Below are 54,809 nucleotides of genomic sequence, written 5' to 3' on the forward strand. Positions count from 1 at the left end.
CTCCTGGGTGCTGCTGGCGGGACTGGCCGGCCTGTCGCGGCGGCGGCGCGGATAGCGGTCCGCGAACGGCCGGCCTGCCCGGTGCGCTAGTCGTCGCCGAGCAGGCTGCCCAGGCCGACACCACCCAGCACGCTGCCCTCGTCGCGAGCGCCACCCGGGCGCGAGGCGGAGAGGATGCGGCCCGCGAGCCGGCTGAACGGGAGCGACTGGAGCCACACCTTGCCGGGGCCGCGCAGGGTGGCGAAGAAGAGGCCCTCGCCGCCGAAGAAGGCCGTCTTGATGCCGCTCACCATCTGGATGTCGTAGTCCACGGTGGGCTGGAACGCGACGATGCAGCCGGTGTCCACGCGCAGCAGTTCACCCGGGCCCAGCGTGCGCTCGTGCAGCGTGCCGCCGGCGTGGATGAAGGCGAGCCCGTCACCCTGGAGCCGCTGCATGATGAAGCCCTCGCCGCCGAACAGGCCGGTGCCCAGCTTCTTCTGGAAGGCGATGCCCAGCGTCACGCCCTTGGCCGCGGCGAGGAAGCTGTCCTTCTGCGCAATCAGCTCGCCACCGAGCTCACCCAGGTTCACCGGGATGATTTTGCCCGGGTAGGGCGCGGCGAAGGACACCTTGCGCTTGCCGCCACCGCTCTTGTTGAGGAAGACGGTGGTGAAGAGGGACTCGCCCGTCAGCAGTCGCTTGCCCGCGCCGAGCAGCGAACCGAAGAAGCCACTCGTCTTCTCCGAGCCGTCACCGAAGATGGTCTCCATCTCGATGCCGTCTTCCATGTACATGAGGGTGCCGGCTTCGGCGACCGCGGCTTCTCCCGGGTCCAACTCCACCTCGACGAACTGCAGGTCCTCGCCGTAGATGTGGAAGTCCACTTCGTGCATGCGTGCCATGGATGCGCTCCGTCGTGAGGGAAACGGCGCGCACCATAGCCGCCCCGCGGTGGGCTACCGCGACAGAATCAAAGCCAGGGTGGCCACGAGCCGGGCGTCGTCGCCGCCAATGACAGGCGGAATCGACAGCGATACCGGGTTCTCCAATCCGGCGAGACACGAACGCCAGCCTTGATAGCGGCCTTCCTCGGAGGCCTTGAGCTGGTAGCTGCACCGGCCCACGTCGCCCTTGAACGTCTGCGGCGTCACCTGGAAGTCGGTGAGCTGCCCACCGAACGTACCCTTGGCGCGCAGGGCTCCTTCTTCCTGCGTCATCCGCAGGTCCACGGGACCGCTTCCATAGATGCCGCGGATCCGCGCGGCGTCCAGCGTGAGGTTGAGGGGCCTGCCGAAGGCGCGGCCTCGAAAGAAGTCGTCGCTGAAGCCGACCTGCAGGTCTGGGCTGGTGAGGTCGCGGTCGGTGACACGCGCGTTGAGCGCGACCCGAGGCGTTCGCAGGTCCAGGTACTGGACGGGCTGGGCCCAGGCCGAGCCTGCCGCTGCAAGCATTGCGGCTGTGAAGATACGTGAAGTTCTCATGCTTTGAACGTAGCTGGCTCGCCAACCCGTCGCCCGTGTCTTAGGTGTGGTGCACGAGATGAGGCGTTGACCCGCCTGGCGTACGGGCGGGTTGCCGGGCATCGGCCCTAGTACTACCCGGTCACATGCGTGACGGCCCCCGAGGAGGTGCGCGGGCGCTGATATGGCGCAGGCAGAGGGGGCAGTGGCCGATGCGGCGCAGCAGCAGGTACTGAAGGCGGCGGCGCACCTCGGGCAGCGTCCAGCGTGTTCTCCTCCGGGGGGAAAAGCGCTCGGCGGAGCGCGAGAAATCCGTGGGCGACCATGCAGAGGGTGGCGTGGTGGTGGAAGCCTCGCCACCCTCGCCCCTCGAAGTGGTCAAGCCCCACCTCGCCTTTGAGTTCCTGGTAGTCGCGCTCCACTCTCCAGCGCAGCTTGGACAAGCGCACCAACTCCTTGAGCGGCGTGTTCGCGGGCAGCGAGCAGAGCGAGTACTTCGACGGCGCCTTCTCCTCCTGGGGCCACTCGATGAGCAGCCACACCTCTTCACTCGGCGCAGCTCGCTGGACGTGCCGCTCCGCCGTCCGCACGCGCACGGCGGCGAAGCGGGAGGACTGCTCGCCCCGACTGCCCTCACGCCAAGAGACTGTCTGGAATTCCTCCTTGGGAAGTTGACGCGCCAACTCCTCGATGGCCCAGGGCTGCACGCCCTCGGCCACGTAGCGCGTGCGCGGGCGCCCGTTCTGGCCCGGCTCCCTCTCGGGCTTGCGCGGCTTGGCGCCGGGCGGCCACACCTTGTGCGAGCCCTGCACGCCCATCAGGTAATGCAGCCCCCGCTCGCGCACGCCGTCGCGGAACTCTCGCGCGTCGCCGTACCCGGCATCGGCCAGGACGAGGTGCCGGCGCACGCCCCACGCCAGGGCGTCATCCAGCTGGCTCAGCGCTATCCGCCACTTCTTCTGAAACTTCACTCCAGACGGGACACCCGCGGCCTTGCAGCGCTTCCTGCTGCGCGTCCACTCCTCAGGTAGGTACAGCTGCATGGCGATGCAGCCGCTGCCCTTCTCTCCAGCAACATGCAGGCTGACAGCCACCTGGCAGTTCTCCGTCCGCCCCAGGGTGCCCGAGTACTGGCGCGCCACCCCCACCGAATGCACGCCCTTCTTTGGGAAGCCCGTGTCGTCAATGACGAGGGCCTCCAGGCCCGGCAGCTCGCGCTCGAATTTCCGCGCCAGGCGTCGTCGCATTTCGGAGTCGTCCCAAGCCGCGCCGGACACGCACTGCTGAAGCCGCTGACGCATGGCTTCTGTCTGCTCGGGCGCTCCGACGAGCCGGGCCGCCATGGGCTCGATGCTCTTGCGTTCTCCGTCGAGCAGCAGTCCGGTGAGGTAGCCGCCGAGCGCGCGACGTCTCTCGGTCCGGCCCATTCCCTCCGTCATCGAGTCCAGGAACTCGCTCAGCTCCCGGTCAAGCTTGCGTAACTGGGCAGGCGTCATGCTCCGTCAACACGGGGCGACCGCGCCCGATTCATCTGACCGGGTAGTACTAGGCGGTCGTTATGTCCCCGCGTTCCGGGCGCGGTCATGGCTGGCACCGGTGAGAAGGAGGACGTCGTTCGTGGCGGAGCTGACCCCAGGTGTGGAGCCGGAGGCCCGGCGGCCCAGAGTGTCCCTGTCGCTGGCATTGCGGTGGTTGATGTCGCTGGGTGGCATCCTCACGCTGATGGGCGGGCTGCACGCGTACATCGCGGTGCGCCTGTTCGTGAGCCCGCAGCTGCCCCTGCCGTGGGCATGGCTGGGGCCCGTCCTGGTGGCGCTGCTCTTCCTGGCGCTGCCAGTGGGGATGGTGGCGTCGCGCCGCGAACCGACCTTCTGGACGCAGGCGCTCCAGTGGACGTCCTACGTGTGGCTGGGGGCCTTCGGCATCCTGCTGAGCGCGGTGGTGGTCGCGGACCTGGTGGGGCTGGGCCTTTCGTGGTCGGGCGTGGTGACGGACGCGCTGGCCCTGACCCGGGGCAAGGCCCTGGCGGCGGTGGGGGTGACGGTGCCGGCGGTGGTGTACGCCTTCATCACGGCGCGTGGCCGGGCGACGGTGGAACGGGTGATGGTGCCGGTGGTGGGCCTGGCGCCTGGGCTCAGCGGCATGAAGGTGGTGCAGATTTCGGACATCCACGTGGGGCCCACGTTGGACGGACGATGGCTGCGGCGCGTGGTGGAGCAGGTGAACGCGCTCCAGCCTGACGTGGTGGCGGTGACGGGCGACCTGGTGGACGGCACCGTGGACGCGCTGCGGGACGAGGTGAAGCCCCTGTCGGAGCTGCGCGCGTCACTGGGCGTCTTCTACGTCACCGGCAATCACGAGTACTACCACGGGGGCCCGGCCTGGGCGGCGGAGGTGGCGCGCCTGGGCCTCACCGTCCTTCAGAACGAGCACCGGGTGGTGGAGCGCGACGGAGCGCGGCTCACCATCGCGGGAGTGACGGACCATGACGCGGGGCACATCATTCCCTCGCATGCCAGCCGTCCGGAGCTGGCACTGCGCGGGGCGCCGCGGGGCGTGCCGCGTCTGTTGTTGGCCCACCAGCCCCGGTCCGCCCTGCGCGTGGCGGAGGCTGGCGTGATGGTGGACTTGCAGCTTTCCGGGCACACGCACGGCGGACAGGTGTTTCCCTTCATGTTCCTCATCAAGTTGCAGCAGCCGGTGGTGCGCGGTCTGGCCACCATTGCCGGGGTGCGCGTCTATACCCATCGGGGGACAGGCTATTGGGGGCCGCCGCTGCGGTTGGGGCCCTCGCCTGAGATTGCGGAGCTGACCCTGGTGCCTGCCCCGGGGTCATTGCACACCATGTGCAACTGTTGAGTATCCGCCTAGAATCCGGGACCTTCCTTGCTGAAGAGGGTCACTCCCCTGGATCTGGCAACGCTCAACAAGCTGCTCGCGGTCGGTGTGCAGAACGGTGCATCGGACATCCACTTCCGGCCGGGGGACCCGCCCATCTACCGGGTCAATGGCGCGCTCCGGCCCTTGAAGATGGAGAAGCTTCACGCGGACCACACGCGACAGGTGGCAGTCCATGTCGTGTCGGACCCCGAGGTGAAGAAGCAGATTGACACGCTTCAGGAGTGCGACGCGTCCTACAGCCTCCCGGGCGTGGCGCGCTTCCGGGTGAATATCTACCGGCAGCGGGGCTCGCTGGCGTGCATCCTGCGCATCATCCCGGATGAAATCCCAACCATTGACGGACTGGGATTGCCGCAGGTGTTGAAGAAGATTGCCGGCAACGAGCGCGGGCTGGTGCTGGTGACGGGCGCGACGGGCTCGGGGAAGAGCTCCACGCTGGCGGCGATGATTGACCACATCAATCGCACGGAGAACCTGCACGTCCTCACCATCGAGGACCCCATCGAATTCATCTACAAGAACATCAAGTCCTCCATCTCCCAGCGGGAGATTGGTCCGGACACGCAGAGCTTCGCGATTGCCCTGCGCGCGGCGCTGCGCCAGGACCCGGACGTCATCCTGGTGGGCGAGATGCGCGACACGGAGACCATCGACATCGCGCTCAAGGCGTCGGAGACGGGCCACTTGGTGCTCTCCACGGTGCACACGACGGATGCGTCACGCACCATCAACCGCCTGGTGTCGGTGTTCCCCGCCGAAGAGCAGACGATGGTGCGCATGCGCCTGGCGGACTGCCTCAAGGCCACGGTGTCGCAGCGCCTGCTTCCCCGGGCCAGCGGCAAGGGTCGCACCGTGGCGCTGGAAATCATGGTGCAGACGAAGACGGTGGAGCAGTACATCCGCGACGACCGCGCCAACGAGCTGAAGGACGTCATCGAGAAGGGCCGCGACATGTTCGGCATGCAGTCCTTCGACCAGCACCTGACGCAGCTCTACCGGGAGGGGCTCATCACCCTGGATACGGCGCAGAGCGCGGCCTCCAACCCGGCCGACTTCCAGCGCGCGCTCGAGTTCGAGTGAGCGCCACGAGCGCCGCCTTGCCCGAGGGGGCAGGGCTGGCGCTTTCTGTCAGGGCGGGGCCCCTGAGGCGTAGGTCGGCGGCGTCGAATCCACGCCACGCTGAGGGGGCTGCCGATGCTGACGTTCGAGGTGGATGCCGTCGAGGAGGCCTCGACGCCTCCTGTCACCGCGCCGTTGGGGACGTTCGTGGAGGATGCGCTCTGGATGGCGCCCGGGCCGGACACGCGGGTGCTGGAAACGCATGGCGTGCACCCGTTGCTCGCCGCCGTCCACACGGCCTTCGCGGAGCATCGGCCGCTGGTGCTCTCGCCGGACGCCATCTGGCTCACGATGGCGCAGGGCGTGGCGCAACACATCCGGTTGAACGGGGAGTCCCTCCGTGACCGCCTCGTCCGGCATGAGGGCCGCAAGAAGCTGACCGTCGAGCGAGCCAACTGGTGCCCCAGCCGCCTCCTCCCAAGGTGGATGGGCTCGAGCTTGATGGCTGGATCGTAACGGGTGGGCGGCCAGGGATGCGCCTCCTGAGCGCCCAGCAACCGGCCGCGGAGGTTCCTGTCGTTGGTACTTCCCTCGTGGCTGTGCTCATGCACGCACTGGAGCACGGCGGCTCCACCGACCTCCCCGTCTTGGGGATGCTCGGCGGCCGGCTGTTGCCCTGGGAACGCCTGCGCAAGTAACGCGAGCGCACCTGTCCCCACCTGAAACGACGGGTCACTCTAGACCCGATACACCTGGATAGGTGTTACTTCCGACCCACTGAACGGACGTGTCAAAGCGTCCGTCTCCGCGGGTTTGGAGGTCCAGTAAACCAGGAACTATGTCCGAAAATTGAAGCAAAGATTGATATTTCCGCTATTGCTGGTTATTGTCGTGTTGTGTCCAGCGCCCCCTCCCCCCTGATTCGCCGTGCGCAGTCCCTCCTCGATGCCCGCCACCTGGTGGAGGCTGGCGCACTGCGTCTTCCCATCGAGCCCACTCCCGCGCCCGCACGGCGTCACCGGAGCGTGCCCAAGGGGCCTCGGGTGATGCTCGTCTCGGAGGAGCCGCTCTTCCGGCTGGCCATGGGCCGCGAGCTGGCGTCAGACTTCGAGCTGGTCCCTACGTTGGGCATCGCGTCGGCGGACCGTCGGATGGACCTGGGCGTGGTGCCCGAGGCGGTGGTCGTGGACCTGGACTCCGTGGAGCGAGCGGCCGTGCCGACCTTCCTGGCGCGGTTGGTGGAGCGCGACCTGGCGGGGCCGCGCATCCTCGTGTCGTCCCACTTCCGTCCCGAGGTGGCGGCGGCCTACAGCGCCTCCAGCCTCACGCACTTCGCGCTGTCCCGCCCGTGGCGCCCGGGTGCGCTGCGCACGCTGGTGGAGTCCGTCATGGGCCTCTCCGGGCTGCGCGCCATGGCGGCGGGGCGCTGAGGAACATGGAATGAGCCACGCGTCCACCTTCTCTGATCGGCTGGTGGATGCGGGCCGGGGTCTGCTCACCGGTGTCACGAGCGCGTCGGTGGGAGTGGCTCGCAGCGTGGGCGTGGTGCTGAAGGCGATGGGCGGAGGCGTGGCGCAGTGCGCGCGCGGCCGGCCTCGCGAGGGACTGCCCCAACTGGGCCAGGGACTGACGCGCGTGGCGCAGCTTCCCGCGGATGCCGTGTTGATGGTGGGCGGGCGCGTGCTCAGCTCGGTGCAGGTGCTGGTCGGTCTGGAGCCGCCGGGCCGCCGCCTCACGGCGGATGAAATCGTCCGTCTGCGACCCGTCTTCGGAGACAGCCTGAACTACGCGGCGGTGCGGGTGAAGGTCGGCCGGCTGGGACTGCTGGGCCTCCCCGGGCGGGCCTTCGCGCACGGCAACACTGTCTTCGTTCCGCCTCGGAGCGGGGGCGTGGACTTCGGCCTGCTCGTCCATGAGCTGACGCACGTGTGGCAGCACCAGCACGGCGGCACGGCCTACCTGAGCGCCGCCCTGGCCGCGCAGTGGTCCGGCGATGGATACGACTGGCGCAAGGGAGTGAGCCGCGAGAAGCGTTGGGCCCAGCTCAATCCCGAGCAACAGGCTCAGCTCATCGAGGACGCCGCCGTCGCCGGCCTCATCCCCGTCACCACGTCTGTGTCCCCGCGCATGAAGCTGCGGGGCTGGTCCGACGCGGCGCTCGACCTGCTGGATGAGGCCGTGGTCTGCCTGCACGCGGGCCGCGGCGCGCCCTGAGCACTCACAGCTTGGGCGGGGCCAGCGGGTCGTGCTCGGAGAGGAGCCGGGACACGCGCGCCTCATCCAGCCGCGTGCCGAGCTGGTCCATTTCATGCTGGTCACGCACCGTCTTCGACAGGCTGAAGGTCGAGCCGACGGTGAAGAGCAGGCCCATGCCCAGGAAGGACTTCACCCAGATGTCCACGGGCAGGTTCCAGATACCGACCGCCGTCACTCCGACGGAGAGGACGAAGGAGAGCCAGGTCTGGGCGACCCAGGCGGAGCTGTGGGCAACGACGACCTTCGGCGTGGCGCGGGACATGGCGACTTCCTCCTCGTGGCGAGTCGTGCTCGCTGACGGGAAGAACCATGCGCCTTTCCGCCGTAAAGCGCATGGAACTAATCAAAGTGCCATTGATAACCTGGAGTGAATGATTCAGCTCCAGCGCCTCGAAGGCTTCTACCGGGTGGCGCGCGCGGAAGGGTACGCGCGCGCCGTGCCCACCTTCCCGTATCCGATTACGCAGCCGGGAATTCATCAGCAGGTGAAGCGGCTGGAGGCGGAGGTCGGCGTGCCGCTCTTCGAGCGCGTGGGCAAGGACCGCGTGGTGCTCACGCCCGAAGGCCGCACGCTGTACGCGCACGTGGCGCCGTTCCTCGAAGGCCTGGACACAGTGGTGCAGTCGCTGCGCAAGGGCGAGGTGGGCGGCACGTTGCGCATCCATGCCTCTGGCCACGTGCTGCGGCACCTGCTGCCCGCGTGGCTGCGCAAGCTCCAGGCGAAGCGGCCGGACATCGAGGTCGCCCTCTTCGAATCCAAGACGCCCGCGCTGGACGTGCTGCGCCTGGGGGACACGGACCTGGTGGTGGACCATCTGCCGGCGGTGCCCGATGACGTGGAGACGCGCGAGGTGGGGCGCACGCATCCCTTCCTCGTGCTGCCCGCGCACCACCCGCAGGCGAAGCGGAAGCAGGTGCGGCTGGAGCAGCTCCGTGACGACGCGTTCATCGCCTACAGCACGGACCGGTACCTGAGGGATTTGCAGCTCGCGGCGCTGGCGCGGGCGGGCGTCACGCCCAGGCGCCTGCACGCCGCGGATTCCTCGGAGACGATTCTGGGCTTCGTGGCCGCGGGGCTGGGCTTCTCACTGCTGGCCTCGCTCCTGCCGGGAGGTCCACGCGAAGCCGGCGTGGTGTCCAAGGCGCTTCCGGGCGCGGGCACCGGCACCGTCCACGCCGCCTGGCGCAAGACGGCCGCACGCAGCCCGCTCATCCAGGCCGCGTTGCAACTGGCGCCGCGGCTCTGAGCCGTCGCGGGCGCGTGAACGCCAGCGGGGCCCCGGGTCCGCCTGGAAGGTCGGACGCGGAGCCCCGTGGGTGCTCGCTCATGTTCGTGCGGGCGCTCAGCCCTGGTACTGGTGCACTGCCATGATGGGGTAGTTCATGCTGGAGATGGTGACGCGCTGCGAACCATCCGAGTTGACGTTGTTGGAGCCGATGAACGTCGGCTTGCCGTCCTTCCAGCCCGCGAACATCACCACGTGCTGGCCGCCGTTGGTCTTCATGGAGACCACGTCACCCGGCTTCGCGTCCTTCAGGTCGATGCGCTTGAAGTTGGAGTCCCTGTCCAGCTTGGCCATCAGGCCCATCACGCTGTTGTCGTGCTGCGCGTCGGAAATCTGGCCCGCCTGCTCCAGCACGGCGGACACGAAGTTGGCGCAGTTGACGTTGTTGGGGACCCAGTCCTCCATGTCCGCGCCCACGCCGTTCTTCTCCAGCTTCAGCGAGCTCGCGTTCTTGTTCAGGTGCTGCGACGCGATTTCAAAGGGGCTGCCCTTGGGGCCGCGGATGCCGGGGCCGGAGCTGCTGGGGCCCTGCACGCCCTGCGCACCGCCGCTGCTGCCGCCACCGCCCGTGGCGCCACCCGCGCCACCCGCGGAGCCGCTCTCGAAGGAGTCCCGCGAACCCGGGATGTTCAGCGACTTGCCGGCGTAGATGAGGTCCGCGTTCTTGATCTGCGGATTCGCCTTCATCAGCGCGCTGACGCTGGTGTTGTAGCGCTGCGCCAGGTGGGAGAGGGTGTCGCCCGACTTGATGCGGTAGCTGCTGCTCATGGGGGCTCCGTAGGGGGGTAGAGCGGCACGGGGGCGCCGCATGTACGTCTTGCACCTATTCTCGAAGGTTGAGACCTGGAGTTGCGTGCCTCTCGATTTTCGAGGCTGACACCGCGGAACCCCCTGTGATTCCAGCGGATTTCCCAGAAGGTGGGTCGAAAAACACTTCAAAAGGCGTCCTGGCGTCCGCAGAGGCTGCCAGCGCCAGCGAGCTGCCCTACCTTGGGCCGCATGAGCGCGCTGTCCCGGAGATTGAACCTGGACTGGGTGCTGCCCTCGCTGGCGGTGGGGGGCCGCTTCCCCATCGATACGGCGGAGCATCTCGCGGGGGCGCTTGGCATCCGCTGTGTGGTGGACGTGCGGGTGGAGGCCTGTGACGACGAGCACGTCCTGCGCGAGCACGGCATCACCTTGTTGCACCTGCCCACCGAGGACCTCCGGGCCATCCGTGGCGACCGGCTGGATGACGGCGTCGCGTGGGTGACGGAACAACTGGCCCGGGGCCACAAGGTCTACATCCACTGTGAGCATGGGGTGGGGCGCAGCGCGCTGCTCGCCTTGTGCGTCCTGGTGGCGTTGGGGCATCCCCCGCTGGAGGCGCTGTCCCTGGCGAAGCGGCGGCGCTGGCAGGTGTCGCCCAGCACGGAGCAACTGCGCACCTTCATTGCGTGGGCGGATGCCTGGCGTCAGCGGAACGCGGCGACGTGGCGTGTGCCCAGGTTGGAGGAGCTGGCCGCGATTGCGCACAGCCACCTGACCCAGCCGCCACCTGCTTCCCGCGGGAATGAGGACTGAGGGAGCGCCGCGATGCTGGTGTCCGGAGAACATCCGCGAGAGGTGGACCCGACCGCGGAGGCGCGGGCGCTGGCCTGTGCCTGGTGGGAGGTGGACGCGCTACCGCCGGGCCTGACGCGCCACGCGGCGCTGGTGTCGCTGCTCATCCGCGCGGGGGAGTGGGCGCAGGGGGTCCTGGACGCGGAGCAGGTCGTCCATCAGGGCGAGGATGGCGACACGGTGCTGGCGCGGGCCTGCGAGTCCACGCTGCTGGCGCTGGGCCACGCGGTGGTGGCGTCCTGGACGGACGGCTTCCGCGCGGACCTGTCGCAGGTGGGCAGCTCGCTGGAGACGCTGGGCGGACTGGGGCTGCCGCAGCGGGTGCGGTGCAAGGTGCCTCGGGGGTATGCGCTTCAAGGCCTCTACCCGGAGAGCTACCTGGCGTCGGCGCGGGCGCTGCCGAAGCAGGGCGGCCCCTGTCGCGTCGTGGGCATTCGCGGCATCGGCACGGGACTGGCGGGCGTGGTGGCCGCGGCGCTGGGCACCCAGGCGTTGTGCTTCGTCCGGCCTCGCGGGCATCCCTACCGGCGCACGTTGTCGCTGTCACCCGAGCGGACCTCGCAACTGGTGGACGAGGCACGCGCGGGCTACCGCTTCGTGGTGGTGGACGAGGGTCCGGGACGGTCCGGCTCGTCGTTCGGCGCGGTGGCCGAATTCCTGGAGGCGCGTGGCGTGGCGCCTTCGTCTCTGTACTTCCTGCCGGGACACGGCGGTGACGTGGGACCTCACGCAACGCCGAGGCACCGGGAGCTCTGGCGCCGAGCCCAGCGCGGCGTGGTGGATTTCGAGTCGGTGATGGTGACGCCGACCGAGCCTTCACATGCGCTGGCCAGCTGGGTGGAGGACGTGACGGGCAAGGCGACCGCGCCGCTGGAGGACCTGGGTGCTGGAGGCTGGCGGAAGTACCTGCTGCACGACATGCCGAAGGCGGCGTGGCCCCCAGTGCACCGCTGGCGTGAGCGCCGCAAGTACCTGCTGCGCGCGGGCGGTCGGCCCTGGTTGCTGAAGTTCGCGGGCCTGGGGTCCTATGGCGCGCGCGCCTATCTCAAGACGCGGGTGTTGGCGGACGCGGGCTTGGGTGTGCCTGTCTCGGGGCTCAAGCACGGCTTCCTGGTGCAGCCGTGGCTGGAGGAGGCGCGGCCCCTGAGCGCGGTGGGGCGCGGGGTGGACCGCTGGGAGCTGGTGGCGCGCGTGGGGGCGTACCTGGGCTTCCGCTCGCGTCACTTCGGCAGGGTGGAGGAGGGGTGCGGCGCCTCCACGCGCGAGCTGTGGGAGATGGCTCGCTACAACACGGAGGTCGCGTTGGGGCGCGAGGTGGCGCAGGCCCTCCATGTGTGGATGCCCCGGCTGGGCGCGCTGGAGCGGATGGTGCGCCGGACGGTGACGGACAACCGGATGCATGCGTGGGAGTGGCTGGTGTTGCCCGGTGGCCGCGTGCTCAAGGTGGATGCGGTGGACCACCACTGGGCGCACGACCTGGTGGGCTGCCAGGACCTGTCCTGGGATTTGGCGGGCGCGGCGGTGGAGCTGTCGCTGGACTCGGAGGAGCTGGCCGCGCTCTGCGCCGTGGTGGAGCGCCACAAGGGCCGGCTTCCACCCCTGGAGTTGCTGCGCTTCCACCGGCAGGCCTACCTGGCATTCCAACTGGGGGACCATGCGCTGGCCGCCGAGTCCTACGACGCCCACGCGCCAGACGAGGCGGCCCGACTGCGGCATGCCGCGGCTCGCTACGCGGAGTTGCTGCGTCGTGAGCTGGCCCCGGCCAGCAGCCGTCCGCTGATGGGCGGAGTGGGTGTGGGCGCGCGGATGTAATGACGCGCAGTTCCCTCGTTACTGTCACCCGCCGACATCTGGTGGCCCGCGGATGCCGAGGCGCTTGAAGCGGGCCAGGGCTCCGCGCATGGTGCTGGTGTGAGCTCCATTCCTCATCCTGACTTCACGGCCGCGCGTTTCTCCTCCTGTCCGGACGCGCGCTTCCAGCCGGCGCCCGCGGACGGCGTGTTGCCGGAGGGCTTCTTCACCACGACGAATCTGCCTACCTACGTGCGCGTGGGCGGCGCGTGGCGCATGCCGCGCGAGCCGCGCATGGACGGGGCGCTGGTGCTGGATGCGCAAGGCGAGCTGTGGATTCGCGAAGGCCGTCGCGTGCGTGCGGGCGAGCACGTGGTGGTGGGCTTCGCGGAGGACGGCAGCGAAGGCGTGTACGTGAACGCCGCCTACCTCGCGGGTGAGGGGGAGGGGGAGTTCAAGTTCATGACGAGCGCGGTGTCCCGCGAGAAGCCCATCGACTACGCGCACATGGCCCGGGTGCTGGTGGACGAGCGCGAGCGCGGGGGCTACCCCATCTGGGTGACGGGGCCGGCGCTGGTGCATTCGCGGGCGCGCGCGGACATGACGTGGTTCGTCGCCAATGGCTTCGTAGGCGCGCTGCTGGCGGGCAACGCGGTGGCGGTGCATGACATCGAAGCCTCCATCTTCGGCACCACGCTGGGGATGAGCGGCTCGGGCGAGGCCACCTCGGGCGGCCACGGCTTGCATATGCGCGCCATCAACAAGGTGCGGGCGGCGGGCTCCATCGCCAAGGCGGTGGAGGCCGGGGTGATTACCAACGGCATCATGCACGCGTGCGTGGTGCACAAGGTGCCCTTCGTGCTGACGGGCTCCATCCGTGATGACGGGCCGCTGCCGGACGTGGTGACGGACAACCTGGAGGCGCAGGTGGCCATGCGCGAGCACGCGGTGAAGTCCACCATGGCGGTGATGATCGCCACGGCGCTGCATGCCATCGCCACCGGAAACATGCTGCCGGCGTTCGTCACGGAGAAGGACGGCTCGTTGCGGGAGCTGCCCACCATCTGCGTGGACTCGTCGGAGTTCGTGGTGAGCAAGCTGAAGGACCGCGGCACGCACCAGGCCTTCGGCGTGGTGACGAACGCGCAGGACTTCATGCATGTCCTACGGCTGTACGTGGAGCGTGACCTGGCGGCGCGCGGGCTGCCGGTGCCGGGTGACGCGCTGAGGAAGTAGCGGGCGCCTTCCGGCCGCGACGGCGGGCCTGGCACCGGTGGCCAGGCTCGCCTCGGTGTCTCCGCGTCAGAACGACTCTTCCGGCACCTCCATCAGGTCCAGGTTGCCGTGCTCCACCATGCGGGCGGCGTGGGCGACGCCGGGCAGCACCTCGTGGCAGAACCAGCGGGCGCTGGCGAGCTTGCCCACGTAGAAGGCGCGGTCCCCGGGGTTGCTCTTCATGCGCTCCAGCGCGACCTCCGCGTGGCGCACCAGCAGCCAGCCGATGACGACCTCCGCGACGGCGGCCAGCACGCGGTTGCCCTGCAGGCCCACGTGGTAGACGGACTCGCCTAGCTTGCCCATCAGCGTGCCGAGCATCGTCTCCAAGTCGCCCAGCGCACGGCCCAGCGCGGCGCGCTCGGCCTCCAGCTCCCTGCCCTCACCGGTGCGCTCGGCCGTCTCGCGAATCTGGGACAGCAGGCCCTGGAGCGTCGCGCCGCCGTCGCGCGCCACCTTGCGCATGAGCAAGTCGAGCGCCTGGATGTGCGTGGTGCCCTCGTAGAGCGTGTCGATTTTCTGGTCCCGGATGTACTGCTCCACCGGGTAGTCCTGCAGGTAGCCGGAGCCACCGTGGACCTGGAGCGACAGCGCCAGCAGCTCGTAGGCCTTCTCCGAGCAGTAGCCCTTCACCAGCGGCAACAGCATGTCGTTGAGCGTGTCCAGCTCGCCCGCCTCGGTGGCGCGGTGACCGCCCTTGCGCTCCACGCCGTCCTGGATGAACGCGGTGTAGAGGCACAGCGCGCGCATGCCCTCCGCGTGGGCCTTCTGCGCCATCAGCATGCGGCGCACGTCGGGGTGGCGGAAGATGGGCACGCGCGGCGCCGTCTTGTCCCGGGCCTGCATCAGGTCCGCGCCCTGGAGGCGGTCCTTGGAGAAGGCCAGCGCGCGGCCGTAGCCGGCCGACAGCGTGGCCATGGACTTCACGCCCACCGCCATGCGGGCCTGCTCGATGATGTAGAACATCTGCCGGATGCCGTCGTGGACCTCGCCCAGCAGCAGGCCGCGACAGGGCTTCCCGTCGCCGAAGGTCATCTCACAGGTGACGGAGCCCTTCAGCCCCATCTTCTTCTCCAGCTTGGTGCACACCACGCCGTTGGCTTCACCCAGGCTGCCGTCCTCGTTCACCCAGTACTTGGGCACGACGAACAGCGACAGGCCCTTGGTGCCGGGCGCCGCGCCCTCCGGACGCGCCAGCACCATGTGGATGATGTTCTCGGACATGTCCGAGTCACCGTTGGTGATGAAGCGCTTCACCCCTTCGATTTCCCAGACGGTGTCGGAGACGCGGCGGGCCTTGGTTCGGGCGGCGCCCACGTCACTGCCGGCGTCGGGTTCGGTGAGCACCATGGAGCCACCCCAGCGGCGGTCCAGCATGTGCGGCAGGAAGCGCTGCTTCTGCGCGTCCGTGCCCAGCCGGTCGATGATGCGCGCCAGCAGGTTGCCCAGCGTATAGAAGGCCAGCGAGGCATTGGCGCCCACCAGCAGCTCGAACGCGGCCCATCCCAGGGAGGGCGGCGCGCCCAGGCCGCCCAGGTGCGGCGGCTGCTCCAGCAGGTGCATGCCCGCGTCGAAGAATGCATTCATCGCCTTCTTCAATCCAGGCGGCAGCGTCACCTCGCCATTCTCGAGCTTCGGCGGGTTGTGCTCCGGCTCCTCGAAGCTCTGGGCCAGTTCGTTGGTGCTGAGCTGGGCGAACATCTGGAGCATCTGGCGTGCGGCCGTCTCGTCCAGGTCGCCAAAGGGTGCGTGGCCCAGCGAGGCTCGGCCGATATCGAGGAACTCGAAGAGGTTGAACTCGATATCGCGCAGGTTGGGGACGTAGTGGTTCGAAGACGACATCTCGGGCTCCTCGCGGGTGTGGGGCCGCGAGGCTAACCCGAGATTGATTCGCGAGTCAGTGACTCTTGAGCTGCAGGGTGGGTACTGCGCCCTCGCCGAGGACGAGGTGCACCTGCCCCACCTTGGACGCGAGGTCCTTATAGGCCTCCAGCTCCTTGAGGCGCACCAGCAGCGGGTTCTCCGCCAGCACCTTGGCCGTCTGCGCCATGGAGCGGGTGGCGGCCGTCTCCTCGCGCCGCATGATGACGTTGGCCTCCGCTTCCTTCTGCGCCTGGATGACGCGGTTGAGCAGCTCCTTCATCTCGCCCGGGAGGACGACGTCCTTGATGCCGAAGCGCAGCAGCTCCAAGCCCACCGTGCTGGCGCGGTCCTTCACCTGGGTGAAGAGGCTTTCGGCCACGGCTTCCCGCGAGGCGAGCAGCTCATCCAGCGTCCGCTCCGACACGGCCTCGCGCGCGGCCAGCTGCATGGCCAGGTAGAGGACGTCATCCGGAGCGCGGGACACGACGGCGAGCCGGCGTGCGTCCGAGACGCGGAAGGCCGCTGACAGGTTGAGGCGCAGGGTGACGCGGTCCTTCGTCATCACCTCCTGGCCGGTGACGTGGAGCAGGCGCTCGCGCAGGTCGATGACGGCCAGCTGCACCTTGCGGGCGACGGTCCACGCGGCGTGACGTCCCGGAGGAAGTTCAGCGTCCAGCACACCATCCACGTAGCGGAGCACGACGGTGCCCTCGGTGGCGGTGGCCTCCGTGTAGTCGCTGGCGGGGACCAGGGCGCGCACGTCATCGTGCAGCGGCGCCGTGGCGACACCCGAGGTGTCCACGCGCTCCATGCGCACGGTGGGGGCGCCGGGCGTCAGCTCGCGGCTGGGAAGGCGTTCCACCGTCCACGCCTGGTGCAGGCCCCGGCCGAGCCAACGCACGGGGCGGCCCTTGTGGAAGAGGATGGCGCGCTCGTCGGCGCCGAGCTCGATGACTTGCAGGTCCTCTTCCGGCACGAGGGCCAGGAGCGCCACGTCCAACTGGACGAGGGGCTGCTCGGTGCTCACGCGCACCAGCCGGACCTTGCGGAAGGGGTGGACCAGCCAGTATCGGCCGGGAACGAGGTATCGCTCCGGCTTCTCGTCCACCAGCACGAACGCCCGCTCAATCTGCCCGACATCCACACGCATGATGCTCATCGCGCACCTCCTTTCCCCCGCCGGGGGAGCTTGAAGAACCGGGACGTTCCCGTGCGCTTTGTCGCGCGTGTCCCGGGCACTGCTGAATAGTGAGGGCCCCACCGTTCACGGACGTGGAGCGCGGACTGCCTGCCCTGGCCGCCTCCTGGCTGCTCGCGCCTGCGCGTCGGGCACATCCGCGGGCGGCGGCAGGGGCTTCCGCTGACGGCTCGGAAGGGGCCTTGTCGCCCTGGCGGAAGGCCGGGCATCGAGGTGGGAGGAGTGGGAAGCGGTGGACCCGCGCTCACGTCAGCTCGCCGCGGAACCCTCTGGATTGAACGAAGGAATCGAACCTTCTCCGCAGGATTGGTGACCTGTGCTCTACCAGTGAGCGAGTTCGGAGCCAGGCGCATCTGGCGCCTGCTGCCTGTTGGACCCGACGGGGGCCCGGCCGGGCGGTCCGATGCGAGGAAACCACTGCGAGCGATGGACCCGGGAACACCCGCGTCGGCACCTGGGCGCAGCGCACCCAAGCCCGGAGCCGGGAGCCCGGGGACAGCCCCGTGACACCTCTGGATTCCGCCGAGGTCGAGCGACGCGACGCCGCGTGGAGTCTGACATGGCGAAAGGCGCCAGTGTCCAGGCAGCCCGTGCGCATGCTGGAATGGGCGGGTCGCGCTCTGCATCGGGACAAGGCATCGGAAGTCGGGCGCCAAGCCTCCCTATTCGCATGTGCGAGGAGTGGTTCCGTTGCGTCAGCCGAGACTTGTTCCGATGGGCGTCGCCCTGCTCCTGCTCCAGTGGGCCTGTGTCGCCGGAAGGGAAGCTTCGTCATCGCTGGAGACGGGCGCTGCCTATGTCGTGGCGCCGTCAGTTGAAGGGCAGGGGGAGTCCCACGGTGCCTTCTTTCCCCTGGGGTGGGATGAAGGCGCTGGGTACGCCGGAACGGAGCCACTCGCGCTCCGGCCGGTGAGGCGGGGAGGCGGTGGTCGCCCAAGTCGCCAGCCGCCGGCGCTCAATCCTAGGCCATCACCCATGCAGACCCAGGTCACTGCTCGCAGGAGCGCGGACCATGCGGTGGTCGTCCAGGCTCGGCAGGTCTATCAGCAGCGGTTGCAGACGGCTCAGGCGACCTACCCGAACAGCATTGGGTATGAGAACCACCACTTCATCCCGTTGTACCTGGGCGGCGCGAGTAACGGGCAGACGTACCGGTTGCCGACTGCGTACCACAAAGCCGTGACTCAGCAGTTCCGCCGTTCGTGGCCGTACGGTCAGGGGCGGCGTCCCACGCCTCAGGAGCTTCGCATCCCATCCCCCAGTTGATTGGCATCACGCCTTGAGCATGCGAGAGACCATCGAGTTCAGAATCGCCGAGCGGGATGCTCGGGAGCACCTTGAGCCGGGGCTCGGCGTCTCGTTGGGCGGCTCCATCCGCAAGGTGGTGCTGCCCGTCGACGATGCCTGCGTCGCACGGATTGCGCAGCTCAACCACGCTTACGCGAAGCAGGGGGGGCGTTCTTCATGTCCTGGCGCCTGCACCGGCGCTACACGGCGCGGGAACTTCAATCCGCGGAGTTGCTCAATCTCGTCGTTCGCGCGTATTTCGAACCGACAGGGGCCATGTGCGGTACGGCATATGATGAGTCGTCCACCTGTCGGCACTGTGGCGCGGGCGCTCGGCAAGTCTCCGACCTCATCCTCGACACCCGGCGCATTCCGAAGGGCAAGGACATTGCCCAGACCCTCGCTGGAGAGGTGGTGGTGTCATCGCGACTCGCGTCGGTCTTCCAGATGCACGGGCTTCGAGGTGCGGAGTTCCGGCCGGTGCTTCATCAAGGGAGAGGCAAGCTCCTGCCTTCGGATTGGTTCCAGCTTGTCGTCACTTCGAAGCCCCTGACGCTGAATGCGAGGACGGTGGCGGGAAACAATCCGTTCGACTTCGACGAGCGCAACGTATTCCGCTGTCCCGCAGGACACACCGCTGGCCTCAACCAGATTTCGGAGCTGTACGTCGACCGAGCCAGCCACGATGGCGCTGATTTGTGGGTGACCGACAAGTTGTTCGGCGACCGGCGTGGAGAACTGAGGCCCGAGCCGCGCTTGCTCATCTCCCCGCGACTCCGCGACGCACTACAGGCGATACGTGCTCAGGGGTATGCGCTGGAGGCCGCCCACTTCGTGTGAAGGGGCGGCCCGCGGTGGTGTGTCTCGGCGTTACTTCACGTCGTCAGCGTCCTGGGGCACCAGCGGGATGGGCGCCTTCGCTGTCTGCTGCGCGGGCGTTGCCAGGATGGCCTCCTCCGGCTCGGCGGGCTGGAAGGAAGGCGCAGGCTTCATCGGCGTGCACTCGGCCGCGTTCCGGACGCCGGGTCGCTTCTTCCCCGAGGACGAGCGCGACTGATTCGCCTTCGCCATCGTCGCTGACGACAGCTCGCACATGGGCGGCGTGTCGTCCGTGGTGTCGATGATGGGCTTCATTACCTTCGGCGGTGGCGCGGTCTGCGTCCCCTGCGACGACGAGCTCTGTCGTTCCGTGGACGACACGTCACCCCGGAGCGCTGCGTCGCTGCGCTGCGTGGAGTCGGACTGCGTGTTCGCCATGCCCTCGCTGCTGGACGTGGAGGTGGCCGTCGCCACCGCGGAGGGCGCGGGCTTCTTCGCTGCTTCGCCCAGTGCCTCCGCGAGCAGGTTGTTGCTCTCGTGCATCTGGTTGCGCGCCCGCTCCATGCTGGCGTCGTGACGGGTGATTTGCTCCGTGAGGGTGGCTTGATGTTGGTTGCGCTCCTTCTCGATGCTCGCCTTCAGCGTGTCCCGCTCCTGCGCCACCTCGCTCAGCCGCTGCTCCAGTGCGCCCTTCTCCGTGTTCAGGATGGTCTCCGCCCGGGCCATGCAGGCCGCGAGGACCTTCTCCTCGGACTCCCGTTCCGGCAGGGGTTCGCTCCGGTTCCAAGCCACCAACGCACTGCTCTGCCAGCGGTAGTCCGTGTGCATCACGCACTCCTGCACCAGCCGCGTGAGCCGATCCTCGGACCAGACGGGCACGGGCCGAGCGCAGGGCCCCACTTCCTCCTTGAGCGTGGAGGGAAAGGCCCGGGTCTGCTTCACCCAGCAACCGTCCCGCTGCTCCATCCGCACCGAGGTACACGCGCTCGCCACCATCGCGAGCGACACCGCAACCACAAGCCTCATGTTCTCCCTCCGTCCCCTACGCCCATCGGCCCGTGCTTCTCCGCGGGACGGTAGGGACGGCGAGGACCCGCGCCCATGTCCGTGAACCCTGGAGCCGTGTGGGAATGTCCGGGGACAGACCTTCACCGGCAGGCAAGCGAGCGTGGAATGACCCAACTGGCGTGTGCTGGCCAACGCTCCTGTCCGTGCGGGCGAGGCACTGTCGCATCGCCCGCGCCTGCCCGCCTGCTCCGCGCCGCGAGGTCGCTCAGCGGAGCAGCGCTTCCGTGTGGCTCAGCAGCTCCGGCCCACCGGGCTGTCCGTGCCCCGGGACCACCACGCGTGCCTCCGGAAACCGCTGCCGTGCGCGCGACAGGCTCGTGGGCCAGGCCGCCACGTCCGCGTCCTCCACGTTGCCCAGGTTCGTCGCGGCGCCGTCCTTCACGAAGCAGCCGCCGAACAGCACGCCGCTGTCCTTGTGCCACACGACGATGTTGTCCTTCGCGTGGCCCGCGCCCGGGAAGAAGAGCTCCAGGGCGCCCACCGTGCGCGTCTCGGCGAAGGTCTCCGTGGGGCCTGGCCGGCCCATGCCAGACGCAATCCGCGCCGTCTCCTCCAAGCCATGGACGGGGATGCCATGCGGGACGAGCGCCGGAACACCGCCGAGGCGATCCTCATGGAAGTGCGTCACCACCGCCGTGCGGACCGGACGCCGAAGCGTGTCCCGGGCCCAGTCGAGCAGCAGCGCGCCCTGCCGTGCATCCCAGCCCGTGTCGACCAGCAAGGACGTTTCACCGTCCTCGATGATGAGCCCGTTGGTGGAGACGCGGCCGAATGGCTTCAACGTCACCACCGTGACGTGCAACCACACGCCAGGCGCGAGCTTCCGAACGCTCACGTCATCCGCCAGCACGTACTCGTCCGGACCCTGGGACTGCGCCTTCACGGGGATGTTCCGCTCCACCGTCGCAGCCGGCGTGGAGCGGGTACAGGCGGTGCTCAGGGTGATGAAAAGAGCACCGGCACAAAGCCAACGGGGGGGAAGAAGCGTCATCGTCAAAAGGCCTCGGCAGCGGCGATGCCGCGTCGGAGTGGAGGGATTCGAGCGGTACACCGAGGCGGGCCTGGGACCTGGCGCGGTGTGCCCCGGTTGTACCGAATCAGTGCGCCTCGGAGAGATGGGAGGTGGCGAGCCAGCTATTGCCGTCGAACCGGTAGATCCAAGTGGCATTCCCCTCACCCCAGTCGACCAGTCCCTGTCCCGGAGGCAGGGACGCGTCATTGGAGACGTAGCGCTGAAGGCAGCTCAACTTGCGCGGCAGCGCCTGGACTTCCCGCAGGTGCCCGCCCCGCGTGAAGAGCACCCGCACCGGGACGGACCGGTTGCACGAGTAGCCCTCGCCCGGAAAGGCATAGTCCTGCTCTCCGTCCTGGTCGAAGTCACCCGGTACGCACGGCCAACCGTTCTTTTGCAGGGCGTCCAGGTCCACGCCGATCTCTTGAAGGTGGGGCGCCGCGTCTCCGACGTTCCCTACGCACAGGCACCGGAAGTTCGTTTCCGGGTCGCATCCGCCCTCCACGAGCGCAATCGACACGCTCGGCGGCGTTGTGTCGTCGCGGAGGGGGGCTTCCGCACAGCCCACGGCCATTGCCAGCAGAGACGCCCCGATGCAGGTCCAACGCAGCCGAATCACGTTTCGATGCCTCCAGGGAGGAGGCCAATGCAAGCCTCGTGCACACCTTGGAATGGCCGGGCCGTGGCCCTCAGGCAACGGAAGCGCGGTCCTGGAGCCACGCGCTCAGCGCCGCTCCACCTCCCACCACCCGAACCACATGGTCCGCTGTTCCGTGAGCTGCACCCAGCCGGGTGCATGCGCGTACGTGCGTGGGAGCAGCCCTGCTTCCGTGATGGCCCGGGCGGTCTCCTCGAATGAGTACAGGTGCAGCGTCACCGCCGGCCCCGCCGTTTGAATCGGCTGCACGGGCGCCTCGTGCCCGTCCAACCCCGGCCGCCGCTCCAGCACGGTGAAAAGCAGCTTGCCGCCCGGCTCCAGCGCCTCCGTGAGGTGCTTCAGCACGCGCGGCAGGTCGTCGCAGAAGTCCAGACAGCCAATGGCGAGCGCGACGGTGAAGCGGCCCCAGTCGGGAGGAATCGGCTGGTGGTAGCTGTGGACATGCCACGCGCCACCCGGCCGCGCTGTCCGAGCCAGCGCGAGCATGTCCTCGGAGAGGTCGGTGCCAACCACGGCGATGGAGGCGTCCAGGCCCCGGGTGTGAAGCCCCGGTCCACACCCCACGTCGAGCACGCGGGCGCCGGGCACCACCACCGCCGCGAGGAAGCGCTCCACCCGCTCCTCGTACCGGTGCAGGGCGGGGAAGAGCGCCTCGTAGGCCGAGGCAATCTCCCCGTACACCTGCTTCACGCCCTCTTCCTGTGCATCCCGCGACACGGTTCCTCCGGCGCGTGCGCGCGCCCTGGCGGCGGACCTGCTTCGCTCAGGCACCGGCACGCCGCACCCGCCGAGGAAGGCCTCGGCGGGGAACCCTAGCATGCGGCATCTGCCTCAGTTCGCGACCTGCCGGAACACCGCGAGCGAGCGGCCGATGAGCTCGAACGTCTCACCTTTCACCGGCTCCGGTCCCCGGTTGTCGTCGGTGGTGCAGAGCTCCAGCTCCCATCGCTGGCCCTGCGAGGCGGGCGGCAGCTTGTACGTCACCGGCTCATGGTGCGAGTTGAGCAGTATCAGCAGCGCGTCACCGATGATGCGCTGCCCGCGCTCGTCCGGCGTGGGGATGGCGTCGCCGCCCAGGAGGAACGCCAGCGAGCGCACGAAGGGCTTCTCCCAGTCCTCCGCCTTCATCTCCGAGCCATCCGGCCGGAACCACGTCAGGTCCTTGTGCTCGGAGTCCCACAGGTGCTGGCCCTTGAAGAAGCGGCGGCGCTGGAGCACCGGCTGGCGGTGGCGGAAGTGGATGAGCTTGCGCGTGAACTCCAGCAGCTTCCGCCGCCGCTCATCCAGGTTCCAATCCACCCACGACAGCGCGTTGTCCTGGCAGTACGCGTTGTTGTTGCCACCCTGCGTGCGGCCCATCTCGTCACCCGCGACAATCATCGGGATGCCGGTGGAGAGGAAGAGCGAGGCCAGCAGGTTGCGCTTCTGCCGCTCGCGCAGTGCGATGACATCCGCGTTGTCCGTCTCACCCTCCACGCCGCAGTTCCACGACTGGTTGTCGTCCGCGCCGTCGCGGTTGTGCTCGCCGTTGGCCTCGTTGTGCTTGTGGCTGTACGTCACCAGGTCGTGCAGCGTGAAGCCGTCATGCGCGGTGACGAAGTTGATGCTCGCCTGGGGCCGCCGGTGCGCCTCCGCGTACAGGTCCGCGTTGCCCGTGAGCCGGTAGCCCATCTCACTGGCGAGGTTCTCATCGCCCTTCCAGTAGCGGCGCAGCGCGTCCCGGTACTTGCCGTTCCACTCGCGCCAGGGCGAAGGGAAGCCGCCCACCTGGTAGCCGCCGAGGCCCACGTCCCAGGGCTCGGCGATGAGCTTCACGCGGCCGAGCACCGGGTCCTGGTGGAGAATCTGGAACAGCGCCGCGTTGCGGTCGAACGCGCCTTCACCCGTGCGGCCCAGCACCGTGGCGAGGTCGAAGCGGAACCCGTCCACGTGCATCTCCGTCACCCAGTAGCGGAGGCTGTCGATGATGAGCCGCGCCGCCTGCGGGTTGGACGCGTTGACGCTGTTGCCGCACCCGGTGAAGTCCAGGTAGTGCCGCCCATCCGGCATCAGCCAGTAGTAGCTCGCGTTGTCGATGCCCTTGAGCGACAGCGTGGGCCCCAGGTGGTTGCCCTCGCAGGTGTGGTTGTAGACGACGTCGAGGATGACCTCGATGCCCGCGGCGTGCAGGTCCCTCACCATCGCCTTGAACTCGGCGACGGCGGCGCCGGGCGTCTTGCGGCTGGCGTAGTACTGCTCCGGCGCGAAGTAGCCCAGCGTGTTGTAGCCCCAGAAGTTGGACAGCTTCTTGTCGTCGAGGAACGAGTCGTCCGCGAAGGCATGCACCGGCAGCAGCTCCACCGACGTCACGCCCAGCTTCAGCAGATGCTCGATGACGGGCGGGCAGGCCAGGCCCGCGTAGGTGCCGCGAAGGTGTTCGGGCACGCCGGGGTGGCGCATGGTGAGGCCGCGCACGTGGGCCTCGTACAGCACTGTCTTGCGCCAGCTGATGTCCGGGCGCCGGTCATTGCCCCAGTCGAAGTAGTCGCTCACCACCACGGACTTGGGCACGCCCGCCGCGCTGTCGCGTTCGTCTCGTGCCAGGTCCTGCTGCTCGTGCCCCAGCGGATAGCCGAACACCGGCTGGCGCCAGTCCACGTCGCCGTAGAGCGCCTTGGCGTAGGGGTCCACCAGCAGCTTGTGCGGATTGCAGCGGTGTCCCTTGGCGGGCTCGTACGGGCCATGGACGCGCAGACCGTAGAGCGTGCCTGGCTCCAGGCCCGGCACGTAGCCGTGGTGCACGAAGTCCGTGGACTCCGGCAGGCCGAACCGTTCGATTTCACGCGCCGGGTCCGCGGGGTCGAACAGGCAGACCTCCACGCGGGTCGCGACCTGGGAGTAGATGGCGAAGTTGACCCCTGAACCATCGAAGGTGGCACCACGAGGCCAGGGCTTGCCCGGCCAGACTTCCCTACTCATTGCAGGCTCTCGATTCTGATGGAAAGGCCTGCCCAATGTGGGATGGCACCTCTGGGCTGGCAAGCGTCACGCGGCGACAGCGTGGTCCAGTGAGCGCCAGGTCCCCAGCGCCCAGTCCTGCTCGTCCGGGTCGTCGAAGCTCACCACGCACAGGGCGCGGCGCTTGCCCGAGGTACACAGGGCGGTCAGCCGGCACTCGCCCGGCTCCATGCGGAGTGAGGCCCGTCCGCTGACCCGCTTGCCGTGGTGCTCCAGGTCCATCGCGCGGCGCTCCATGATGGAGGGCATGAGGCTGTCGGCGCCGCCGTCCTCCAAGGGGACGAAGCGCACGCTGCGCCGGTGGTCCCGGGCCACCCATGTTCCATCCTGCAGGTGCGCCTCCGCGAGCGACCCCGGGATGCGAATCTCCCAACCCGCTGGCAGCGCCACCTGGACCTCGCCGCGCCGGTAGCCCATGGGCGGGCCGCCGGGTGCCTGCGAGGCGCGCTGGTGGACTTCCTCGGCCAGGGTGCCTCCCACGCCCAGGAAGCCGAGCACCTCCTGCCACTCCCGCCACGGGTAGGGCAGGGACGGGTCCTCGCGCCAGGCCTGCTCCAGCAGGCGGGCCACGTCGCGCATCAGGTGGCGCTCGTCGTCCAGCAGCGGTGGGCGCCAGACCACGTCCGTCCACAGGCGGCACCGCGCGCGATTGAGCCGCATGCGCGCGTCGATGCCCGGCGTCCACCAGGGGAACACGTCGATGCCCCTGCGCGGGTCCTCGTAGACGTCCACCAGCCAGCGCGCGTCGCGAGGCCCCAGCGGCGTCAGCAGCGCACCGGGATATTCGAAGGTGTGGCCGAAGCGCAGGGACATCGCGAAGCCGGACTCGCCCTGGCGGCGCATGCGCAGCACCCACCCCACGGCTTCCTGGAGCGACGCCAGCATGTGCACATCCACGGGCCCGGCGTCTCCAGTGTGGAAGTAGCCGGTGGGGTCGCCCCCCTTCGAGGACGCGCGTTCATCCGCCCAGACGATGCCGAGCGCGTCACCCATGGCCCTCAGCGTGTCGCAGAGGAAGCGGTGGTAGCCGGGGCCCACGGCGGACGTCTCCGCGGACACGGAGACGTGGGCGCCCGAGGTGGCCACCAGCGCGACCTCGCCCGCCGCCGGGTGCAGCCGCAGCCGGAGGGTGGGAGCGCCCAGGGGGCCAGTGCCCAGTGCGGCGCTTTCGAGCAGCTCGCCGTGGTGCTCGTGGAACCACGACGACATCCGCTGGAGCCAGGGGATGGGGCCCTCGGGAGGGGAGAACAGGTGTTCGCTTCCCCGTCGCCTGCCGGCCAATGCCAACTTCACGCTCATCGCATCCCACCCAGATTCTGAACCGCGCTTCAGGTTCCGTTCACTATTTCAGCGTGGCTCTCCTCGAAGGTGCCACCGACGGGCAGTGGCTGCCCGCTCGTCCTCAATGTGGTCACGCACGGCAGGCGTGGGTTCATCCATACGGCGGGCCGTGTGCGGGTCTCCAAGAGGAAGTCATAAGCATCCGTTCAGGCAGGCGGCCAGATGCCAGGTGCCCATTTCGGAGGGGGGCCCCAGGTTGGAGGAAAGGAGGCCGCCATGAGCAAGAAGGACGTGTTGCACATTCCACCTGAAGCCGTACCTACCGCGCCTGACCGGAATGCAGACACCGAGGACGAGGAGCGCTCGCCGCGCGGCAGTCCGCCCGCGCTGCAGCCGGAGGGTGGTCCCGCTGGCACGCCGGGGACAGGTGGCAGCCAACGCATCATCGAGCCGGTGAAGTCACCGCAGCCGTATCCAGGCTTCAGCGTGAGCTGAGTCCCACGTTGATGACACACAGGGCAATGCCCGCGGCACGGTCGCCGCGGGCATCGTCTTGTTGCCGTGAAGTGCGGGCCGGCTTAGCGCGTCGAGCCCGTCTCCGGGAGCGGCGTGGGCGGCGTCATCCGGTTGTCCGGATCCGTCATGCCGCTGCCGCCGGTGCCTGGCTTCAGCGTGGAGTCGTCATCAGCATCCATTTCATCGGTGTCCGTGTTGTCGAGCGGCTCCACGTCACCCGCGCCGCCGGTGCCCGGCTCGCTGCTCATGTCCGGGTCCACTTCCGTCCCGGTGCCGCCGGTGCCCGGGTTCAGCGTCGGGTCCGCGTTGGGGTCCACGCTGTTCGGGTCCACGGTCTCCGACTCGGGCGACAGGGCCGGGTCATCCATGCCCGTGCCGCCCGTGCCAGGTGGTGTCGTGGTGTCCGTACTGGTGTCCGTACTCGTGCCGGTGTTCGGGTCACTCATCGTGCCCATGCCGCTGGTGTCAGTGGTGTCCGTCGTTTCTCGGGTCGCGCCCGAGTCGGACTTACAGGCGGTGCCAAACGCGAGGGCGCCGGCGGCGAGAGAGGCAAGGACGGCCTTCGTCTTGAGGAGCTTCGTCATGGTTCGTTCTCCGGTTGGTTGGTGTCTGACTGCTGCTGGCCGGGAACGTGAGCAGCCGATGAGCGGTCTGCTAGAGGCCCCTCCCATGGCCGCTTGCTCTCCAGGCGGCGGCGGGAATGAGACGCGGGGACGGTTGGCTATGCGGGCACTGTCCTTCAGTCGGCGGTGTTGGGGCCCACCAGCCGCGGGCGGTCGTCTCCCCGGTTGCCTTGCGCGCGTCTGCGGAGCGAGTCACGCCAGCTCGGCGTCAGCAAGGGACACTCCGCCATCAGCGCGGCGTCCTTCGGCGCGTGGCCGTGCATGGCGTGGTTGGCGAAGGCGACGGTGAAGGTGGGAAAGGGCCGCTCGAGCAGTTCCACCGCGTCGCCTTCCTGGACGGGCCCTTCCTCCAGCACGCGGTAGTACCAGCCGGTGCGCCCGGTCTGCTGAATCAGCAGCGACAAGTCCCGTTGTCCCCAGCGGCGCGCGGGCTTCCAGCAGGGCTGGCGAGGTTGGGATACCTGCACCCGTGCGCCGCCCACGCGCAGCACGTCTCCGATGCAGACATCCGCTTCCGTGCCCTGGGAGAGCACCCAGTTCTCACCGAATGCGCCCGCGCCGACGTCGTCTCGCGCCAGACGTTCGCGCCAGAAGTCGTAGTGCGTGATGGGATAGGCGAGGACTGCCTTCTCCGGGCCGCCGTGGACCTTGCGGTCCGCCTGGCCATCTCCAGCGAGCCCCATGCGCGACAGCCACACCGGCTCTGTCACCGGCTCCTTGAAGATGGCGCTGGTCCAGGGCCGCTCCAGCGGCGAGGCGGAACCAGCAACGCCGAGCTCCCGGGGCATGCCCACTCGCAGCGACAACAAGCGCGTCACGAGGGTCTCCATGCCCGCGGGACAAAGCAGGCGCGGACGCGCCTGTCCAGCATGGCAACGCCCCATCAGCGGCACCGCGAGGCCCGCGGTGCCGGATGGGGCGCTGCTTCAGGGTGACGCGGCGAGGGCTAGAAGCCGGTGCCGCCGTCGTTGATGACGCCGGAGGGCGCGGGGACGGTGTTGGACGTCCCGGTGCCCGTCGGGGCGTCGAGCCCGGGCGTGGTGCCGATGCCCGGCGTGGGCAGCACCCCGGAGCCGCCCGTGCCCGCGTCCGCGTTGTAGGGCGTGGTGCCAGGAACGGTGGACGTGGCGCCCTCCGCGCCCGTGTTGTAGGGCGTGGTGCCCGGAGCGCCGGAGCCGCCCGTGCCCGGCGTCGTCGTGGACGTTCCCGGGGGCAGGGTGTTGGGGTTCGTCGCCGGGGGCAGGGTGTTGGGGTTCGTGTTCGTCGAGCCCGTCTGCGGCGTCGTGCCGGGGCCCGTGCCCGGCGTGGTGTTGCCCGGCGCGGTGCCCGGCGTCACCGTCTGCCCGGTGGACGGGTCCACCTGCGCCACCTGCACCGGAGCCTCCGTCGCGCTACACGCGGTCCCCAACGCCAGGGTACCCGCCAGTGCTCCGGCCCACATCCAACCCCGCTTCATCTGCTTCGCCATGTTGCTCCCTCCGTCGTGGGTGTGTGTGTCAGTTTGCGTGCGTGGGCTCGCCGCGCCCCGAGTGGCGCGGTGGCTCCGGTTTCTGCGATTCCTTTCGGGCGGAATGGCGCTTCAGCCTGCGCTCCGACAGCACCAGCAGCAGGGCCGGGAAGGCCACCAGCATGATGAGGAGGTTGGTGGCGAAGCCCAGATTGGCAAGTGCGCCAATGGAGTTGAGGCCCGGGTGGTCAGCGAGGAAGAGAGCACCGAAGCCCATCGCGCTGGTCAGCAAGCCGCCGCAGATGGCCTTCCCCGTCTCCGAATACACCGACACGAAGTCATGGCCCGGTGATGACAATCGCGTCAGCAGGTGCACCCCCGCGTCCACCGTCGTTCCGATGAGAATCGGGATGACGAGGATGTTGAGGTAGTTGAACTCCAGCCCCAGCAGCGGCATCAGCCCCAGCAGCGCCACCAGTGACACCACGGTGGGCGCCATGCACAGCAGGGCGATGCGCAGGCCGCCCAGCGTCAGCCACATGGCCAGCAATACCGCCAGCGTGGTGCCGCCGAGGATGAGCGGTGCCTCGTGCGTCACCATGTCGAGGATGTCCGCCATCACCATGGACTCGCCGGCCGCGGAGACGCGCGGGCCGTCCGGTGTCCCCACGCCGCGAACCTCCCGCGCCAGCGTGCGGACCGCCACCCCGTCCGACTGGTCCACGGACGGGTAGACCATGACGAAGCCCCCCGACGCGCCCTGCCGGCCCAGGAACTGTTGCTGGACGCTCGGCGGCAGGTCGTCACGGGTGAAGGGCGGTGAGGCTGCCTGCCTTCGCAGCGACGCCACCTGCTCCCGTTGCCGTGCATCCAGCCGGCCCTCCGGGACGCGCTCCAGCAGCCGCGAGATGTCCTGGAGGACGCGCTGCTTGCGCGGCTGGTCCTCGGGCACCAGCGAGGACAGCGAGGCCACGAAGTCGATGGTGGAGTCCTTGCCCCGCTCGCGTTGTCGCGCGTGGAGCCGCTCCACCATCGCCTGTTCCTCCTCGGGTGATTGGGTGAGCACCACCACCGGTGTCTGCGAATAGCCGATGAGGCGGTTGACCTCGCGGTCCAGTTGGAAGGACGGCAGGTCCTGGTCCTCCAGCGAGCCGAAGTCGAAGTCGAAGCGCACGCGCCCCGTCTGGCTCAGCAGCCCCAGCAGCAGCACGGCGGACACGACGGTGACGACGTGGCGCCGCCGCAGCAGCAGCTGGCCCATGGGGGAGCGTACGGTGGTGACGGAGGAGCGCCGGGGTGTCCACCCCCAGCGCGAGGCCAGGCCCAGCAGCGCGGGCAGCACCAGCACGTAGGCGGCGATGAGCACCACCATGCCCACGCCCGCGATGACGCCGAACTCACGGAACGCGCGGAAGCGCGAGGTGCCCAGCACGAAGAACGTGACGGCCGCCACCAGCGCGGAGACGAGCGCCGCGCCGCCGGTGTGCGTGAAGGACGTGCGCGTGGAGGCCTCGGACGTGTGGCCTTCGCCGCGCAGGTGCAGGTAGCGCCCCAGCAGGTGGATGCCGTGCTCCAGGCCCAGGCCTCCGAGGATGGCGCCCAGGAAGCCCGTCAGGAGATTGACCTCGCCGAAGACGAGCGCCACCAGGCCGTACGTCCACGCCAGGCCCGCGGCCACCGGCGTCAGCACCAGCCCCACCGCCAGCGCGCTGCGGAAGTGGAAGAGGAGGTAGAGCAGCATCAGCGCGGTGGCCACCGCCGAGGCCACGCCGATGTCGCGCGCAATCTGCTTCTGCTGATCCAACTTCTTCTGGAAGGTGCCGGTGATGTCTACCTTGAAGCCGGCCCCGTACTTCGACAGGTCCTGCGCGGCGAGCAGCCCGCGCACCTCATCGGTGACCTTGCGCGAGAAGCCCAGGTCCGCGGACGTGGTGTCCGGCTTGGCCAGGAGCACGATGCGGCGCTGGCCCTCATCCAGGTAGTAGTCACCCTGGCTGGTGGACAGCCGCTGTCCGGCCCCGCCCGCGTACTTCGCCTCCAGGTCGGAGAAGTCCAGGGACGGCGGCTCCTCCTCCACCAGCGGCACGTAGAGCGGGTTGGCCTGCTGCTGTTCCCACTGGAGCCGCGCCTCCAAGCGGCGGTACACCTCCCGCAGGTCCTCTTCCGACAGGAAGTACAGTGCCCGGTCGCGGAAGAAGGCGCCGGGGCGCTGCGCCTCGACGAAGCGGATGCCGGGCAGGGCCTCCAGCTTGGGCGCCAGGTCGTCCGCGAAACGCTTCAGGGACTCGGGGTCCGCGCCCTCGCCCACCACCGCCACCCAGCCGAGCGCGCCGAAGCGGCGCTCCAACTCCCGCAGGTCCTGCACGCTCTCGAAGGAGGACGGGAGCAGGTCCACGAGGTTGGCGTTGAGGTGCAGTCCTCGCGCGAAGAAGCCACCCACGGCGGCCAGCACCAGCGCCAGCAGCAGCGCCAACACCGGACGCCGGTGGTTGTGCGCGGCCATCGCGCCCAGCGCGCGCTCCACGCGCCCCATCCACCGCGGCTCGCCCGGAGGTGTCGTGTCGTTCGGATGCGGTTCCATCATCGGCCTGCGGCCACCACCCGCGGCCCCGGCCCTCCCGGTCGCGCGGAGGGCGGAGCGGCTTCCCCTCCCTCGTGTGCTCGCACGCGCGAGCCCGTGTCGCCGGGGAACGTGACCATGGTGGGGGTGCGATGCAGGCATCCACGTCTGCCTGTCTGCCCACTAGGTAGGGACAGCCAACAGCGCATATGGGGTCCATTCAACCCGTCACATCCTCCAGGGCGGCGGTGTGTCGGGTGTCACAAGCAGGCGAGCATTCGCTCCAGGGGCGCGTTACATGAGGCAGGTGATTCGCAGCCTTACTTTCCGCCTCACGGCATAAACGCGTTGACTCTCCCGTTAGCGCGTGCCCAAGGTGTCCGGCGATTCGGCCAGTCAACAGATGCAGGTGTCGCAAGCATGAGTGAGAAGCGTTGGTCGGAGCGGTTCGAGGGAGCCATGGGCCGCCTGGCGGTTCGGAACCACCGGAAGCCCTTCCAGGCGCTGCTCCTGGCTCTGGTGCTCACCGTGCTCGGCGCGTACTTCGCCAGGACGCTGACGCTCAACGCGGACTTCGTGGGACTGCTGCCGAAGAACTTCCCCAGCGTCCAGGACATCGAGAAGCTGCGCAAGCGCTTCGGTGGTCAGGGCAACGTGGTGGTGGTGGGGATGGGCGCGGATCCAGAGGTGCTCAAGCGCTTCGCGGACGACATGGCGCCGAAGCTCGGGGAGCTGTCTGAGATTCGCTACGTCTCCCACCAGCGGCCCCGGGCCTTCTTCGACGAGCACTCGCTCTACTACGTGGACGTCGAGGACCTGGAGACCATCCAGGAGCGCATCGACGCGCGCATCCTCTGGGAGAAGCAGCAGGCCAATCCGCTCTTCGTCTCGCTGGTGGAGGAGGACCCTCCGTCAGTGGACTTCGCTGACATCGAGCAGAAGTACACCGGCCGCGCCAACCAGCGCCTCTCCGGGCAGGGCGACCTCTATTACATCAACCCCACCGAGCGCATGGTGGTGCTGATGGCGAAGCCCCGGGGCAGCGCCGCGGACCTGAACTACTCGAAGAAGGTCGTGGGCCAGGTGGAGGACTTCCTGGCGCAGCAGGACCTGTCGAAGTACGGGCCCGGCTTCAAGACGGCGGTCACGGGCACCTTCAAGAAGAAGATTGATCAGCAGCGCGTCATCATTGGCGACCTGGCGAGCGCGTCCACGCTGGCCATGGTGTTGCTGCTGGCGTACCTGGCCTTCCACTTCCGCAGCGCGCTGTCGGTGGGCCTCACGATGGCGCCGGTGATGGCGGGCCTGGGGTGGACGTACGGCTTCGTGGGGCTCGCCTACGGGCAGGTGAACCTCCTGACGGGCTTCCTCGCGGCGGTGCTGGGAGGCCTGGGCGTGGAGCACGGCATCCACCTGCTGGGGCGCTACACGACGCTGCGCTCGGAGGGGATGAACTCCGAGGAAGCGGTGGATGAGTCCTTCCGGCACACCGGCTTCTCCGCGCTCATCGCGGCGCTGGTGGCGGCGCTCACCTTCCTCAGCCTGGCCATGTCGGAGTTCAGGGCGTTCCGCGAGTTCGGCATCATCGCCGCGGTGGGCATGCTGGTGAGCATCTTCTCCTACGTGCTGCTGCTGCCCGCGCTGCTGGGGCTGGCCACGCGCTTCGGTTGGGCGCCGCGGGTGCAGCAAGAGGGTGCGGCCGGGCCGCTGAGCCTGCTGGCTCGCTGGCTGCCGCGCTCCTACCGGGGCGTGGGCATCGTGGTGGGCGTGGGCGTGCTGGCGCTGGTGTCGCAGGCGTACCGCATCTCGTTCAACTACGACTCGCGCACGCTGGAGGACTACAAGCAGGCGTCGGCGGTGCTGGACCAGAAGGTGAACGACATCCTGGGCTACTCGCAGACGCCGGTGGTGGTGCTCACCGATTCGCAGGAGATGGAGCGCGAGGTGGTGCGCCAGCTGGAGGCGCGCAAGGCGGCGCGGGGCAAGGACTCCACCATCGACTTCGTGGGCGCGCTGGATGACCTGGTCCCCAAGCGGCAGGACGAGAAGCAGGCCATCCTCCAGGCCATCTCCGCGAAGCTGGAGAAGCTGGACCCGGAGCGGCTGCCCGAGGACACGCGCAACACGCTGGTGCGCGCGCTGAACATGGCGAAGGCGAAGCCCTTCACCCAGGAGGCCCTGCCCACCAGCGTGCGGCACCAGTTCGAGAGCCTGGATGGCAGCACGGGCGGCGTGGTGCTGGTGTACGCAGGTGGCGTCAGTTTGTCGGACGGTGAGGGCACGCGGAAGTTCTCCAAGGAAGTGCGCGGCCTGCAGATGCCGGACGGCAGTCAGGTGTCGGCGGCGGGTGAGGCGCTCATCCTGGCGGACATCCTGGACATGGTGTCGCGTGAAGGGCCGCGCATCCTCGCGGCGGCGGTGCTGAGCGTGCTGGTGGCCATGTGGCTGACGCTGGGCAAGCTGCGTACCGCGCTCATCTGCATGTTGCCCACGCTGCTGTCCGTCGTCGGCCTGGTGGGGCTGATGTCGCTGCTGGGGCTGCAGTTCAACTACCTCAACATCATGGTGCTGCCGGTGCTGGTGGGCACCACGGTGGACGCGGGCGTGCACCTGGTGCAGCGGCTGGGCGAGCGCGGCGCGGACTTCGTCTCCGTGTATGCGGAGACGGGCCGGGCGATTACGGGCGGCCTGCTGACGAGCGCCATTGGCTTCGTCGCGCTCATCCTGGCGAAGCACCCGGGCCTCAACTCCATTGGTGACCTGGCCAACCTGGGCTTCGGCATCAACATGGTCATCGTGCTGCTGGGCTTCCCGTCGCTGCTGCTGATGGTGGAGCGCTGGCGCCGCAAGCACAGCACGTCGCCGGAAGAGCAGACTGAGCAGCCCGCGCCGGAGGCGTGAGGTCCGCTGGCCGCTGGCTGCTTCGCTCGATATGAGTGCCCTCTTGAGGGCACCGCGTCCGTGAGGGCGTGGTGCCTCTGGGAACTCCGTCGAGGTGGACCATGACGCGGATGTGGATGCGGAGCAGTGGGCAGCGGTGGCTGATGCTGGCGACCGTCGGAGCGGCGGCCCTGGCCGGCTGCCGTCACGGTTCGGAGCGCGACGAGAAGAAGGGCGAGACGCGCTGCGCCGAGTCCCGGAACCTCACATGTGTCACCGGCGTGAACTGCACCATGGACCGCGAGCGCGGCTGTGAGGTGTGCCGGTGCTCCACGGCGAGCGGGCTGGAGCCCACCGATAATCGCAGGCCCGCGGCCATGGAGCCGGAGCGGCGCTGGTAGTCGCCGCGCGCTTCAGCACCCGATGACGGGATAGTCCGCGGGGCGCAGGAGGAGGCGCCACGCGTTCCCCTCGCGGAAGAGCAGCCCGGTGACGGCCTGCCCCTTGAGTCCCACGTGGACCAGGTACTGCGTGTCGCCGCCGACTCGCAGTGAGGCGACGAGGTCTGTGCTGGCCTCGCCGTAGTCCGCGAAGCTGACGACGAGTGGCCGCCGGTCGGCGTAGAGCAGGGATGCGCCAGGGGAGTCGCCCGGCGCGATGTGCGGCGCGCCCGGGAAGCACTCCAGCCGGGTGAAGGGGCCCTGTCGTTCCTGCGTGCACGAGTCCAGCGGGACGCGTGTGTCGTCGCTCTGGCCATCGCGACTGGACTCCAGCATCACATGCCCTTCGGGCGAGGTCTTCCACCGGTAACCAGGGACGGGGAATCCCTCGGGCGTGAAGGGGTCGGCGCCTTCGTCCACGGGACGCTCGAATGCGTCCGAGGTCCACTGCCCCGGGACAGGACGCTCCCGCGCCGTCTTGGGCGCGGGCATGCTCACCGTGCCGGTGACGGTGCCCGCAAGAGCCACGATGTACTCACCGATGTCCGGCGTCCCCTTCGCCTGTGTGTAGACGCCCACGGTGTGGCAGACGGGTGGCAGGTCCACGTTCTCTTCCCCCGTGCACACGGTCTCCGTCCGCTGGAAGCGCGCCACCGCCAGGCCCTGCGTGCCGACGAGCGTCATGACCTGGAGCCGTGAGGCCACGTCCTCCGGCGCCTGTTCGCCCAGGACGACGCGGGTGGTGCGGCCGGAGACCGCTTCAATCTGATACGGCGCGGTCCACCGCTCCTCGGCGGCGGCCCCGAACGAGGCCAGCGTGACTCCCAGCACCATGGCGTAGCGCATGACGTCCTCCTGATGAGGGCTGGGATAGCAACGCGTGTACCAGCGCCTGGAGGCTCGGACTGCGGCCCGCCAGCCACACCCAGGTGTCGGGCCGCCCACTGTGGCGCCCTTCGAGGGCGTGCCGCCGCGAACGCGCGGATCCGCCGATTCGGCGCGAAGCCGCGCCCTCCCGGCTGTGAGAGTCGCCGGTTAGCACTTCTCCATGACGAAGCGGGCGACGTGGACGCGCCGAGAGGCCCTGGCGCTGGCCGGGCTGGGACTGGCCGGTGCCGCGCTGCCCCTGGGCTGCAGACACGCGATGGACGCGACGAGGACGGACGACATGGAGCGCGAGGACGTGAAGGACGTGGTGGTGGTGGGCGGCGGCCCGGGTGGCTTGAGCGCGGCGCTGGCGCTGGGGCGTGGCCGCAAGAAGGTCCTGGTGTGCGATGCGGGTACTCCCCGGAACGCGGCCGCCGAGGAGGTGCATACCTATCTCACGCGGGATGGCATCCCGCCCCGGGAGTTCCGGCGTGTCGCCTGGGAGCAGATGCGCCCCTACGACGTGCAACTGCGCGAGGCGCGGGTGCTGAACGTCGAGCGCGCGGGGACGATGTTCCGCGTGGCGCTCGAAGGGGGCGGCGTGGTGGAGGCCCGCCGGGTGCTGCTGGCCACGGGGATGGTGGACGTGATGCGCGAGCTGCCCGGTTACAGCGACTTGTGGGGCAAGGCCATCTTCCAGTGCCCGTACTGCCACGGTTGGGAAATCCAGGACCGGGCCTGGGGCGTGTTGGCCACGAACGAGGTGTCGCTCGACTTCGCCGTGATGTTGACGGGGTGGACCCGCGACCTGGTGGTGTTCGCCATGGACGGTTTCGAGGTGCCCGCCGACAAGCGTGCGCTGCTGGAGAAGGCGGGGGTTCGGCTCGAGACGCGGCGTATTCGCGGCCTCATCGCGGCCGGGGAGAAGCTGGATGCGGTGGAGCTGGAGGACGGCACCCGGGTGCCCCGGGAGATTCTCTTCGACCGTCCACCCCAGCGGCAGTCGTCGCTCGTGCAGCGGCTGGGGCTCGAGCTGAACGAGGAGGGCTTCGTGAAGCTGAAGGGCCCGGGCGAGACGTCGGTGCCGGGCATCTACGCGGCGGGGGACCTCGGCACCCGGGCGCAGGCGGCCATCGCGGCCGCGTCCGCGGGGATGATGGCGGCGGGCATGTTGAACCATGACCTGAACCTGGAACGGGCGGGCGCCGCGCATGGACCTGGTCAGGGTTGAGCCCGGCGGCTTCGCTCGCTACGAAGGGGCGATGCCGACCGAGCCACAACAGCCGTCCTGGGGGCCCGATTCGTCGTCGCGCCTGGACTTCGAAAAAGGGCGGCTGCCGATATGGGCGGGGCGCCTTCAGGTCCACCCCCGAGGCGGCCGCGCCACCGCCGTGCACGCCTACGCCGTGGTGATGCTGGTGACGCGAGGCGAGTCGAAGATGCGGCACGCGGGGGACCTGGTGGTCCGGGCGGGAGACGTCCACCTGATTCCGCCCGGGGATGCGCACGGGGCCGGCGCTTCGAACGCGGAAGGGTGGGGCGTGGCCTTCCATCCGGATGCCTTGGGCGAGGACGGTGGGGCCGCGAACCGCCTGGGGCCGTTGCTGCGGGTGCGCAAGGGCTGTCACCCCGTGCTGCGGCCCACGCTGCCGCAGCGCCGGAGGCTGGCGCGGTGGATGCGCCTGCTGTCGGAGGAGGTGGCCCGGAACGAGCCGGGGGGCGAGGAAGCCGCGCGCTCGCTGCTGCGGCTGGTCCTCATCGAGCTGGAGCGAATGACGGCCCAGATGGGCGCGAGCGAGCCGCCCTCCCTGGGCTTGAGCCGCAAGGCGCTCACGTACATTGAGACGCACTGTCTGGAGCCGCTGTCGCTCGCGCAGGTGGCGAAGGCGCTGGGGCGCTCCTCCGCGTATGTGGCGGGCGTGGTGCGGCAGGAGACGGGCCGCACGGTGGGCGAGTGGATTCTGGAGTGCCGGATGGCGGAGGCACGCCGGCGACTGCGGGGCACGGACGAGCGCGTGGACATCATCGCGGAGCGCGTGGGCTACGCGGACGTGACGCACTTCATCCGCCAGTTCCGCCGCATCCACGGGGTGACTCCGGCCGCGTGGCGGCGCAAGGCGACGGCCGGGGCTCCATGAGCCGTCCCCTCCGAAAGTCACGGAGGGGGATGCCGAGACGTGCGGGGGTGAAGTAAGGGTTCTCCCTGGGCCCGGAGCCGAGGGAGAGCCATGAAGAAGGCGCTGGTCATCGTCGTTGGCGCAGCCGTGCTGCTGCTCGTGTTCATGTTCGTCGCCGGTGAGCAGTCGCCGGGGCAGCCGGAAGCCAGCGGTGGTGGACGCCAGTTGGACCTGTCGGGCTTCGACCCGGCCCGAGTCTCCGGGTTGGTGCTCTCGGGCGTCCGCCGCGCCACGCTGCAGCGGGGCAGCAGTGGGTGGACGGTCGCGGACCCGGGTTCGCCGGAGAGCCGCTACCTGGCGGACGAGGCGATGGTGAAGGGCGCGTTGGAGTCCCTGACCCGGGTGGCCGGGGCGAAGTTCGTCACTGGCGAGGCCGACCGGCTGAACGAGTTCTGGCTGGATGACGCACGCGGGCTGAAGGTCCGCATCCTCCAGGAGGGCCGCCCTCCGCTGGAGCTGGTGCTCGGGAAGGACGGGGCGTCGAACGGTGGAACCTACGTGCGCAAGGCGGCCAACGCGGACGTCTTCGAGCACCCCACGTTGTTGGGCTGGTTGTGGCGCCGGCGCGTCATGGACTGGCGTGACGCGCGGCTGGTGCGGGGGGCGCCCGGGGACATCACGCAGTTGGTGTTTCGTGTCGGGGACGAAGCGCCGGTGACGGTGACGTCGAATGGCGCGGCTGGCGGTTGGCGGCTCGCGGAGGGGACGCAGGTGCCGGAGGGCTTCCGGTTCAGCGCGCACGTGGTCGAACAGGTCGTGCGGGACTTGTTGGAGGTCGAGGCGCAGGACGTGCTCGCGGGCGAGGCCGCCACGGAGGCGAAGGCCGCGCTCACCCAGGCGCATGACACGGTGGAGGCGCGCCTCAAGAACGGGAAGACGGTGCTGTTGCGGCTGAGCCGTGCGTCGGAGTCCAAGGACACCGTCTTCGTCCAGTTGGAGGGAGATGCGCGGGTGTACGAGGTGTCCGCGGTTGCGGCATCGCAGGTGCGCAAGCGGCTGGTGGACTTCCGCGATCTGCTCCTGCTGCGCTTCGCGTTGGAGCAGGTGAACCAGGTGCGCATCCAGGCCGGTGACACGACGGTGGTGGTGGCGAAGGAAGCGCAGGGTTGGGTGCTGCGTGAGCCGCAGTCGCCGCCGGAGTCCTACCGGTTCGACGCGTCACAGGTGGAGGCGCATCTCATCTGGCTCCAGCGGCTCGAGGCCTCGCGCCTTCTCGACGCAGCGGTGGAGGACGCGCAGGCGGGCCTGTCTCCGCCCGTGGCCTCCGTGGAGGTGCGCGAGGAGGGCGGCGCCGTGCAGACGCTGTGGCTCGGGAATGCAGTGCCGGACGCACCGGAGGGCTACCAGGAGGTGTACGCCCGAGGCTCGCGCGACGGCTTCACGTATGCCGTGGAGGACAGGGCTCGCGCCTGGTTGTCGCGTGGCATCGCGCTCTTCAGCGGGCCGTAGCGTCCGCACGAGTTGCTACAGCTCGCTCAGAATCCGTCCGTGCCCATCGATGGCATAGGTCGCGCCCGCATCCATGATGGGGGCATCGAGCTCGATGCCGCATCGGGAGAGCCTGGGAAGGAAGTTGACGAAGTAGAGCTGGTCGTCCTGCTTCAATACCGTCACGTCGTAGGTGCTTCGCTGTGACAGGCACCGTGCCAGTTCCTCGGTGCGGGCCTCAGCCTTGGCGTCCGGGGGAAGGAAGTCGTTCATCGCGACTTCAAGTGCCGCCATCGCAGGCCCATCCAGATGGATTCCCTGCTCCATGGAATCAGGGAACGTCACTTTCGCTGCCTCCTCCGCAGGGGCTCGCTCGGCCTTGGGGAGCTTGTAGTAGCCAAACCGGGCGCAGCCGTGCAGCAGGCTAGAACAGGCAAGGAGCGCGACCAGCGGAAGCATTTTCATGACGAGGTTCCCATCATTCGATGTGCCAGCCCATGCCCTCGAACATCCGGATGTTGCCTCTATCGTCGTACACTTGGCCAATAGGGACCCATTGGCCGTTACGGAGCGCGGTAACAATCCGCGTCGCGTAGTTGAATCTGTACGCGGTACAGGGGGCGTCGCCTCGCTTGTGGAAGACGTAGAGCTCGCGCTGAAGCACCCTGCCTGAGCGTGGCGACACGGCACGAGTGGGATGCCAGTTGCCACTCAGGTCTGCGGCGGAGAAGCGGGGGTTGTGTGGATGCGTGTGGTCGCCGCCTGTGATGATGGCATTCACACGTTCCGGGTCGTTGAGGAGTTCAGGCATCGAGCAGGTCTTGGCCTCGCGAGTATCCGCCCGGTCTCTGAAGTCGGAGAGGTAGCTCAAGTAGAACGCATCCTCGTCAGGTGCGTAGTAGTTGAGTGCGCAGTACTCGGAGCCTGCGGGGCCTGCCGAGGCTCCACCCTGCCGGGTCATGAGCTCGCAGCCTGTGGCGGCGAGTTCCTCTGTCGTCTTGAACGGCCCGGCAAGGGGACCGTCAACCTGGAGCCGGCCGTTCTCCAGCCGCCTGACCCGGACGTTGGGGTTGGTGCCACACGCCGATGCACCCGCCGAAAGGGCCAGCGCGACGGTGCATGCCAATATCGCGGCTGGTGGCCTCCTGGACATTGCTTGCAGCCTACGCCGCCCGCTCGGACGTCCGTGCCTGCCACGCGGCGACGAAGTCCGCGAGCCCGTTCAGCTGCCGGTCATTCAGCGTGGACTGCCACCTCGCCTGCCGCAGCTCGCGGTACGCGGCCGGTGCCTCCCAGCCACGCGCCACCATCACTGCCAGCCCCACCAGCGGGCCCCGGCCCACGCCGTGCTCGCAGTGGGTGTACAGCGTGCCGCCCTGCTCCAGCCGGGGCAGGGCCCATTCCACGCCCCGCATCACCTGCTCCACCGACGGCGGATAGCGGTCCGTCACCGGCAGGTTCAACAACTCGATGCCCAGCGCCTTCAACGCCTCCGCGTCGTCACAGCGCTCACCTCGCACGTCAATCACCGCGGTGATGCCGCGCGCCTTCAGCTCCGCGTACCGCGAGCGAGGCACCGCGCCACCCACGTACAGCCAGTCATTCACCTGAGACACGTTCAGCCCGCGCCCCGGCAGCTTCGTGGTCCACTCCACGCAGCGCGCCACCGAGCGGAGCACCTGCTTGCGCACCCAGCCGCGCACACCCGGCACGTGGTGCACTTCCCGCAGCAAAGCAAAACTCACAGGTCGCCCTCGAGCGTCACTTCCATCAGCCCCGTCACCGGTGCCTTGCCCTCACGCTCCAGCACCGCCCGGTGCAGGTACGTCACCGGCGAGCCCACCACCGAGCGCACCAGCCCGCCCAGCACCGCGCCCAAATCCTCCACCGGCGCGCTGCGCTGCAGCAGCGACGTGGAGCGCAGCACCATGGCGGAGGAGCCATCCGCGAACAGCTCCACCGTCCACGAACTCCGCTCCCTCACGCCTTCCCGCGCGAGCGTGAAGTGCTCCAGCGAGCGGGCCTTGGCGCCTTCCTCCCACGCGTACACAGGGCCGTATTCGCCGTCCTGGCCCTCGCGCGCCAGCAGCACCAGCTTCTCGCCGCCGCGCAGCGCCCGGAAGCGCACCCACCGCTTCGCCAGCTTCGCCGGAGCAATGGTGGAGCGCGTGTGGTCCGCGTACCCGCCACCCGTGTAGACGATGTCCTCGCCCTTGGGCCGCTTCACCGTCGCCTTCAACGCGCTGAAGGCCAGCGTCACCTCGTGGTGGTAGCGGTCCTTGCCCACCTCCACCTCGGTGCCTTCCTGGCCCTGGGGCGTCATGGGCGCGGCGTACTCCAGCAGCACCCGCCCGCCATCCAGCGGGACTTCCACGCGCGTGGCCCCATCCGCCGAACGGGCTGAGCACGGCCCCATCTTCAGCGTCGAGCTCTCCGCGTCGTAGCGCCAGTCGCGCGTCTTGACCTTCGCCTGCGCGGACCAGGCTTTCTGCCCCGGCGTCAGCACCGTGGTCCGGCACAGGCCGGTGCGCGAGCCGGGACCGATGTTCGTCACCGTCAGCTGCACGAAGATGAAGGTGCCGCCGTCCAGGTCGCCGATGAAGGTGAAGTTCTCCCCGTAGTTGTCACTGGGGGACAGCTTCGGCTCCAGCACCGCGCCCGCCGCCGCCACCGAGGGCAGCGCGAGCGCGGTGGCCACAGCCAGGCCCTTCAGCACCTGGAAGCGCCCATCAGGCCGCATGAGGACGCTGCTCCATGAGAGGGTCCTCGGAAGCAGCCGCGTCGTTGTTGAAGACGTAGTCACGCTGCAGCGGCAGGTTCCACGCGAAGTACACCACGCCGCGCACCAGCCACCACCCCAGCGCATAGGCCAGCTGCGGGTGCAGCGTCAGCAGCGCCACACCGCCCGCATTGAGCAGCGCGCTGGTGCCACTCACCACCGAGTAGCGCGCCAGCTGCCGCCCCACCGCGCCGGTGCTCTTGAAGGTGAGCACCCGGTTGATGGAGTAGTTCACCACCGCGCCCAGGCCGCAGCCCAGCACCGTGGCCCAGGCGGGCAACATGCCCACCCACTCCACCAACGCCAGCACCAGCGCGAAGTCCACCGCCGTGGCCAGCGCGCCCGCCAGGGCGTTGAGCCCGATGATGGCCTTGCCGGAGCGCGCCTCCTGACGCTTGGGCGCCAGCGCCTTCACCAGGTTGCGGAAGCGGGAGAGCGCCGTGACGTTGCTCATGACGGCGACGAACACGAGCCCCACCACCGCCAGCCAGTGCATGGGGTGCTTCTCCTCGGGCCAGAAGACGGCCTCCAGGATGGGCGACAGCGCCGTGCCCGCGCCCATGAAGAGCACCCGCTCCAGCCGCTGCATGGCGCCGTCGCGCACGTTGACGCCCAGTCCTTCACCCTTGGCGCGCACATAGGGCACCAGCGAGGAGCCGAGCAGCGCCATCAGCGCGGGCAGCAGCACCCAGGTGTCCCGGTAGTACCAGGCCAGGCCCATGAGCATCGCCGAGTCCACGTACCGGTCCAGCACCGAGTCCAGCGCCGCGCCCGCGGGGTTGGCTTCCTTGCGCGTGCGGGCGATGCGCCCGTCCATGACGTCCAGGATGCCCGCGAACAGGAAGAGCCAGCCGCCCAGCGCGAAGCGGCCCGCCGCCACCGCCACGCCGGACGACACGCCCAAGAGGCCCGACAGCATGGACAGCGCGTTGGCCGGCAGGCCCGAGCGCAGAATCACCGCCCACAGCGGCTGGATGATCCAGAAGAAGTAGTGCCGCAGGAAGAAGCCCACCAGCCCGTTGCTGCCGCGCTTGAGCGTCTCCTCGTCGCGGGGAATGCCCTTGAAGGCGCAGCGGATACAGAAGAGGAGCAGCCCGCCGATGAAGTAGACACAAGCGACAATGGCCGGAGCCAGCGCCGTCCAGATGCGGGCGGACGGAGACAGGTTTCCGGTCAACCACGCCATCAGGTTCTCAAGCACGGGTGTCTCCTCTTGTAGTCAACGACACGGCCCACGGTGTCGTGGCCGTCCAACGGGCGTAGATGCTTTCGACCGCGAGAAATGCAACCGCCGCCACACCCAGGCCCGCGAGCACGTCCAGGATGTAGTGGTGCGTCAGGTAGACGGCGGAGAAGGCGACGAGCAACGCGAACAGCCCGGTGGAGATGCGCCATGCCCAGCCGCGCGACCACACGAACATCATCACCAGGAAGGGGTACGCCGCGTGCAGTGAAGGCATTGCCCCGAACACGTTGGTGCTGCGCGAGTAGAAGCTCGCGAAATAACTGATGCCCAGCAGCTCGTCGAAACGGGCGGTCCCCGCGGGGTTGGGGGGCGCGGCCAGGTCGGCCGGTCCCGGGCCGTACTGGAGCACGTACCAGGGCGGCGCGGCGGGGTAGAGCACGTAGATGACGACGCCAATGGCGTTCGCCGCCAGGAAGCCCCAGCACAGCCGTTCGAAGAGCGAGTCCTTCTTCACGAAGAAGAAGATGGCCAGGATGAAGACCTCGTACAGGTACGCCGCGTAGGCGAAGCCGCACAGCAGGTCCAAGGCCGGGGTGAAGCGCGTGGCCCACCATTCGGGCCAGTGGGTGCCGCCGGGCGCCGGGAACCACTGGCGCTCCAGCTCCCACAGGTCGCCCGTGTGGATGGGGCCCCGCAGGAACAGCCAGAGGCCCTGGCTGTCCAGCAGCATCCCGGTCAGCCACAGTGCGAGCCCACCGCGGAGGAAGCGCTGAAAGCCGGGGCCCGCCCAGGCCACCCCCAGAATCAGCGCGTCCGCCGCGACGTGGTCCCACCGCAGCCGACCGGTGGCGTACACCAACGTCAAGTGGCTCAACCCCAGGACGGTGGAGAGCCACGTGAGCGCGGTGACCTTATTTGGAGAGCGGGAGGTCATCTCCGTAATAGTCGAGCCCGAGGTGGGTGATGGGGTCCTCGCCCGCGACGACGCGCAGCGTGTTCTTCAGCTTGGTGAGCTGGATGAAGAGGTCGTGCTCCACCGGCAGGCCCGGCTGCGCCATGGGGCTCTTGAAGTAGAAGGACATCCACTCCTGGATGCCGCGCCACTCCAGCCGCTTGGCCAGGTCCAGGAACAGCGCGATGTCCAGCACCAGCGGGGCCGCCAGGATGGAGTCGCGGCAGAGGAAGTTGACCTTGATCTGCATCGGATAGCCGAGCCATCCGGTGATGTCGATGTTGTCCCAACCCTCCTTCGCGTCGCCGCGGGGCGGGTAGTAGTGGATGGACACCTTGTGCGCGTACTTCTTGTACAGCTCCGGGTACAGCTCGGGCTGCAGGATGGTGTCCAGCACGCTCGACTTGGTGACTTCCTTGGCCTTGAAGGCCGCGGGGTCGTCCAGCACCTCGCCGTCGCGGTTGCCGAGGATGTTGGTGGAGAACCAGCCGTCCAGACCCAGCATGCGGGCCTTGAGCGCGGGCGCGATGACCGTCTTCATCATCGTCTGGCCGCTCTTGAGGTCACGGCCAGCGACGGCCACCGCCTCCTGCCTGGCCAGCTCCTGGAGCGCCGGCGTGTCCACGCTGGCGTTGGGCGTGGCGTTCGCGAAGGGCACGCCCTCCTTGATGGCCGCGTAGGTGTAGAGCGCGGTGGGGTTGATGTCCGGGCTGTTCTCGTCCAGCGCCTTCTCGAAGGCGGCCAGCGTCTTGAAGGACTCGGGCAGCGGACGGAAGGTCTCCACGCTGCTGCACACCACCATCACGGCGCGCGTCGCGTTGAGCTCCTTCTTGAAGTCGCGGATGTCCTGGCGCAGCGCTTCGATGCTCTCGCGGTGCGTCTTGGTGGCCTTGATGTGGTTGGCCTCGATGCGGCGCACGAACTCAGGGTCGTGCACGCCCTGCTTCGGCTTGATGCTCTGGAGGAACGGCTTCACCTCCTCCAGGTGCTTGTCGCTGAGCACGCCCGAGCGCACGGCCACTTCGTACGCGTCCTCACGGATGATGTCCCAGGCGCCGAAGGCGACGTCCTTCAGCTCCGCCAGAGGAACCAGCTCGTTGAGCTTCACGGTGCGCCCGTCGGTCCGCTTCCCCAGGCGGGCGGTGCCCATCTGCGTGAGCGACCCAATGGGGTGACCCTTGCCCTGGCGCGCCAGCTCGACACCCGCCATCAGCGTGGTGGACACAGCGCCCAAACCCGGAATCAGGACCGCGAGCTTGCCGTCCGGCTTCGCGACCGACCTCTTGTTTTCCATCGTGATGTTCCTTCGTTAGACGTATCGAGTCGGCCGTATGCGGGGCGGTACGATACCGGTCGTGCATGCGGAAAATCTCGAAAGCGGATGGTTGATACTCTAAAGCGTTCGTCACTTCAACGTCATGAGCGTGGCGGCTCTTACCACCCGAGGGCGCCGCACTCATGGATCAGCCCAGCCCGAGGTACAAGGCGAGGCGATCGACGCTGTCAGAGAAACACCAGGTCGTCAGAAGGACGACATCCACGGCACACTCCTCGGACAGGTTCGCCATGGGTTCATGGTGACCCACCCTGCTGGAAGGATGAAGAAGGTGTGAGTGGGACAGGAGGAGGCGGAGCCGTCGCGAGGCGCCGTCCCCCCTTCATGAAGGCCCATTCCGGTGGGCCCGTCCGGCTCAGTGGGGCAGCGGGGCGCTGTCGTCCAGGTCGAGCTTCTGGTGGTCGCCCGGTGCGTAGGGCTGTCCGGTGAAGGCGGCCTTCACCATGCCGGCGAGCTGGACCATGCGGCTGCTGGGCGTGTCCCAGTACTCGGCCTTCTCCACGCGGACGCAGAGCAGGGCGAGCTCGGGGTCATCCAGGCCGTCGGGGAACCAGGCCTTGAGGGTGGGGTTCCACAGCTCGCGGGCCTTCTCCTTGTCGAGCACCAGCCGGCAACGGCCGCTCACGGAGACGTAGCGGTCCCGGGCGGGGTCCGAGTACGCGAGGTTGACGTGGTGGTCGTGCGTCACCTCGTCGACCTTGGGTGAATGCTCGCGGGTGAAGAACCAGAGCTCTCCGTCGAAGTCGCGTGCGTGCGTCCACATGGGGCGGCTGCGCAGGCTGCCGTCCGCTTCCACGGTGGTCATCATCGCGACCTTGATGCCCTTGATGAGGTCATCGAAGTGCTCGGCGACGTCTTGGGTGTCCTTTTTCTTGCTGGCCATCGCTGCCTCCCTTGGGAGCACAAGGTAGACAGCGTGGAGGTCGGCGGGCACAGGGCGGTGGGTTGGCCGCCGCCAGGGCAGGCGGGCCTGTGGTAGGTGGCCGAGCAGGAAAGCGAGGGTTCGAATGCTGAAGACTGCGTGGAACGAGTGGAGCCTCAAGGCACTGCAGCTGGAGACGGCGGTGCTGGCGCTGGAGGAGATCGACCTGCCCGAGGAGATGCACGCGCTCCAGGAGGCGGCGGAGGAGAAGCTGCTGGCGCTGGCGCGCGCGTGGAAGGCCCGTCAGCCGCAGCGCGAGCCGCGCACGTGGGAGCGCCAGACGCTGCCCGACGGCATGCCTCGCGACGCCGAGCTCAAGGACCTGGTGGAGGGCTTCAAGGAGGACGGCAAGTCGTGGACGCTGCTGCGCGCCACCAGCGACCTCAAGGAAGTGGTGGAGACGGTGGTGTCGGAAGGCCGCGCCTGCATGGCCGCGGGCGGCGAGTACTACCTGGGCCAGTGGGACGCGAAGGAGTCCGTGCTGGAGGTGGGCCGCGACGACGAAGCGGACGAGCCCGGAACGGGCCTGGTGCTGGAGCCCACGGGCGAGCTCCAGTACACGCCGGACCCGGAGCTGTAGCCGCCGCTCAGCCCTCCAGCTCCTTCACGATGCGGGCGCGGAGCTTCTCGTCGGGCATCCGGCCGAAGCCCGCGCGCACGTTGTCGGCGGCGTGCGAGGGCTTGCTGGTGGCCGGCAGGGGGCAGTGCACCGCCGGGTGCCCCAGGATGAACTTGAGGAACACCTGGGCCCAGCTGGTGCAGTCGATGTCCGCGGCCCAGCCCGGAAGAGGCCGGCCGCGCACGCGCTCGAAGAGGGTGCCGCTGGAGAAGGGCTGCATGACGAGCACCGCCACGCCGTGCTCGGCGGCGGCGGGCAGCAGGCGCTTCTCCGCGTCGCGCTCCAGCACCGAGTAGGGCAGCTGGACGAAGTCCGGCTTCTCCTCGCGGATGATGCGCTCCAGGTCATTGAAGGCGCTGCGGGCGTAGTGCGTGATGCCGAGGTAGCGGATGCCGCCATGGGCCTTCCATTCACGCAGGACAGGCAGGTGCGTGCGCCAGTCCACGAGGTTGTGAATCTGCATCAGGTCCATGCGGCCCTGGCCCATGCGCCGGATGGACTCCCGCATCTGCGCGGTTCCTTCGTTCCTGCCGGTGGTCCACACCTTGGTGGCGAGGAAGGGCGTCTTCGTCGCGTCGAGCTTCTGCAGCAGCTCGCCCACCACGGATTCCGCGCGGCCGTACATGGGCGAGGAGTCGATGAGGCGCGCGCCCGAGTCGAGGAAGGTGCGGAGCACTTCGGCCAGGGGCGCTCGCTCGTCCGGTGTGGCGTCGAACGTCTGCCAGGTGCCAAGGCCGATGACGGGCAGCGCTTCGCCCGTGCTGGGAATGGGGCGTGTGAGCATGGCGTCTCCTCGGCCGCGCGAGGGCGCGGCGGTTTTCTCCGGGGGCTTCACGGTGGACGGGGCCTGTGTGGCCTTCTTCGTGGGCTGTGAGGCGGCGACGCCGGGTAGGAGCAGGCCACCCAGGGTCGCGGTGAGCACGTCGCGGCGGGACGGGGCGCGGGAGGACATGGCGCGCGATGTTAGCGGCTGCGCTGAAGTGGACAGGTGACAGTTCCGCGCGGTGCCGGTGTTCTCTTGCGCGAGCGGGGTGGCGACGCCTCCCGATGATTCCTCATGGCCCGGGTGCCCGCGCGATGCGGGCCGGGCCGCATTCAAAACAGTCCAGGAAGGTCCAGGCGATGAATCGCAAGGTCTCGGTATGCGCGGGGATGATGGCGGCGGTGGTGGCGTTCTCGGCCTCCGCCGAGGAGACAGCGGGCGGTCAGTCCTCGAGCGCCGCGTCCTCCGCGAGCGGAGCGGCGTCTGTCGATTGGCCGGGCGTGGCGCGCGAGCTGTCCGCACCGCCGCTGGTGGCTGCCGCGGAGCAACCGGTGAGCCACACCTCGGCGGCTGGGGCGCCCGCGGGGAGCGCGTCAGCGTCCGGCGCTGTGAACCCTGTGGCACCGTCGAATGGCGCGTCCTCCACGCCCGTCGTGCCTGCCACGACGGACGCCGTGGGAGACGCGTCCCGGCTTGCCGCGAAGCCGGTGGCCTCCACGGTGGATGCTGTCGTGGGCGGTGAGGTGAGCGCATCCGCGCCTGAGGAAGGCTCGGCCGAGGCGAAGGCGGAGACCGACGCGAACGAAGTGCACATCCCGTTCAGCCTCACCCTGGTGCCAGGGCTGAGTACGTCGGGCTTCCACACCGGCAACGTGGTCAACAACGTGTCCATCGGCCTGGTGGCGACGCATGCGAAGCGGGTGGACGGCCTGGCGATGTCGCTGGCAGGCAACTGGGTGGGGGAGGGCGGGCTGAGCGGCGCGCAGCTCGCGGTGGGCGCCAACGTGGCCCGGGGGCCGGTGACGGGCGCCCAGTTCTCCGTGGGCGCCAACGTGGCCGGCGCGGACCTGCTGGGCCTCCAGTCCACGGTGGGCGTCAACGTGGTGCGCGGGAACGCGGAAGGCGCGCAGCTCGCAGTGGGTGGCAACATCGCGTCGGGCGAGGTGAATGGCACGCAGATGGCCGTGGCCGTCAACGTCGCGGGGAAGAGCCTGCTGGGCGCGCAGCTCGGCGTGGGCGCCAACGTGTCGGGCGGTCCGGTGCGCGGGTTCCAGGCTGCGGTGGGCGCCAACATCGCGACAGGGCGGGTCCACGGGCTCCAGGCCTCCGCGGGCCTCAACGTGGCGGGGCAGATGACGGGGCTCCAGATGTCCTCGGGTGTCAGCTACGTGCGGAATCTCTCCGGCGCCCAGCTCTCCATCATCAACGTGGGCGGCGAGGTGGATGGCGCGCAGGTGGGCATCGTCAACATCGCCAGCAACGTGACGGGCGCGCAGGTGGGCCTCCTCAACGTGGCCCGCGAACTGGACGGTGAGGCGGTGGGCCTCCTCAGCTTCGTCGGTGGTGGTCAGGCGCATGTGCAGGCCTGGGCCAGTGACGTGGCGCTCACCAACGTGGGCGTGAAGCTGGGCGGCCGTCACATCTACTCGCTGTTCACGGTGGGCTACAGCCCCTCCATCGACGAGGACCGTCGCCGCTATGTCATCGGCGCGGGCCTGGGCGGGCACATCCCCGCGGGCCGCTTCTTCTTCGACGTCGACGTGGTGAGCAGCACCCTCCACACGAAGCGGCTCTTCGACGACACGAACCATGTCCTGGGGCAGCTCCGGCTGACGGCGGGCTGGCAGGTGGCGCGGCACTTCGCGGTGTTCGGTGGCGTCAGCGCCAACACGCTCGTCACCTGGGATGACAGCGACCCGTGGAAGGAGCTGGGCATCGGGCCGCAGTGGCGCCACGTGGCGGACGACGGCCGCACCACCGTGCGCATGTGGCCGGGCCTGCTCGCGGGTGTGCAGATTTGAGGAGCCCCTACCATCTTCCTCCCGGGCGCTCTGGAGGGCGCGGCGCCAGGGGGTGAGGCATGGAAGGAAGCATGCGCGCGATGGTGCTGCGCGAGGTAGGGCAGCCCCTGCGTGAGACGCGGCTGCCCATTCCTCGCCCCGGTCCGGAGGAGCTGTTGCTCCGCGTGCGCGCCTGCGCGGTCTGCCGCACCGACCTGCACGTCGTGGACGGTGAGCTCCCGAAGCCCAAGCTGCCGCTGGTCCCAGGCCATGAAATCGTGGCCACGGTAGAGGCGGCGGGCGAGCGGGCGACGGCCATTCCCGTGGGCACACGAGTGGGCGTCCCCTGGCTCGGCTGGAGCTGTGGCCACTGCCGCTTCTGTCTGGCCGGCCAGGAGAACCTCTGCGAGCAGGCACGCTTCACGGGGTACCAACTGGATGGTGGCTACGCGGAGTTCACGGTGGCCCACCAGCGCTTCTGCTTCCCCCTGCCGCCCGAGTACACCGACGTCCACGCCGCGCCGTTGATGTGCGCGGGCCTCATCGGCTTTCGCAGTCTCCGCATGGCGGGGATGGAGCGCCGTCTGCTGGGGCTCTACGGCTTCGGCGCTGCGGCGCACCTGCTCATCCAGGTCGCGCGCCACCAAGGCCGACGCGTCTTCGCCTTCACCCGGCCGGGGGACGTGGAGGGCCAGCGGTTCGCGCGGGAGATGGGCGCGGAGTGGGCCGGGGATTCGGACACCGTGCCTCCGGAGCGGCTGGACGCGGCCCTCCTCTTCGCGCCCGTGGGCGCGCTGGTGCCCGCCGCGCTCCGGGCGGTGGACAAGGCCGGCGTGGTGGTGTGCGGCGGCATCCACATGAGCGACATCCCCGCGTTCCCCTACGCGCTGCTGTGGGAGGAGCGGGTGGTGCGCTCGGTGGCGAACCTCACCCGGGCGGATGCGCTGGACTTCCTCGCGCTCGCGCCCAAGGTGCCGGTGCGCACATTGGTGCAAACCTTCCCACTGTCCGCCGCCAACGATGCCCTCACCGCGCTGAGGCGAGGCCAGGTGCACGGCGCGGCGGTGCTCGAGGTGGCGGCCCTGGGTTGAGCGTGGAGCCAGGCGGACCCACGTCCGCCTCTCAGGGTGGGTGGGGCAAATCGCCCCGCAGAGACTGCGGCGGTGTCCCATTTCGCCGCAAACGCAGCGTGTGGCTTGCGTGGCGATTGATGGAATTTCGCGGACCTGGCGCGCTGGCCGCGCAAATGCATCCGGAAGGGAAGGCAACCCGATGCCCCCTTCCTGGGGGCACCACCACGCGAGGCGGACGATGAACCGAGCGCTGCAAATCACCTATCGGGGCATGGAGACGAGCGAGGCCCTGAGCGAGTACATCCGCGACCACGCCGGCAAGCTGGAGCAGTTCTACGACGGCATCGTGGGGTGCCACGTGGTGGTGGAGGAGCCGCACCGGCACAAGCAGCACGGCAGGCATTTCCACGTGCGTGTGGATGTGAGTGTGCCAGGAAGGAACATCGTCGCCACCCGGGATCCGCAGGCGCGCACCGGGCACGAGGATGCCTATCAAGCAGTGACGGATGCGTTCGACGCCGCCAGGCGCCAGCTCCAACACTACGCGGACGCGCTCCACACGCACCACCGGTGACGGTGTCGCTCGCGCGGCGCTTCATTCCCATTACAGACATCCAGCTGGGCGGTCGCGCGACGCACATTCCGAACATTTGCCATTCAAACCCATGACAGACCTGGGGGGCTGGGCGCTATCGTGTGGATGGTCACGCCATGAAAGCCCAGCGCCTCCAGGTGCTGCGGGTCGACGCCGAGGTTCCCCACCTCGTCACCACCGCCGCCGTCCACTCGACAGCCTCACTTGCCAAGTCCGCCACGGTTCCGTGCGCGGGGCGCCTGCATGGGTCGCGGGTGAACCCGGGGGCTGAGCGATGAGGCGCCCCGTGGGCAAGCGTGGGTGGTGGGTGGTGTCCGGCGTCGTCTGGCTCGGCGGCATCGTGGCGGGTTCGCTCGCCATGGCTCGCTATTCCCTCACGCCCGGCGAGTCCCTGGCGGCACCCGCGCGCTGGCCCGGGGACTCCACCGTGCCACGCGTGGAGGGCCGTCCCACGCTGGTGATGCTGGCGCACCCGCTCTGTCCCTGCACGCGCGCGAGCATGGGGGAACTCTCGCTGGTGATGGCGAAGGCACAGGGGCGGCTCGACGCCTTCGTGCTCTTCCTCAAGCCCGAGGGCACCGGCCAGGATTGGGAGCAGGGCGAGCTGTGGCGCTCCGCGGCGGCGATTCCGGGTGTCACCGCCCTGCGCGACGAGGGAGGGGCCCAGGCGGAGCGCTTCGGCGCCGTCACCTCCGGTCAGGTGCTCTTCTACGACGCGGGTGGGACGCTGCGCTTCAGCGGCGGCATCACCACGGCCCGGGGCCACACGGGCGACAACGCCGGGCGCGCCGCGGTGGAGGCGCTGCTGGGTGACGCGCCGCCGGAAGCGCTGTCCGGGCACGCCGTCTACGGCTGTGAGCTGGAAGACCCCCGCGGGAGCGTGCCATGAGCCCGGCGCGCGACGAGACGTCCAGCCCGCCCATGGCGCTCAAGGAGCGCTCCGCGCGGCTGTTCCGCGAGCACCTGTCCGCGGTGCGGGTCCGCACGGACCGGCTCTTCGCGGGGCTGATGCTGGGGCAGTGGGTGGTGAGCATCGTCATCGCCCTGTTCGGTCCGCGGGGCAGCGGCGCGCAGCTCCAGGTGGCCGTGCTGGTGGGGACGCTGCTCAGCGCCTTCCCGATGGTGATGGCCCGCTGGCGCCCGGGCTCCACGCCCACCCGTCACGTGGTGGCCGTGTGCCAGGCGCTCTGGTCCTCGCTGCTCATCTTCCTGACGGACGGCCGGGTGGAGACGCACTTCCACATCTTCGGCTCGCTGGCCTTCCTGGCGCTGTACCGCGACCCGTGGGTGCTGCTCACCGCGAGCATCACCACCGTCGTGGACCACGTGATGCGCGGCACCATGTGGTCACACTCGCTCTACGGCGGGCTTCCGCCGGAGCTGTGGCGGTTCGTGGAGCACGCCTTCTGGGTGGCCTTCATCGACGTGGTGCTGGTGTATTCGTGCCGGGGCATGTTGCGCGAGCTGCGAGAGGTGGCGGTGCGCCGGGCGGAGCTGGAGCTGGCCCGCGAACGGGAGCACGCGAAGGCGCGCGAGCTGGACCGCGCCCTGCGCGAGCTCAGCGGCTTCCAGGAGCACCTCATCCGCGTGGAGAAGCTGGCCGCGGTGGGACAGCTGGCCGCCAGCGTGGGGCACGAGCTGCGAAACCCGCTGGCCGCCGTGCGCAACTCCCACGCCTATCTCTCCCGGAAGCTCACGAAGGACCCAGCAGGGGCCGCGGATGACCCACGGGTCCCCCAGTTCCTGGGGCTGATGGAGCGCGAGCTGAACGCCTGCGCGAAAATCATCTCCGACCTGCTCGACTTCGCCCGCGAGCGTCCGCCCGCGCTCCAGCCCTGTCCGCTGCGTCCGTTGGTGGACGAGGCCATTGGCGTGGTGCCGCAGCGGGAAGGGGTGCGAATCGTCAATGACGTGCCGGAGTCGTTGCCGGTGCCGCACCTGGACAAGGAGCAGTTCCGCCAGGTCCTGGTGAACCTGGTGCAGAACGCGGTGGAGGCCATGCCCGTGGGGCGCAATGGAGAGGTTTCAGTCGTGGCGGAAGGTGGAGACGCGAGTCCCTGGCGCATCCGGGTCGTGGATGACGGCGCGGGGATTCCTCCGGAGGTGCTGCCCAAGATTTTCGAACCGCTCTTCACCACGAAGACGCGTGGCACCGGCTTGGGACTGGCCATTGTCGCCAACATGGTGCAACGTCATGGCGGCACAATCTCTGTGCGCAGCGAAGCGGAGCGGGGTAGTGAGTTCCTCATTGAACTCCCCGCGGCAGCGGCGGCCCAGGCCGCATGATGGAGGACGTCGCAGTGGCCCCCGCGCGCATCCTGTTGGTCGACGACGAGGAGTCGCTTCGCATCACCTTGGCCGCGAACCTGGAGCTGGAGGGCCACACGGTCCTCGAGGCGGCCAATGGTGAGGAGGCCTTGCGCCTCCTGGAGAAGCAATCCGTGGACGTGGTGCTCACGGACATCCGCATGCCCGGCCTGCACGGCGTGGAGCTCTTGCGCCGCATCAAGCAGGAGCGCCCCGACATGCCGGTGGTGCTGATGACGGCCTTCACGGCGGAGGAGTTGGTGGATGACGCGCTCGCCGAGGGCGCCTTCACCGTGCTGCCCAAGCCCTTCGACGTGACGCACGCGCTGGACACGGTGCTGCGCGCGGCGGCGGCGCCGCAGGTCCTGGTGGTGGACGACACCGAACAGGTGGCGCGCGGCATGGTGCGTGCCCTGAGCACGGTGGGGCTGCGCGCGCGCGCCGTGTACAGCGGCGAGGAGGCGTTGTCCTCGCTGCGTTCGGGGGAATACGACGTCTGCGTGCTGGACCTGGTGATGCCGGAGATGAGCGGGCCGGAGCTGGTGTCCAAGGTGCGCGCGGCGAATCTGTCCGTCGCCATCATCGCCGTGTCCGGCCACGTGGTGCCGGAGATGCTCCGCAGGGTGGCGGCGCAGGGCGCGGTGGTGTGCATGACCAAGCCGGTACCGTTGCGCGAGCTGGTACAGGCGATTGCGCGGGTGCGAGGCCGGCCTCAACAAGGGCTGCAAGGCGCGAGGATTTGACCCATGGCAGGCAGAGACCTCCAGGCGCGTGAGCGGGCGGCGGTGGCGGACGTGGTGGCCTCCACCCTGCGGCACGACCTGCGCAACAAGCTGGCCAGCATCCGCAACGCCTCGTTCTACTTGATGCGGCAGGTGAAGAAGACGGACCTCTGGAGCGCGGACCCGCGCGTGGAGACCTTCTTCCAGCTCATCGAAAAGGAGCTGACGTCCGCCGAGGACGTGCTCTCCAAGCGCGCGCCGCCGCCCAGCGGTGGCACGCGTCCCCGGTGCAGCGCCCGCGAAGGCGTGGAGCACGCGCTCGCCCAGGCCCAGGTTCCGCCGTCCGTGAAGGTCGTGCGCGAACTGACGGAGCAGGGCGGCGTGCCGCTGGAGGTGGAGGACCTGGCGCTGCTGGTGCGCTGCCTCGTGGACAACGCGCTGGAGGCCATGCCGCGCGGCGGGACGCTCACGGTGCGCACGCGCGACACCGAAAGCGGCGTGTGCCTGCGTGTGGAGGACACCGGAGAGGGCCTGGCGGCGGAGGCGTACTCGCGCGCCCTGGAGCCCTTCTTCACCACGCGGCCCCACCACGCCGGGCTGGGGCTGAGCATCGTCCACCGGACGGCCGTGCGGCATGGCTGGCAACTGGACCTGGGCGCGGGCCCCTCCGGGGGCACCTACGTGGAAATCCAATTCACGGGCCCGGAGGCCGGGGCCCATGACCGGAATGACGTGACTCGGGGGAGCAAGTGATGGAGACGAACTGGACGTTCGGGCGTTGCCTGCTGCTCGTGGAAGACGACCCTTCCAACCGGATGACGC

The 54,809-nt window shown here is 69.1% G+C and carries 55 protein-coding genes (2 of these 55 running past the window's edge); 28 read left to right on the forward strand and 27 right to left on the reverse strand.

Going from position 1 to position 54,809, the window contains the following annotated elements:
- Positions 1 to 55: the end of an adventurous gliding motility protein AgmC gene (agmC, locus tag OZ403_RS02030; protein ID WP_140873062.1), read on the forward strand. Its footprint begins 2,306 nt before the window's first position; the window shows 55 of its 2,361 coding nt (coding positions 2,307-2,361); its start codon lies beyond the left edge, outside the window; its stop codon occupies positions 53 to 55.
- 31 nt (positions 56 to 86) lie between these two features.
- Here the strand turns inward: agmC and OZ403_RS02035 are convergent, their stop codons facing one another.
- The 3 genes from OZ403_RS02035 to OZ403_RS02045 all read right to left on the reverse strand — a co-directional run bounded on the left by OZ403_RS02035 (position 87) and on the right by OZ403_RS02045 (position 2,938).
- The gene (locus tag OZ403_RS02035; RefSeq protein ID WP_140786832.1) at positions 87 to 884 is read right to left on the reverse strand and encodes a TIGR00266 family protein; all 798 of its coding nucleotides are present in this window, start codon (positions 882 to 884) and stop codon (positions 87 to 89) included.
- A gap of 54 nt (positions 885 to 938) precedes the next feature.
- Positions 939 to 1,433, reverse strand: coding sequence for a hypothetical protein (locus OZ403_RS02040; protein WP_268783338.1), 495 nt, complete (start codon positions 1,431 to 1,433; stop codon positions 939 to 941).
- 143 nt (positions 1,434 to 1,576) lie between these two features.
- Positions 1,577 to 2,938, reverse strand: a complete 1,362-nt coding sequence (locus OZ403_RS02045; RefSeq protein WP_268782815.1) for an IS701 family transposase — start codon at positions 2,936 to 2,938, stop codon at positions 1,577 to 1,579.
- Positions 2,939 to 3,059: 121 nt separating this feature from the next.
- Between OZ403_RS02045 and OZ403_RS02050 the strand changes: the two genes are divergently transcribed.
- The 5 genes from OZ403_RS02050 to OZ403_RS02070 all read left to right on the forward strand — a co-directional run bounded on the left by OZ403_RS02050 (position 3,060) and on the right by OZ403_RS02070 (position 7,616).
- Entirely contained in the window at positions 3,060 to 4,301 is a 1,242-nt protein-coding gene (locus tag OZ403_RS02050) for a metallophosphoesterase (RefSeq protein WP_268783339.1), read from the forward strand.
- Between the two features lie 27 nt (positions 4,302 to 4,328).
- Positions 4,329 to 5,423, forward strand: a complete 1,095-nt coding sequence (locus OZ403_RS02055) for a type IV pilus twitching motility protein PilT (RefSeq protein ID WP_140786835.1) — start codon at positions 4,329 to 4,331, stop codon at positions 5,421 to 5,423.
- 114 nt (positions 5,424 to 5,537) lie between these two features.
- Positions 5,538 to 5,918 (forward strand): DUF4419 domain-containing protein, encoded by a 381-nt coding sequence (locus tag OZ403_RS02060; RefSeq protein WP_237080137.1) that lies wholly within the window; start codon positions 5,538 to 5,540, stop codon positions 5,916 to 5,918.
- Positions 5,919 to 6,298: 380 nt separating this feature from the next.
- Positions 6,299 to 6,832, forward strand: a complete 534-nt coding sequence (locus OZ403_RS02065; protein ID WP_237077953.1) for a hypothetical protein — start codon at positions 6,299 to 6,301, stop codon at positions 6,830 to 6,832.
- A 10-nt stretch (positions 6,833 to 6,842) separates the two neighbouring features.
- Positions 6,843 to 7,616 (forward strand): DUF4157 domain-containing protein, encoded by a 774-nt coding sequence (locus OZ403_RS02070; RefSeq protein WP_140786836.1) that lies wholly within the window; start codon positions 6,843 to 6,845, stop codon positions 7,614 to 7,616.
- A gap of 4 nt (positions 7,617 to 7,620) precedes the next feature.
- Here the strand turns inward: OZ403_RS02070 and OZ403_RS02075 are convergent, their stop codons facing one another.
- Positions 7,621 to 7,920, reverse strand: coding sequence for a YiaA/YiaB family inner membrane protein (locus OZ403_RS02075; protein ID WP_140786837.1), 300 nt, complete (start codon positions 7,918 to 7,920; stop codon positions 7,621 to 7,623).
- A 109-nt stretch (positions 7,921 to 8,029) separates the two neighbouring features.
- Here OZ403_RS02075 and OZ403_RS02080 point away from each other — a divergent pair, with 109 nt between their 5' ends.
- Complete coding sequence (locus OZ403_RS02080) at positions 8,030 to 8,905, forward strand: LysR family transcriptional regulator (protein WP_140786838.1); 876 nt, start codon at positions 8,030 to 8,032, stop codon at positions 8,903 to 8,905.
- A 96-nt stretch (positions 8,906 to 9,001) separates the two neighbouring features.
- Here the strand turns inward: OZ403_RS02080 and OZ403_RS02085 are convergent, their stop codons facing one another.
- Positions 9,002 to 9,712, reverse strand: a complete 711-nt coding sequence (locus OZ403_RS02085; RefSeq protein ID WP_268783340.1) for a C40 family peptidase — start codon at positions 9,710 to 9,712, stop codon at positions 9,002 to 9,004.
- A 150-nt stretch (positions 9,713 to 9,862) separates the two neighbouring features.
- On the opposite strand from OZ403_RS02085, the gene OZ403_RS02090 reads away from it, so the two are divergent.
- The 3 genes from OZ403_RS02090 to OZ403_RS02100 all read left to right on the forward strand — a co-directional run bounded on the left by OZ403_RS02090 (position 9,863) and on the right by OZ403_RS02100 (position 13,573).
- Positions 9,863 to 10,507: a protein-tyrosine phosphatase family protein gene (locus OZ403_RS02090; protein WP_140786839.1), complete on the forward strand. Its 645-nt coding sequence runs from the start codon at positions 9,863 to 9,865 to the stop codon at positions 10,505 to 10,507.
- A gap of 12 nt (positions 10,508 to 10,519) precedes the next feature.
- Complete coding sequence (locus OZ403_RS02095; RefSeq protein ID WP_268783341.1) at positions 10,520 to 12,358, forward strand: hypothetical protein; 1,839 nt, start codon at positions 10,520 to 10,522, stop codon at positions 12,356 to 12,358.
- Between the two features lie 99 nt (positions 12,359 to 12,457).
- Complete coding sequence (locus OZ403_RS02100; protein WP_140797020.1) at positions 12,458 to 13,573, forward strand: ornithine cyclodeaminase family domain; 1,116 nt, start codon at positions 12,458 to 12,460, stop codon at positions 13,571 to 13,573.
- A gap of 66 nt (positions 13,574 to 13,639) precedes the next feature.
- On the opposite strand, the gene OZ403_RS02105 is transcribed toward OZ403_RS02100, so the two are convergent.
- Both OZ403_RS02105 and OZ403_RS02110 read right to left on the reverse strand, forming a co-directional pair.
- Positions 13,640 to 15,454, reverse strand: coding sequence for an acyl-CoA dehydrogenase (locus tag OZ403_RS02105; protein WP_140786842.1), 1,815 nt, complete (start codon positions 15,452 to 15,454; stop codon positions 13,640 to 13,642).
- Between the two features lie 55 nt (positions 15,455 to 15,509).
- Positions 15,510 to 16,634, reverse strand: a complete 1,125-nt coding sequence (locus tag OZ403_RS02110; RefSeq protein ID WP_268783342.1) for a slipin family protein — start codon at positions 16,632 to 16,634, stop codon at positions 15,510 to 15,512.
- A gap of 1,014 nt (positions 16,635 to 17,648) precedes the next feature.
- Here OZ403_RS02110 and OZ403_RS02115 point away from each other — a divergent pair.
- Both OZ403_RS02115 and OZ403_RS02120 read left to right on the forward strand, forming a co-directional pair.
- Complete coding sequence (locus OZ403_RS02115) at positions 17,649 to 17,939, forward strand: hypothetical protein (protein ID WP_268783343.1); 291 nt, start codon at positions 17,649 to 17,651, stop codon at positions 17,937 to 17,939.
- 198 nt (positions 17,940 to 18,137) lie between these two features.
- Positions 18,138 to 18,800 (forward strand): hypothetical protein, encoded by a 663-nt coding sequence (locus OZ403_RS02120; RefSeq protein WP_268783344.1) that lies wholly within the window; start codon positions 18,138 to 18,140, stop codon positions 18,798 to 18,800.
- A gap of 30 nt (positions 18,801 to 18,830) precedes the next feature.
- Here OZ403_RS02120 and OZ403_RS02125 read toward each other — a convergent pair whose 3' ends face one another.
- The 6 genes from OZ403_RS02125 to OZ403_RS02150 form a co-directional block, all read right to left on the reverse strand.
- Positions 18,831 to 19,805, reverse strand: a complete 975-nt coding sequence (locus tag OZ403_RS02125; protein ID WP_268783345.1) for a hypothetical protein — start codon at positions 19,803 to 19,805, stop codon at positions 18,831 to 18,833.
- 247 nt (positions 19,806 to 20,052) lie between these two features.
- Positions 20,053 to 20,838, reverse strand: a complete 786-nt coding sequence (gene blaMYX, locus OZ403_RS02130) for an MYX family subclass B1 metallo-beta-lactamase (RefSeq protein ID WP_268783346.1) — start codon at positions 20,836 to 20,838, stop codon at positions 20,053 to 20,055.
- Positions 20,839 to 20,944: 106 nt separating this feature from the next.
- The gene (locus OZ403_RS02135) at positions 20,945 to 21,274 is read right to left on the reverse strand and encodes a hypothetical protein (RefSeq protein ID WP_268783347.1); all 330 of its coding nucleotides are present in this window, start codon (positions 21,272 to 21,274) and stop codon (positions 20,945 to 20,947) included.
- 309 nt (positions 21,275 to 21,583) lie between these two features.
- Complete coding sequence (locus tag OZ403_RS02140; protein WP_268783348.1) at positions 21,584 to 22,336, reverse strand: class I SAM-dependent DNA methyltransferase; 753 nt, start codon at positions 22,334 to 22,336, stop codon at positions 21,584 to 21,586.
- 12 nt (positions 22,337 to 22,348) lie between these two features.
- Positions 22,349 to 24,475 (reverse strand): glycogen debranching protein GlgX, encoded by a 2,127-nt coding sequence (gene glgX, locus OZ403_RS02145; RefSeq protein WP_268783349.1) that lies wholly within the window; start codon positions 24,473 to 24,475, stop codon positions 22,349 to 22,351.
- A 66-nt stretch (positions 24,476 to 24,541) separates the two neighbouring features.
- Complete coding sequence (locus OZ403_RS02150; protein WP_268783350.1) at positions 24,542 to 25,813, reverse strand: hypothetical protein; 1,272 nt, start codon at positions 25,811 to 25,813, stop codon at positions 24,542 to 24,544.
- Between the two features lie 258 nt (positions 25,814 to 26,071).
- Here OZ403_RS02150 and OZ403_RS02155 point away from each other — a divergent pair, with 258 nt between their 5' ends.
- Positions 26,072 to 26,290, forward strand: coding sequence for a hypothetical protein (locus tag OZ403_RS02155; RefSeq protein WP_237080951.1), 219 nt, complete (start codon positions 26,072 to 26,074; stop codon positions 26,288 to 26,290).
- A gap of 83 nt (positions 26,291 to 26,373) precedes the next feature.
- Here the strand turns inward: OZ403_RS02155 and OZ403_RS02160 are convergent, their stop codons facing one another.
- The 4 genes from OZ403_RS02160 to OZ403_RS02175 all read right to left on the reverse strand — a co-directional run bounded on the left by OZ403_RS02160 (position 26,374) and on the right by OZ403_RS02175 (position 30,962).
- Positions 26,374 to 26,895, reverse strand: a complete 522-nt coding sequence (locus tag OZ403_RS02160; RefSeq protein ID WP_268783351.1) for a hypothetical protein — start codon at positions 26,893 to 26,895, stop codon at positions 26,374 to 26,376.
- 155 nt (positions 26,896 to 27,050) lie between these two features.
- A complete protein-coding gene (locus OZ403_RS02165) occupies positions 27,051 to 27,752 on the reverse strand; it encodes an MOSC domain-containing protein (RefSeq protein ID WP_268783352.1) in 702 nt (233 codons plus the stop codon).
- 128 nt (positions 27,753 to 27,880) lie between these two features.
- A complete protein-coding gene (locus OZ403_RS02170; protein ID WP_140786852.1) occupies positions 27,881 to 28,402 on the reverse strand; it encodes an Erp protein in 522 nt (173 codons plus the stop codon).
- Positions 28,403 to 28,430: 28 nt separating this feature from the next.
- Complete coding sequence (locus OZ403_RS02175) at positions 28,431 to 30,962, reverse strand: efflux RND transporter permease subunit (RefSeq protein ID WP_268784845.1); 2,532 nt, start codon at positions 30,960 to 30,962, stop codon at positions 28,431 to 28,433.
- Between the two features lie 399 nt (positions 30,963 to 31,361).
- Between OZ403_RS02175 and OZ403_RS02180 the strand changes: the two genes are divergently transcribed.
- Together OZ403_RS02180 and OZ403_RS02185 are read left to right on the forward strand one after the other, a co-directional pair.
- Positions 31,362 to 33,842, forward strand: coding sequence for an efflux RND transporter permease subunit (locus tag OZ403_RS02180; RefSeq protein ID WP_140786853.1), 2,481 nt, complete (start codon positions 31,362 to 31,364; stop codon positions 33,840 to 33,842).
- 101 nt (positions 33,843 to 33,943) lie between these two features.
- Positions 33,944 to 34,222, forward strand: coding sequence for a hypothetical protein (locus tag OZ403_RS02185; RefSeq protein ID WP_140786854.1), 279 nt, complete (start codon positions 33,944 to 33,946; stop codon positions 34,220 to 34,222).
- A 12-nt stretch (positions 34,223 to 34,234) separates the two neighbouring features.
- On the opposite strand, the gene OZ403_RS02190 is transcribed toward OZ403_RS02185, so the two are convergent.
- On the reverse strand, positions 34,235 to 35,107 hold the full coding sequence (locus tag OZ403_RS02190) for a hypothetical protein (RefSeq protein ID WP_140852896.1): 873 nt from the start codon (positions 35,105 to 35,107) through the stop codon (positions 34,235 to 34,237).
- A gap of 202 nt (positions 35,108 to 35,309) precedes the next feature.
- On the opposite strand from OZ403_RS02190, the gene OZ403_RS02195 reads away from it, so the two are divergent.
- The 3 genes from OZ403_RS02195 (at position 35,310) to OZ403_RS02205 (ending at position 38,754) form a co-directional block, all read left to right on the forward strand.
- A complete protein-coding gene (locus OZ403_RS02195; RefSeq protein ID WP_268783353.1) occupies positions 35,310 to 36,359 on the forward strand; it encodes an NAD(P)/FAD-dependent oxidoreductase in 1,050 nt (349 codons plus the stop codon).
- A complete protein-coding gene (locus OZ403_RS02200) occupies positions 36,340 to 37,266 on the forward strand; it encodes a helix-turn-helix domain-containing protein (protein ID WP_268783354.1) in 927 nt (308 codons plus the stop codon). The genes OZ403_RS02195 and OZ403_RS02200 overlap by 20 nt, the downstream gene beginning before the upstream one ends.
- A gap of 90 nt (positions 37,267 to 37,356) precedes the next feature.
- Positions 37,357 to 38,754 (forward strand): DUF4340 domain-containing protein, encoded by a 1,398-nt coding sequence (locus OZ403_RS02205; protein ID WP_268783355.1) that lies wholly within the window; start codon positions 37,357 to 37,359, stop codon positions 38,752 to 38,754.
- A gap of 15 nt (positions 38,755 to 38,769) precedes the next feature.
- Here OZ403_RS02205 and OZ403_RS02210 read toward each other — a convergent pair whose 3' ends face one another.
- The 8 genes from OZ403_RS02210 to OZ403_RS02245 form a co-directional block, all read right to left on the reverse strand.
- A complete protein-coding gene (locus tag OZ403_RS02210; RefSeq protein ID WP_268783356.1) occupies positions 38,770 to 39,198 on the reverse strand; it encodes a hypothetical protein in 429 nt (142 codons plus the stop codon).
- A 13-nt stretch (positions 39,199 to 39,211) separates the two neighbouring features.
- Positions 39,212 to 39,886: a hypothetical protein gene (locus OZ403_RS02215; RefSeq protein WP_268783357.1), complete on the reverse strand. Its 675-nt coding sequence runs from the start codon at positions 39,884 to 39,886 to the stop codon at positions 39,212 to 39,214.
- 10 nt (positions 39,887 to 39,896) lie between these two features.
- Positions 39,897 to 40,478: a protein-tyrosine phosphatase family protein gene (locus OZ403_RS02220; protein WP_140786859.1), complete on the reverse strand. Its 582-nt coding sequence runs from the start codon at positions 40,476 to 40,478 to the stop codon at positions 39,897 to 39,899.
- Entirely contained in the window at positions 40,475 to 41,473 is a 999-nt protein-coding gene (locus tag OZ403_RS02225) for a hypothetical protein (protein ID WP_268783358.1), read from the reverse strand. The genes OZ403_RS02220 and OZ403_RS02225 overlap by 4 nt, the downstream gene beginning before the upstream one ends.
- Positions 41,463 to 42,713, reverse strand: coding sequence for a GtrA family protein (locus OZ403_RS02230; RefSeq protein WP_140786861.1), 1,251 nt, complete (start codon positions 42,711 to 42,713; stop codon positions 41,463 to 41,465). The genes OZ403_RS02225 and OZ403_RS02230 overlap by 11 nt, the downstream gene beginning before the upstream one ends.
- Positions 42,706 to 43,632: a phosphatase PAP2 family protein gene (locus OZ403_RS02235; RefSeq protein ID WP_268783359.1), complete on the reverse strand. Its 927-nt coding sequence runs from the start codon at positions 43,630 to 43,632 to the stop codon at positions 42,706 to 42,708. Before OZ403_RS02235 ends, OZ403_RS02230 begins: the two co-directional genes overlap by 8 nt.
- A complete protein-coding gene (locus OZ403_RS02240; protein ID WP_140786863.1) occupies positions 43,610 to 44,944 on the reverse strand; it encodes an inositol-3-phosphate synthase in 1,335 nt (444 codons plus the stop codon). The genes OZ403_RS02235 and OZ403_RS02240 overlap by 23 nt, the downstream gene beginning before the upstream one ends.
- Positions 44,945 to 45,341: 397 nt before the next feature.
- Entirely contained in the window at positions 45,342 to 45,869 is a 528-nt protein-coding gene (locus OZ403_RS02245; protein ID WP_268783360.1) for a pyridoxamine 5'-phosphate oxidase family protein, read from the reverse strand.
- A gap of 124 nt (positions 45,870 to 45,993) precedes the next feature.
- Between OZ403_RS02245 and OZ403_RS02250 the strand changes: the two genes are divergently transcribed.
- Positions 45,994 to 46,488 (forward strand): hypothetical protein, encoded by a 495-nt coding sequence (locus OZ403_RS02250; RefSeq protein ID WP_090486584.1) that lies wholly within the window; start codon positions 45,994 to 45,996, stop codon positions 46,486 to 46,488.
- A 7-nt stretch (positions 46,489 to 46,495) separates the two neighbouring features.
- On the opposite strand, the gene OZ403_RS02255 is transcribed toward OZ403_RS02250, so the two are convergent.
- Complete coding sequence (locus OZ403_RS02255) at positions 46,496 to 47,479, reverse strand: aldo/keto reductase (protein ID WP_268783361.1); 984 nt, start codon at positions 47,477 to 47,479, stop codon at positions 46,496 to 46,498.
- An 8-nt stretch (positions 47,480 to 47,487) separates the two neighbouring features.
- On the opposite strand from OZ403_RS02255, the gene OZ403_RS02260 reads away from it, so the two are divergent.
- The 9 genes from OZ403_RS02260 to OZ403_RS02300 all read left to right on the forward strand — a co-directional run.
- Complete coding sequence (locus OZ403_RS02260) at positions 47,488 to 49,311, forward strand: LA_2272 family surface repeat-containing protein (RefSeq protein ID WP_140786865.1); 1,824 nt, start codon at positions 47,488 to 47,490, stop codon at positions 49,309 to 49,311.
- Between the two features lie 59 nt (positions 49,312 to 49,370).
- Positions 49,371 to 50,381: a zinc-dependent alcohol dehydrogenase family protein gene (locus OZ403_RS02265; protein WP_140873081.1), complete on the forward strand. Its 1,011-nt coding sequence runs from the start codon at positions 49,371 to 49,373 to the stop codon at positions 50,379 to 50,381.
- A 220-nt stretch (positions 50,382 to 50,601) separates the two neighbouring features.
- Complete coding sequence (hpf, locus tag OZ403_RS02270) at positions 50,602 to 50,937, forward strand: ribosome hibernation-promoting factor, HPF/YfiA family (RefSeq protein ID WP_140797039.1); 336 nt, start codon at positions 50,602 to 50,604, stop codon at positions 50,935 to 50,937.
- A gap of 137 nt (positions 50,938 to 51,074) precedes the next feature.
- Positions 51,075 to 51,236 carry a hypothetical protein gene (locus OZ403_RS02275; protein WP_268783362.1) on the forward strand — a complete coding sequence of 54 codons (162 nt, stop codon included), beginning with the start codon at positions 51,075 to 51,077 and terminating at the stop codon, positions 51,234 to 51,236.
- Entirely contained in the window at positions 51,233 to 51,847 is a 615-nt protein-coding gene (locus tag OZ403_RS02280) for a RedB protein (protein ID WP_140786868.1), read from the forward strand. Before OZ403_RS02275 ends, OZ403_RS02280 begins: the two co-directional genes overlap by 4 nt.
- Positions 51,844 to 53,244 (forward strand): sensor histidine kinase, encoded by a 1,401-nt coding sequence (locus tag OZ403_RS02285; protein WP_140786869.1) that lies wholly within the window; start codon positions 51,844 to 51,846, stop codon positions 53,242 to 53,244. The genes OZ403_RS02280 and OZ403_RS02285 overlap by 4 nt, the downstream gene beginning before the upstream one ends.
- The gene (locus OZ403_RS02290) at positions 53,241 to 54,008 is read left to right on the forward strand and encodes a response regulator (RefSeq protein WP_140786870.1); all 768 of its coding nucleotides are present in this window, start codon (positions 53,241 to 53,243) and stop codon (positions 54,006 to 54,008) included. Before OZ403_RS02285 ends, OZ403_RS02290 begins: the two co-directional genes overlap by 4 nt.
- Positions 54,009 to 54,011: 3 nt before the next feature.
- Positions 54,012 to 54,740 (forward strand): sensor histidine kinase, encoded by a 729-nt coding sequence (locus tag OZ403_RS02295; RefSeq protein ID WP_140786871.1) that lies wholly within the window; start codon positions 54,012 to 54,014, stop codon positions 54,738 to 54,740.
- Positions 54,740 to 54,809: the 5' portion of a response regulator gene (locus tag OZ403_RS02300; protein ID WP_013936365.1), read on the forward strand. Its footprint extends 311 nt past the window's final position; only the first 70 of its 381 coding nucleotides appear in the window; it begins with the start codon at positions 54,740 to 54,742; its stop codon lies beyond the right edge, outside the window. Before OZ403_RS02295 ends, OZ403_RS02300 begins: the two co-directional genes overlap by 1 nt.

Origin of the sequence: Myxococcus sp. NMCA1 (genome assembly GCF_026810205.1) — a bacterium.
GTDB classification, from domain to species: Bacteria; Myxococcota; Myxococcia; order Myxococcales; family Myxococcaceae; genus Myxococcus; species Myxococcus xanthus_A.

Coding starts and splice junctions, on each gene's coding strand:
- OZ403_RS02105 (WP_140786842.1), bottom strand. CDS start 15,454: ATGTCGTCTTCGAACCACTACGTCCCCAACCTGCGCGATATCGAGTTC.
- OZ403_RS02215 (WP_268783357.1), bottom strand. CDS start 39,886: ATGTCCAGGAGGCCACCAGCCGCGATATTGGCATGCACCGTCGCGCTG.
- OZ403_RS02080 (WP_140786838.1), top strand. CDS start 8,030: ATGATTCAGCTCCAGCGCCTCGAAGGCTTCTACCGGGTGGCGCGCGCG.
- OZ403_RS02110 (WP_268783342.1), bottom strand. CDS start 16,634: ATGAGCATCATGCGTGTGGATGTCGGGCAGATTGAGCGGGCGTTCGTG.
- OZ403_RS02295 (WP_140786871.1), top strand. CDS start 54,012: ATGGCAGGCAGAGACCTCCAGGCGCGTGAGCGGGCGGCGGTGGCGGAC.
- OZ403_RS02040 (WP_268783338.1), bottom strand. CDS start 1,433: ATGCTTGCAGCGGCAGGCTCGGCCTGGGCCCAGCCCGTCCAGTACCTG.
- OZ403_RS02160 (WP_268783351.1), bottom strand. CDS start 26,895: ATGACGAAGCTCCTCAAGACGAAGGCCGTCCTTGCCTCTCTCGCCGCC.
- OZ403_RS02095 (WP_268783341.1), top strand. CDS start 10,520: ATGCTGGTGTCCGGAGAACATCCGCGAGAGGTGGACCCGACCGCGGAG.
- OZ403_RS02255 (WP_268783361.1), bottom strand. CDS start 47,479: ATGTCCTCCCGCGCCCCGTCCCGCCGCGACGTGCTCACCGCGACCCTG.
- OZ403_RS02075 (WP_140786837.1), bottom strand. CDS start 7,920: ATGTCCCGCGCCACGCCGAAGGTCGTCGTTGCCCACAGCTCCGCCTGG.
- OZ403_RS02045 (WP_268782815.1), bottom strand. CDS start 2,938: ATGACGCCTGCCCAGTTACGCAAGCTTGACCGGGAGCTGAGCGAGTTC.
- OZ403_RS02085 (WP_268783340.1), bottom strand. CDS start 9,712: ATGAGCAGCAGCTACCGCATCAAGTCGGGCGACACCCTCTCCCACCTG.
- OZ403_RS02265 (WP_140873081.1), top strand. CDS start 49,371: ATGGAAGGAAGCATGCGCGCGATGGTGCTGCGCGAGGTAGGGCAGCCC.
- OZ403_RS02155 (WP_237080951.1), top strand. CDS start 26,072: ATGAGCAAGAAGGACGTGTTGCACATTCCACCTGAAGCCGTACCTACC.
- OZ403_RS02260 (WP_140786865.1), top strand. CDS start 47,488: ATGTTAGCGGCTGCGCTGAAGTGGACAGGTGACAGTTCCGCGCGGTGC.
- OZ403_RS02285 (WP_140786869.1), top strand. CDS start 51,844: ATGAGCCCGGCGCGCGACGAGACGTCCAGCCCGCCCATGGCGCTCAAG.
- OZ403_RS02245 (WP_268783360.1), bottom strand. CDS start 45,869: ATGGCCAGCAAGAAAAAGGACACCCAAGACGTCGCCGAGCACTTCGAT.
- OZ403_RS02275 (WP_268783362.1), top strand. CDS start 51,075: ATGAAAGCCCAGCGCCTCCAGGTGCTGCGGGTCGACGCCGAGGTTCCC.
- OZ403_RS02120 (WP_268783344.1), top strand. CDS start 18,138: ATGTCCTGGCGCCTGCACCGGCGCTACACGGCGCGGGAACTTCAATCC.
- OZ403_RS02035 (WP_140786832.1), bottom strand. CDS start 884: ATGGCACGCATGCACGAAGTGGACTTCCACATCTACGGCGAGGACCTG.
- OZ403_RS02115 (WP_268783343.1), top strand. CDS start 17,649: ATGCAGACCCAGGTCACTGCTCGCAGGAGCGCGGACCATGCGGTGGTC.
- OZ403_RS02175 (WP_268784845.1), bottom strand. CDS start 30,962: ATGGAACCGCATCCGAACGACACGACACCTCCGGGCGAGCCGCGGTGG.
- OZ403_RS02280 (WP_140786868.1), top strand. CDS start 51,233: ATGAGGCGCCCCGTGGGCAAGCGTGGGTGGTGGGTGGTGTCCGGCGTC.
- OZ403_RS02205 (WP_268783355.1), top strand. CDS start 37,357: ATGAAGAAGGCGCTGGTCATCGTCGTTGGCGCAGCCGTGCTGCTGCTC.
- OZ403_RS02250 (WP_090486584.1), top strand. CDS start 45,994: ATGCTGAAGACTGCGTGGAACGAGTGGAGCCTCAAGGCACTGCAGCTG.
- OZ403_RS02150 (WP_268783350.1), bottom strand. CDS start 25,813: ATGAGCGTGAAGTTGGCATTGGCCGGCAGGCGACGGGGAAGCGAACAC.
- OZ403_RS02190 (WP_140852896.1), bottom strand. CDS start 35,107: ATGCGCTACGCCATGGTGCTGGGAGTCACGCTGGCCTCGTTCGGGGCC.
- OZ403_RS02225 (WP_268783358.1), bottom strand. CDS start 41,473: ATGCGGCCTGATGGGCGCTTCCAGGTGCTGAAGGGCCTGGCTGTGGCC.
- OZ403_RS02060 (WP_237080137.1), top strand. CDS start 5,538: ATGCTGACGTTCGAGGTGGATGCCGTCGAGGAGGCCTCGACGCCTCCT.
- OZ403_RS02070 (WP_140786836.1), top strand. CDS start 6,843: ATGAGCCACGCGTCCACCTTCTCTGATCGGCTGGTGGATGCGGGCCGG.
- OZ403_RS02180 (WP_140786853.1), top strand. CDS start 31,362: ATGAGTGAGAAGCGTTGGTCGGAGCGGTTCGAGGGAGCCATGGGCCGC.
- OZ403_RS02195 (WP_268783353.1), top strand. CDS start 35,310: ATGACGAAGCGGGCGACGTGGACGCGCCGAGAGGCCCTGGCGCTGGCC.
- OZ403_RS02125 (WP_268783345.1), bottom strand. CDS start 19,805: ATGAGGCTTGTGGTTGCGGTGTCGCTCGCGATGGTGGCGAGCGCGTGT.
- OZ403_RS02185 (WP_140786854.1), top strand. CDS start 33,944: ATGACGCGGATGTGGATGCGGAGCAGTGGGCAGCGGTGGCTGATGCTG.
- OZ403_RS02290 (WP_140786870.1), top strand. CDS start 53,241: ATGATGGAGGACGTCGCAGTGGCCCCCGCGCGCATCCTGTTGGTCGAC.
- glgX (WP_268783349.1), bottom strand. CDS start 24,475: ATGAGTAGGGAAGTCTGGCCGGGCAAGCCCTGGCCTCGTGGTGCCACC.
- hpf (WP_140797039.1), top strand. CDS start 50,602: ATGAACCGAGCGCTGCAAATCACCTATCGGGGCATGGAGACGAGCGAG.
- OZ403_RS02200 (WP_268783354.1), top strand. CDS start 36,340: ATGGACCTGGTCAGGGTTGAGCCCGGCGGCTTCGCTCGCTACGAAGGG.
- OZ403_RS02235 (WP_268783359.1), bottom strand. CDS start 43,632: ATGACCTCCCGCTCTCCAAATAAGGTCACCGCGCTCACGTGGCTCTCC.
- OZ403_RS02170 (WP_140786852.1), bottom strand. CDS start 28,402: ATGGCGAAGCAGATGAAGCGGGGTTGGATGTGGGCCGGAGCACTGGCG.
- OZ403_RS02140 (WP_268783348.1), bottom strand. CDS start 22,336: ATGCTAGGGTTCCCCGCCGAGGCCTTCCTCGGCGGGTGCGGCGTGCCG.
- blaMYX (WP_268783346.1), bottom strand. CDS start 20,838: ATGACGCTTCTTCCCCCCCGTTGGCTTTGTGCCGGTGCTCTTTTCATC.
- OZ403_RS02210 (WP_268783356.1), bottom strand. CDS start 39,198: ATGAAAATGCTTCCGCTGGTCGCGCTCCTTGCCTGTTCTAGCCTGCTG.
- OZ403_RS02240 (WP_140786863.1), bottom strand. CDS start 44,944: ATGGAAAACAAGAGGTCGGTCGCGAAGCCGGACGGCAAGCTCGCGGTC.